The sequence below is a fragment of the Streptomyces sp. NBC_01016 genome, assembly GCF_026341035.1.
In the GTDB taxonomy this organism is placed as follows: Bacteria; Actinomycetota; Actinomycetes; order Streptomycetales; family Streptomycetaceae; genus Streptomyces.
Genome location: NZ_JAPEOQ010000002.1, coordinates 3,829,958 through 3,887,628 on the forward strand (window position 1 = coordinate 3,829,958; position 57,671 = coordinate 3,887,628).

The 57,671-nt window shown below is 71.3% G+C and carries 45 protein-coding genes (2 of these 45 running past the window's edge); 31 read left to right on the forward strand and 14 right to left on the reverse strand.

What is annotated here, in order from left to right; genetic code table 11:
- Positions 1-251, reverse strand: partial view of a type 1 glutamine amidotransferase family protein gene (locus OG746_RS44195; RefSeq protein WP_266725088.1) — the 5' end (the start) only. It extends 313 nt beyond the left edge of the window; 251 of the gene's 564 nt are visible here — the first part of the coding sequence; the start codon lies at positions 249-251; the stop codon falls past the left edge of the window.
- A gap of 209 nt (positions 252-460) precedes the next feature.
- Between OG746_RS44195 and OG746_RS44200 the strand changes: the two genes are divergently transcribed.
- The 3 genes from OG746_RS44200 (at position 461) to OG746_RS44210 (ending at position 4,531) form a co-directional block, all read left to right on the forward strand.
- Positions 461-1,399 (forward strand): GlxA family transcriptional regulator, encoded by a 939-nt coding sequence (locus OG746_RS44200; protein WP_266725090.1) that lies wholly within the window; start codon positions 461-463, stop codon positions 1,397-1,399.
- 121 nt (positions 1,400-1,520) lie between these two features.
- Positions 1,521-4,046 carry an ATP-dependent Clp protease ATP-binding subunit gene (locus OG746_RS44205; protein ID WP_266725092.1) on the forward strand — a complete coding sequence of 842 codons (2,526 nt, stop codon included), beginning with the start codon at positions 1,521-1,523 and terminating at the stop codon, positions 4,044-4,046.
- 86 nt (positions 4,047-4,132) lie between these two features.
- A complete protein-coding gene (locus OG746_RS44210; RefSeq protein ID WP_266725094.1) occupies positions 4,133-4,531 on the forward strand; it encodes a hypothetical protein in 399 nt (132 codons plus the stop codon).
- A gap of 56 nt (positions 4,532-4,587) precedes the next feature.
- On the opposite strand, the gene OG746_RS44215 is transcribed toward OG746_RS44210, so the two are convergent.
- The 3 genes from OG746_RS44215 to OG746_RS44225 all read right to left on the reverse strand — a co-directional run bounded on the left by OG746_RS44215 (position 4,588) and on the right by OG746_RS44225 (position 9,425).
- Entirely contained in the window at positions 4,588-5,208 is a 621-nt protein-coding gene (locus tag OG746_RS44215) for a DUF6629 family protein (RefSeq protein WP_266725096.1), read from the reverse strand.
- 103 nt (positions 5,209-5,311) lie between these two features.
- Complete coding sequence (locus tag OG746_RS44220) at positions 5,312-6,727, reverse strand: FAD-binding oxidoreductase (protein WP_266725098.1); 1,416 nt, start codon at positions 6,725-6,727, stop codon at positions 5,312-5,314.
- 100 nt (positions 6,728-6,827) lie between these two features.
- Positions 6,828-9,425, reverse strand: coding sequence for an ATP-binding protein (locus OG746_RS44225; protein ID WP_266725100.1), 2,598 nt, complete (start codon positions 9,423-9,425; stop codon positions 6,828-6,830).
- Between the two features lie 309 nt (positions 9,426-9,734).
- On the opposite strand from OG746_RS44225, the gene OG746_RS44230 reads away from it, so the two are divergent.
- From OG746_RS44230 to OG746_RS44245, 4 genes are all read left to right on the forward strand, one after another.
- Positions 9,735-10,208 (forward strand): MarR family winged helix-turn-helix transcriptional regulator, encoded by a 474-nt coding sequence (locus OG746_RS44230; RefSeq protein ID WP_266725101.1) that lies wholly within the window; start codon positions 9,735-9,737, stop codon positions 10,206-10,208.
- Positions 10,205-12,928 carry an FUSC family protein gene (locus OG746_RS44235; protein WP_266725103.1) on the forward strand — a complete coding sequence of 908 codons (2,724 nt, stop codon included), beginning with the start codon at positions 10,205-10,207 and terminating at the stop codon, positions 12,926-12,928. Before OG746_RS44230 ends, OG746_RS44235 begins: the two co-directional genes overlap by 4 nt.
- Before the next feature lie 123 nt (positions 12,929-13,051).
- The gene (gene ctaD, locus OG746_RS44240; RefSeq protein ID WP_266725105.1) at positions 13,052-14,746 is read left to right on the forward strand and encodes an aa3-type cytochrome oxidase subunit I; all 1,695 of its coding nucleotides are present in this window, start codon (positions 13,052-13,054) and stop codon (positions 14,744-14,746) included.
- Positions 14,743-15,081: a hypothetical protein gene (locus OG746_RS44245; protein ID WP_266725107.1), complete on the forward strand. Its 339-nt coding sequence runs from the start codon at positions 14,743-14,745 to the stop codon at positions 15,079-15,081. The genes ctaD and OG746_RS44245 overlap by 4 nt, the downstream gene beginning before the upstream one ends.
- A gap of 80 nt (positions 15,082-15,161) precedes the next feature.
- Here the strand turns inward: OG746_RS44245 and OG746_RS44250 are convergent, their stop codons facing one another.
- Positions 15,162-15,932, reverse strand: coding sequence for an AraC family transcriptional regulator (locus OG746_RS44250; protein ID WP_266725109.1), 771 nt, complete (start codon positions 15,930-15,932; stop codon positions 15,162-15,164).
- A 71-nt stretch (positions 15,933-16,003) separates the two neighbouring features.
- Here OG746_RS44250 and OG746_RS44255 point away from each other — a divergent pair, with 71 nt between their 5' ends.
- On the forward strand, positions 16,004-17,224 hold the full coding sequence (locus OG746_RS44255; RefSeq protein ID WP_266725110.1) for an MFS transporter: 1,221 nt from the start codon (positions 16,004-16,006) through the stop codon (positions 17,222-17,224).
- Here the strand turns inward: OG746_RS44255 and OG746_RS44260 are convergent.
- Positions 17,199-17,558 (reverse strand): Ser-Thr-rich GPI-anchored membrane family protein, encoded by a 360-nt coding sequence (locus OG746_RS44260; protein WP_266725112.1) that lies wholly within the window; start codon positions 17,556-17,558, stop codon positions 17,199-17,201. The genes OG746_RS44255 and OG746_RS44260 overlap by 26 nt on opposite strands.
- 312 nt (positions 17,559-17,870) lie before the next feature.
- Between OG746_RS44260 and OG746_RS44265 the strand changes: the two genes are divergently transcribed.
- Positions 17,871-18,365: a DUF5709 domain-containing protein gene (locus OG746_RS44265; protein ID WP_266725113.1), complete on the forward strand. Its 495-nt coding sequence runs from the start codon at positions 17,871-17,873 to the stop codon at positions 18,363-18,365.
- A gap of 25 nt (positions 18,366-18,390) precedes the next feature.
- Here OG746_RS44265 and OG746_RS44270 read toward each other — a convergent pair whose 3' ends face one another.
- Positions 18,391-18,561: a hypothetical protein gene (locus tag OG746_RS44270; RefSeq protein WP_266725115.1), complete on the reverse strand. Its 171-nt coding sequence runs from the start codon at positions 18,559-18,561 to the stop codon at positions 18,391-18,393.
- Positions 18,562-18,704: 143 nt separating this feature from the next.
- Here OG746_RS44270 and OG746_RS44275 point away from each other — a divergent pair, with 143 nt between their 5' ends.
- The 3 genes from OG746_RS44275 to OG746_RS44285 all read left to right on the forward strand — a co-directional run bounded on the left by OG746_RS44275 (position 18,705) and on the right by OG746_RS44285 (position 21,854).
- Positions 18,705-19,037, forward strand: a complete 333-nt coding sequence (locus tag OG746_RS44275) for a YkvA family protein (protein WP_266725117.1) — start codon at positions 18,705-18,707, stop codon at positions 19,035-19,037.
- Between the two features lie 87 nt (positions 19,038-19,124).
- Complete coding sequence (locus tag OG746_RS44280; RefSeq protein WP_266725119.1) at positions 19,125-20,636, forward strand: pectinesterase family protein; 1,512 nt, start codon at positions 19,125-19,127, stop codon at positions 20,634-20,636.
- Positions 20,637-20,645: 9 nt separating this feature from the next.
- Entirely contained in the window at positions 20,646-21,854 is a 1,209-nt protein-coding gene (locus OG746_RS44285) for a hypothetical protein (RefSeq protein ID WP_266725121.1), read from the forward strand.
- Between the two features lie 42 nt (positions 21,855-21,896).
- Here OG746_RS44285 and OG746_RS44290 read toward each other — a convergent pair whose 3' ends face one another.
- Entirely contained in the window at positions 21,897-23,114 is a 1,218-nt protein-coding gene (locus OG746_RS44290) for an FCD domain-containing protein (RefSeq protein ID WP_266725122.1), read from the reverse strand.
- 200 nt (positions 23,115-23,314) lie between these two features.
- Between OG746_RS44290 and OG746_RS44295 the strand changes: the two genes are divergently transcribed.
- From OG746_RS44295 to OG746_RS44335, 9 genes are all read left to right on the forward strand, one after another.
- Entirely contained in the window at positions 23,315-24,619 is a 1,305-nt protein-coding gene (locus OG746_RS44295; RefSeq protein WP_266725124.1) for an ABC transporter substrate-binding protein, read from the forward strand.
- Positions 24,620-24,660: 41 nt separating this feature from the next.
- Complete coding sequence (locus tag OG746_RS44300; protein ID WP_266725126.1) at positions 24,661-25,590, forward strand: carbohydrate ABC transporter permease; 930 nt, start codon at positions 24,661-24,663, stop codon at positions 25,588-25,590.
- Positions 25,587-26,498, forward strand: a complete 912-nt coding sequence (locus OG746_RS44305) for a carbohydrate ABC transporter permease (RefSeq protein ID WP_266725128.1) — start codon at positions 25,587-25,589, stop codon at positions 26,496-26,498. Before OG746_RS44300 ends, OG746_RS44305 begins: the two co-directional genes overlap by 4 nt.
- A gap of 2 nt (positions 26,499-26,500) precedes the next feature.
- Positions 26,501-28,444, forward strand: a complete 1,944-nt coding sequence (locus OG746_RS44310; protein WP_266725130.1) for a DUF8034 domain-containing protein — start codon at positions 26,501-26,503, stop codon at positions 28,442-28,444.
- Positions 28,445-28,482: 38 nt separating this feature from the next.
- Complete coding sequence (locus tag OG746_RS44315; protein ID WP_323179752.1) at positions 28,483-29,250, forward strand: RraA family protein; 768 nt, start codon at positions 28,483-28,485, stop codon at positions 29,248-29,250.
- Positions 29,251-29,322: 72 nt separating this feature from the next.
- Positions 29,323-31,233 carry a right-handed parallel beta-helix repeat-containing protein gene (locus OG746_RS44320; protein WP_266725132.1) on the forward strand — a complete coding sequence of 637 codons (1,911 nt, stop codon included), beginning with the start codon at positions 29,323-29,325 and terminating at the stop codon, positions 31,231-31,233.
- A gap of 85 nt (positions 31,234-31,318) precedes the next feature.
- Positions 31,319-32,485: an extracellular solute-binding protein gene (locus OG746_RS44325; RefSeq protein ID WP_266725134.1), complete on the forward strand. Its 1,167-nt coding sequence runs from the start codon at positions 31,319-31,321 to the stop codon at positions 32,483-32,485.
- Positions 32,482-34,893: a glycoside hydrolase family 95 protein gene (locus OG746_RS44330; protein ID WP_266725135.1), complete on the forward strand. Its 2,412-nt coding sequence runs from the start codon at positions 32,482-32,484 to the stop codon at positions 34,891-34,893. The genes OG746_RS44325 and OG746_RS44330 overlap by 4 nt, the downstream gene beginning before the upstream one ends.
- Positions 34,894-34,961: 68 nt before the next feature.
- Entirely contained in the window at positions 34,962-37,259 is a 2,298-nt protein-coding gene (locus OG746_RS44335) for an Ig-like domain-containing protein (RefSeq protein WP_266725136.1), read from the forward strand.
- An 8-nt stretch (positions 37,260-37,267) separates the two neighbouring features.
- Here the strand turns inward: OG746_RS44335 and OG746_RS44340 are convergent, their stop codons facing one another.
- Positions 37,268-39,160: a glycoside hydrolase family 127 protein gene (locus OG746_RS44340; RefSeq protein WP_266725138.1), complete on the reverse strand. Its 1,893-nt coding sequence runs from the start codon at positions 39,158-39,160 to the stop codon at positions 37,268-37,270.
- A gap of 70 nt (positions 39,161-39,230) precedes the next feature.
- Positions 39,231-39,983 carry a GntR family transcriptional regulator gene (locus OG746_RS44345; protein WP_266725140.1) on the reverse strand — a complete coding sequence of 251 codons (753 nt, stop codon included), beginning with the start codon at positions 39,981-39,983 and terminating at the stop codon, positions 39,231-39,233.
- Between the two features lie 177 nt (positions 39,984-40,160).
- Here OG746_RS44345 and OG746_RS44350 point away from each other — a divergent pair, with 177 nt between their 5' ends.
- From OG746_RS44350 to OG746_RS44390, 9 genes are read left to right on the forward strand one after another with little or no spacing between them, the layout of a single operon-like run.
- Positions 40,161-41,126, forward strand: coding sequence for a dihydrodipicolinate synthase family protein (locus tag OG746_RS44350; protein WP_266725793.1), 966 nt, complete (start codon positions 40,161-40,163; stop codon positions 41,124-41,126).
- Positions 41,116-43,149, forward strand: coding sequence for an ABC transporter substrate-binding protein (locus OG746_RS44355; RefSeq protein ID WP_266725141.1), 2,034 nt, complete (start codon positions 41,116-41,118; stop codon positions 43,147-43,149). Before OG746_RS44350 ends, OG746_RS44355 begins: the two co-directional genes overlap by 11 nt.
- Positions 43,150-43,170: 21 nt before the next feature.
- Entirely contained in the window at positions 43,171-44,172 is a 1,002-nt protein-coding gene (locus tag OG746_RS44360; RefSeq protein ID WP_266725143.1) for an ABC transporter permease, read from the forward strand.
- 7 nt (positions 44,173-44,179) lie between these two features.
- The gene (locus OG746_RS44365) at positions 44,180-45,319 is read left to right on the forward strand and encodes an ABC transporter permease (protein WP_266725145.1); all 1,140 of its coding nucleotides are present in this window, start codon (positions 44,180-44,182) and stop codon (positions 45,317-45,319) included.
- 22 nt (positions 45,320-45,341) lie between these two features.
- Positions 45,342-46,382 carry an ABC transporter ATP-binding protein gene (locus tag OG746_RS44370; protein WP_266725147.1) on the forward strand — a complete coding sequence of 347 codons (1,041 nt, stop codon included), beginning with the start codon at positions 45,342-45,344 and terminating at the stop codon, positions 46,380-46,382.
- Positions 46,379-47,416: an ABC transporter ATP-binding protein gene (locus tag OG746_RS44375; protein WP_266725149.1), complete on the forward strand. Its 1,038-nt coding sequence runs from the start codon at positions 46,379-46,381 to the stop codon at positions 47,414-47,416. Before OG746_RS44370 ends, OG746_RS44375 begins: the two co-directional genes overlap by 4 nt.
- Positions 47,413-48,495: a sialidase family protein gene (locus OG746_RS44380; RefSeq protein ID WP_266725151.1), complete on the forward strand. Its 1,083-nt coding sequence runs from the start codon at positions 47,413-47,415 to the stop codon at positions 48,493-48,495. Before OG746_RS44375 ends, OG746_RS44380 begins: the two co-directional genes overlap by 4 nt.
- Before the next feature lie 2 nt (positions 48,496-48,497).
- Positions 48,498-49,901: a DUF5060 domain-containing protein gene (locus OG746_RS44385; protein WP_266725795.1), complete on the forward strand. Its 1,404-nt coding sequence runs from the start codon at positions 48,498-48,500 to the stop codon at positions 49,899-49,901.
- Between the two features lie 12 nt (positions 49,902-49,913).
- Positions 49,914-50,888 (forward strand): DUF5605 domain-containing protein, encoded by a 975-nt coding sequence (locus OG746_RS44390; protein WP_266725153.1) that lies wholly within the window; start codon positions 49,914-49,916, stop codon positions 50,886-50,888.
- Between the two features lie 6 nt (positions 50,889-50,894).
- Here OG746_RS44390 and OG746_RS44395 read toward each other — a convergent pair whose 3' ends face one another.
- Entirely contained in the window at positions 50,895-52,394 is a 1,500-nt protein-coding gene (locus OG746_RS44395) for an ABC transporter substrate-binding protein (protein WP_266725155.1), read from the reverse strand.
- A 115-nt stretch (positions 52,395-52,509) separates the two neighbouring features.
- On the opposite strand from OG746_RS44395, the gene OG746_RS44400 reads away from it, so the two are divergent.
- Positions 52,510-54,516: a hypothetical protein gene (locus OG746_RS44400; RefSeq protein ID WP_266725157.1), complete on the forward strand. Its 2,007-nt coding sequence runs from the start codon at positions 52,510-52,512 to the stop codon at positions 54,514-54,516.
- A gap of 83 nt (positions 54,517-54,599) precedes the next feature.
- Here the strand turns inward: OG746_RS44400 and OG746_RS44405 are convergent, their stop codons facing one another.
- The 3 genes in view from OG746_RS44405 to OG746_RS44415 are tightly spaced (each overlapping or abutting the next) and all read right to left on the reverse strand, a layout consistent with a single transcriptional unit that may run on beyond the window.
- Positions 54,600-56,234 carry an acyltransferase gene (locus OG746_RS44405; RefSeq protein WP_266725159.1) on the reverse strand — a complete coding sequence of 545 codons (1,635 nt, stop codon included), beginning with the start codon at positions 56,232-56,234 and terminating at the stop codon, positions 54,600-54,602.
- Positions 56,224-57,534, reverse strand: a complete 1,311-nt coding sequence (locus tag OG746_RS44410; protein WP_266725161.1) for a glycoside hydrolase family 28 protein — start codon at positions 57,532-57,534, stop codon at positions 56,224-56,226. Before OG746_RS44410 ends, OG746_RS44405 begins: the two co-directional genes overlap by 11 nt.
- A protein-coding gene (locus OG746_RS44415) for a glycoside hydrolase family 28 protein (protein WP_266725163.1) crosses the window boundary here: on the reverse strand, positions 57,534-57,671 show its 3' end. Its footprint extends 1,272 nt past the window's final position; only the last 138 of its 1,410 coding nucleotides appear in the window; its start codon lies off the right edge, out of view — the gene reads right to left on this strand; its stop codon occupies positions 57,534-57,536. The genes OG746_RS44410 and OG746_RS44415 overlap by 1 nt, the downstream gene beginning before the upstream one ends.

The window sequence follows — 57,671 nt, forward strand, 5'->3', positions numbered from 1 at the left end:
CCGCCGGGGTCCCCGACAGGACCGGACGCGCCGGGCACCACCACGATGTCCGCCCGCGCGGGATCGAGCGCGGCGGTGGCGCGCAGCGCGAGCCCGCCGGTCCCGCCGACCACCTCGCGCGGCCCTTCGGCGGAGACCAGCTCCACGTCGAAGGCCCCGCCGGACGCGACGGCGCCGGCGTGCAGCACCTCGAAGGGGGTGACGACATCGAGCGGGTCGAAGCCGTCGAAGAGGACGATCTGGATGTGCATGGGGGAGGGGTCCTTCGCAGGTCACGCGCCCGGTCCGGCCGGGATCTCCGTCGACGCTATTCCGGTGCGGACCGGTCTCCCAGTGGCAATAGTGACGACTCTCAACGGGATACCGCCACGACCTATGAAGTGGCTACCAATGGCCATCAAGCGTCCAGCTACCTGTTGGATACGGTGGCGAGATCTCGGGGCTCAGCTATATTCCCGCCATGCACACCATCGCCGTCCTCGCCCTCGACCAGGTGATCCCCTTCGACCTGGCGACGCCCATCGAGGTCTTCGGCCGCACCCGGCTGCCCGACGGCCGTCCCGGCTATCAGGTGCGGGTGTGCGCGGAGCGGGAAGAGGTCGACGCCGGTACGTTCACGATCCGCGCGCCCCGCGGCCTCGACGGGCTGAAGGGTGCGGACACGGTCATCGTGCCCGGCACCTCCGACCCCACCGCCCCGCTCGCCCCCGCCGTCCGCGACGCGCTGCGGGCGGCCGCCGCCGACGGCACCCGGATCGCCTCGATCTGCTCGGGCACCTTCCCCCTGGCCGCGACGGGCCTCCTCGACGGCCTGCGCGCCACCACCCACTGGATCGGCGCCGACCTGCTCGCCGCGAGCCACCCGGAGATCGAGGTCGACCCCGACGTCCTCTACGTCGACAACGGCCAGATCCTCACGTCGGCCGGCGCGGCCGCCGGGCTCGACCTGTGCCTGCACATGATCCGCCGCGACTACGGCTCCGCGGTCGCCGCCGACGCGGCACGGCTCTCCGTCATGCCGCTCGAACGCGAGGGCGGCCAGGCCCAGTTCATCGTGCACGACCACGCCCCGACGCCACAGGGCTCGACCTTCGAGCCGCTTCTCACCTGGCTTCAGGAGAACCTGGAGCGCGACCTCGGCCTCGCCGACATCGCCGCGCACGCGGGTGTCAGCACCCGCACCCTCATGCGCCGCTTCCGCGAACAGACCGGCAGCACGCCGTTGCAGTGGCTGCACCGCGCCCGGATCCGCCAGGCCCAGCATCTGCTGGAGACGACACCGCACCCCGTGGAGCGGATCGCCGCGCAGGTCGGCTTCGGCTCGCCCACCGCGTTCCGCGACCGCTTCAAGCGCACCACCGGCGTCAGCCCCCAGACGTACCGCCGCAGCTTCGCCTGACGCCGACGTCCCGTACGGCTCACCACGTTTATCCACGCCGCAGCGGGCAACGCGCACCCCGGACGGACGTCGACGAGGCAGCGCTGTCGCACGCGGACGGCGCGCGCCGGGACGGATGGGCATGAGCAGCGGATTCACCGGGTCCGACGGCTACGGACCGGACCCCTTCGGCGACTTCTTCTCGCGGTTCCTCGGCAGCGGCCGACGGCAGATCGACATCGGCAGGCTGATGAGCGGCCCCGCCCGCCACCTCGTCGCCACGGCCGCGAACTACGCCACCGAGCACGGCCGGGGCGACCTCGACACCGGGCACCTGCTGTGGGCGGCGCTCTCCCTCGAACCCACCCGCGGCCTCGTGACGCGGGCCGGCGTCGACCCCGACCGGCTGGCGGAGGAGATCGACCGGCACGCGGGCGGCGGTGAGCCGAGCCGCACGCCGCAGTCCCTCTCCGTGACCCCCGCGGTCAAGCGGGCCCTGCTCGACGCACATGTGATCGCGCGGGAGTCGGGCGTCGCCTACATCGGCCCCGACCACATCGTGTTCGCGCTCGCGGCCAACCCCGACTCGGCGGCGGGGCACCTCCTCAACCAGGCCCGCTTCACCCCGGACCCGGCGCCGCAGACCCCGCCTCCCGGATCCGCCGAAACCCGGTCCGGCGGCCAGCAGGCGTGGAGCACGGCGCCCACCCCCCACCTGGACCGGTTCGGCGAGGACCTCACCGACCGGGCCCGCCAGGGCCGCCTCGACCCGGTCATCGGCCGCGACGAGGAGATCGAGCAGACCGTCGAGGTGCTCTCCCGCAGGGGCAAGAACAACCCCGTGCTCATCGGTGACGCGGGCGTCGGCAAGACCGCGATCGTCGAGGGCCTCGCCCAGCGCATCGCCGACGGCGACGTACCGGAGACGCTCTGCGGGCGCCGCCTCGTCTCGCTCGACCTGTCCGGCGTCGTCGCGGGCACCCGCTACCGCGGCGACTTCGAGGAACGCCTGAACGGCATCATCGACGAGGTGCGTGCCCACCCGGACGAACTCATCGTGTTCATCGACGAGTTGCACACCGTCGTCGGTGCGGGCGCGAGCGGCGGATCCGAAGGTGGTTCGATGGACGCGGGCAACATGCTCAAACCCGCCCTGGCGCGCGGCGAGTTGCATGTCATCGGCGCCACCACCCTGGAGGAGTACCGGCGGCATATCGAGAAGGACGCCGCGCTCGCCCGCCGCTTCCAGCCGATCCTGGTGCCCGAACCGTCGACGGCGGACGCCGTGGAGATCCTGCGCGGACTGCGCGACCGCTACGAGGCGCACCATCAAGTCCGGTACGCCGACGAGGCGTTGCTCGCCGCCGTCGACCTCTCCGGCCGCTACCTCACCGACCGCTTCCTGCCGGACAAGGCCATCGACCTGATGGACCAGGCGGGCGCCCGCGTGCGGCTGCGCGACCGCACCAAGCCCACCGATGTACGCGCCCTGGAACGCCAGGTCGACGACCTCAGCCGCGACAAGGACGAGGCAGTGGCCGCCGAACAGTACGAGCGGGCCACCGAACTGCGCGACCGCATCGGCGAGTTGACGTCTCGGATCGAGGGAGCCCGCGATCCCGACCCCGGCGACGGGCACATCGTCGAGGTGTCCGCGGAGGACATCGCCGAGATCGTGTCCCGGCAGACCGGCATCCCCGTCAGCAGCCTCACCAAGGAGGAGAAGGAGCGCCTCCTCGGCCTCGAACAGCATCTGCACGAGCGGGTCATCGGCCAGGACGAGGCCGTCACCGCCGTCTCCGAAGCCGTCCTGCGTTCCCGCGCCGGGCTCGCCAGCCCCGACCGGCCCATCGGCAGCTTCCTCTTCCTCGGCCCCACCGGCGTCGGCAAGACCGAACTGGCCCGCGCCCTCGCCGAGGCACTCTTCGGCAGCCAGGAGCGCATGGTCCGCCTCGACATGAGCGAGTTCCAGGAGCGCCACACCGTCTCCCGCCTGGTGGGCGCGCCGCCCGGATACGTCGGCCACGAGGAGGCCGGGCAGCTCACCGAGGCCGTGCGCCGGCACCCGTACTCGCTGATCCTGCTCGACGAAGTGGAGAAGGCACACCCCGACGTCTTCAACACGCTGCTCCAGGTCCTCGACGACGGCCGCCTCACCGACGCGCAGGGCCGCACGGTGAACTTCACCAACACGGTCATCGTGATGACCAGCAACCTCGGCTCGGAGGCCATCGCCGGACGCGGCGCCGCCCTGGGCTTCCGCGTCGACGGCACCGAAGCCGACGAGACCGCACGCCGCGATCAGGTCCTGCGCCCGCTGCGGGAGCACTTCCGCCCGGAGTTCCTGAACCGCGTCGACGAGATCGTGATCTTCCGGCGGCTCAGCACCGAACAGCTGGCCCGCATCACCGACCTCCTCCTCGACGAGACCCGGCGTCGCCTGCACGCCCAGGACATCACCATCGAGTTCGCCCCCGAAGCCGTCGAGTGGCTGGCCCGGCGCGGCCACCAACCCGAGTACGGGGCGCGCCCGCTGCGCCGCACCATCCAGCGCGAGGTCGACAACCGGCTCTCCCGGATGCTGCTCGACGGCGAGATCGCGGCGGGCGGCCGGATCCGGGTCGAGGCGGGCGACGGGGCACTCACCGTCCGGCCGCAGGAGACGTAACCCCTGGTCGCGTACGACGTTGATGTGCGCGAAGCGCGGGCGCAGGGCTCCGCGCACCACGTCGTACGAGACACAGGGAGTCACCCATGCGGGACATCATGCGGGCCGCCTTCAAGAAGGCCTTCGCCTCGGTCGCCGCGGCCGTCGCCGCCCTCGGCTGCGTCATCGCCGCCGGGCAGCCGGCCGCCGCCGACGGCAAGTGGTGCAACAACGCGGTGTGCATCGAGACCTACGACAGTGGGACGTACCTGGGCCGCGTCGAGGTGTCCGTCGTGAACACCAACCAGCCGCACCGCATCTCCGCCCGTGTGTGGACCACGAACGGCTGGAGCGCCAACACGAAGGTCGAGGACGTCGACGCCTTCCGCACCTACCGCGACCAGGCCTACCCGCAGCGGCACTTCCCGGCCGGCACCCGGCTGTGCGCCGAGGGCTTCCGGGGCGACGAGAGTGTCGGCCTGCCCTGTGTGACGATCACCGACTGACGACGGCGCCACACCGCCCGCGGGGGCTGGACCGAATCCCAGCCCCTCCGGCATGGTCAAGGCCGTGCCGCAGGGCGTAGCCACCGGTAGAGCACCACCGAACAGAGCGCGGCGCCGGCGCACCACGTGGACATGAACTCCCAGCGCCACAGCGCCGCGCACACGGCCGCGGCGACCGCCGCCAGCACACCGAGCAGGACCAGACCCCGCTCGCCCGACAGCAGCAGCGAGCCGATCGTCGCCAGCAGATAGCCCGCCAGCAGCCACCCGGAGCCCGGCAGGCCGATCGAATAGCCCATGGTGTGGACGCGGACCTCGGCGGTCACCGTGCTCGTCGCCAGGACGTGCACGAGCACCCCCGCCGTCACGACGCCCGCCGCGAGCGGCACGAGCAGCCGACGGCGGGCACCCGGCGCCACCGCGCACCACACGCCCGCCGGGACCCACAGCGGTAGCAGCGGCAGCGCGATCACCGCCCACGCGAGGACGGCGGGGCCGCTGCCACCGCCGTCGTTCCAGATCACCGCCTCGATGATCTGGTGCGCCCCGAGCAGCAGCGGCAGCGCCGCGAGCGGCAGGGCCCGCGGCCGGGTGCGCGCCGCTCGCGACACGCACCCCACGCCCACCGCGGCGATCGCGCCACCCGCCACCAGATCGGCCGTCGCACTCCAGCACATGCGACCACGCTACGTTTCCGCAGGCCGGGCGGCGCGTCGTGAGGGTCCCAGGGCCTGTCGTTCGGATCAGGCCGGGCTCGCGGGGTCCGGCCTGATCCAGACCTTAGGGTCGGACGTTGTCCTGCGCGGCCGGGTCCGGCTGGATGTTCTGGTTGCCCCGGAACACGTTGTCCGGGTCGAGGGCCGCCTTGACGCGGGCCAGCCGGGCGTAGTTGCCGCGGTAGCTCGCCCGCACCCGCTCCTGCCCCTCGTCCATCATCATGTTCACGTAGGCGCCGCCCGCCGAGTACGGGTGGAGGGCCTCGAAGTAGTCGACCGTCCAGCGTCGCAGCAGATCCGCGTTGGCCGGGTCGGGGTCGACGCCCGCGAACACGCTCGCCCAGCGCGCGTCCCGGTAGCTGAACGCGGTGTCGGACGGTCCGACGTCGTGCGCGGCACCGTCGATCGGATACAGGTGCATCGTCGACTGCATGGACGGTGTGTCGGGCCCGAACTTCGCGTGCAGCTCAACGGCCTCGTCGGGGATCTCGCGGACGAAGTCGGCGCGCCAGTACCACTGGTCGCCCGGCGGGTACAGACCGTCGAACATCGACTGCATCGTGGGGTGCGGCATCGGCGCGACCGCGTGCAGCAGCGGCGCGGGCAGTTCGCCGAGGAGCGGTGCCATGGCGCGGTCGGCCGCCTCCGGGTCCCCGGACGTGTGACACCACACGACCCCGCACACCTTCCGCATGTGCAGCTCCTCGGGGAACGGCGGCGCCGGCGGCACCGACCCGAACAGGAAGAAGCCGTTGACGTCGCGGGGCGCGGAGGGCAGGAACTCACGGTAGGCGGCGAGGACTTCGGCGCTCTGCTCGGCCGGCCAGAACGTCGGCCCTGCCACCACCGTGCCCACCTCGTGCAGCCGGAACGTGAAGGACGTGACGACGCCGAAGTTGCCGCCGCCGCCCCGGATCGCCCAGAACAGGTCCGTGTTGGTGTCGGCGTCCGCGCGCACCGGGGTGCCGTCGGCGAGGACGACCTCCGCCGCCACGATGTTGTCGACGGTCAGTCCGTAGCCCCGGGTGAGGTGGCCGAGGCCGCCGCCGAGCGTGAGGCCGCCGACGCCGGTGGTGGAGATGATGCCGCTGGGCGTGGCCAGGCCGTGCTCGTGCGTGACCGTGTCGACCTGGCCCCAGGTGGCGCCGCCGCCGACCGTCACGGTGCGGGCGGCCGCGTCGACCTCGACGGAGTTGATGGGCGCCAGGTCGGCGACCACGCCGGCCTCGCAGGTACCGAGTCCGGCGCCGTGGTGGCCGCCGCCGCGCACCGCGAGCGGAAGTTCGTGGCGGCGGGCGAAGGCGATCACCTTCGCCACGTCGGCCGCGCTTGCGCAGCGCGCGACCAGGGCGGGACGTCGTTCGATCATCGCGTTGTAGACGGCGCGGGCCTCCTCGTACCCGGAGTCCTTGGGTCCGGTCAACGTCCCCTGGAATCCGGTCAGTTCGCGGCGCGCGGCCTGTGCGGGTGTGCTGGTCATGCGATCCCCCGTGTCGAGTGGGTGTCGTCCGCTCCGTTCTACGGGCGTTGCGCTCGGTCGGGCATGCGTGGGCGACACCCACCTCGGGCCGGGCGGGTACCTACATTTCGCCGGCCGCCGTGAGCCCGATCTCCACAGCCCGCTGGGCGGCCCGGCGCCGGGTGGGCGCGTCGAGCTTCTCCAGGATCGCGCGGACATGGTTGTCGACCGTGCGGACCGAGAGGACGAGGCGCCCGGCGATCTCCGCGTTGGTCAGTCCCGCCATCAGGAGCCGCACCACCTGGAGTTGACGGTCGGTCAGGCCCGCCGGATTGCCGCGCGCCGCCGCGTACGGGCCGCGGGGGACACGGCGTACACCGAGTTCGCGGAGCTCGGCGCGGACCAGACGGGCGAGCGGCGCCGCGCCCAGCGCGTCCAGGGTGGCGAGCGTGCTCACCTTGACGGCCGGGTCGGGGCTCTGGGCGAGCGCGGCCGCCTCCTCGTACGGGCAGCCCGCCGTGTGCCACAGCTCGGCGGCCTTGTCCCACTGGCCCGCGGCCTGGAGCGCGTACGGATGGCTCGCCCCGTCGGCCGGTGCGGGCCTGCCCGCCCGCGCCAGCCAGTAGCCGAGCTCGTAGCGTTGCGGTGCGGCCAGCCGACTGGCCCGCTCGTGCACCCACTCGGCGGCGGCGAGCACGCCCGCCCGGTCGCCGCGCAGCCACGCGGCCTCCGCGCGGGCCGCCGCGACCGGGCCGAGGCGCTGCAGCTCGTCGGTGCCGACCGCGATCCGCCAGGCCTGGTCGAGCAGTTCACCGCCCCCGGGCTCGCCGCGCCGCACGCGGACGCGGGCGAGGACCGTGAGGGCGGGGCAGCGGGCGGGCGGGAAGACGTCCGCGCCGAGCCGCGCGTACCGCTCGGTCTCCGCCCAGTCGCCCGCGGCGAACTTCCGTAGTGCCAGCTCGACATGAAGGTAGGTCAGGAAACCGAGGTGCTCGGCCCGGTCGGCGAGATCGATGGCGGGGGAGAGGAGTCGGTCCGCCTCGGTGAAGCGCAGCTCGTCGAGCAGCGACCAGACGATGTTGGCGTAGGCACGGCACGCGTGCTCCACCTCGCCCGAATCGAGCGCCACCGCGAGGCTCTCCTCCAACTGCCGCTGCCCCAGCGGATCCCCGTCCCGCCAGCGCGCCGAGCCGACGTTGTTCAGCGCGTGCGCGAGAATCGCCGGGTCGCCCGCCCTGCGCGCCAGCGTGATGGCCCGCTCCCCGTACTCCACGGCCTGGGCGTACGCGTCCGACAGCATCCGCAACTGCGCCGTATTGCTGAGGGCCAGCGCCAACAGCCGGTCGTCACCGGCCGGTTCGAGCACCGCAAGGGCCTCCCGTGCGGCCGTCTCCGCCGCCGTCGCGTCGCCCGCCCACCAGTGGATCCGCGACAGCCAGCGCAGATCCGCGCCGAGCGCCCGCGGCTCGCCGAGCTCGCGACGCAGCTCCACTGCCTCCTGCTGCGCGGCGACGGCGGCGACCGAATCGCCGATGGTGTAGCTCTCGACCGCGTACTGCTCCAGCAGCCCGGCCAGCTCGGCGGGCCCGTAGCGCCCGCGCTGCCGCAGGACGAGGCGCAGATGCGCGGCGGCCTCCCGGTGCGCGCCCGCCCGCGCCGCGTCACGGGCGGCCCGGGGCCCGTACCGCGCGACCGCGTCGAGGTCGCCTGCCGCTGCCGCGTGGTGCACGATCCGGGAGCGGTCGGCGTCCGGCGCGGCCACCAGCGCGGCCAGCACCGCGCGGTCGAGCGCGATGTGCCGGGCCGCGGGCAGTGAGTCGGCCACCGCGCGGCGGATGATCTCGTGCCGGAATGCCACCCGGTCGGGCGCCACCACGAGCAGCCCGCCCTGCTCGGCCGCCGCGAGGGCGCCGTCGCCCTCCGGGACCAGCGCGTCGACCATGGCGCGGTCCACGGCCGACGGCACCACGGCCAGCTGCTCGAGCGCGTCCCGTGTGCGGTCGTCCAGTCTGCGGAGCCGGGCCAGGACCGCGTCCACCACCGTCGGCGGCACCACGCCGGTGCCGCCCGCCGCCACGACCTCGGCGACGAAGAACGGATTGCCCGACGTCACCGCGTACACCTGCGCCGCATCGAGCCCCGCTGCCGCGCACAGGCTGCCGACGGCCCGGCGCGAGAGCGGAGCGAGGGGCAGGCGGTGCACGCGGGCCGCGCCCGACACCTGGCCGAGCAACTGACGCAGCGGGTGTCCGCGCCCCAGCTCGTCGTCCCGGTAGGTGAGCACGAGCACGGCGGGCAGCCGTTCGATGCGGCGCACCAGATACCGCAGCGCGTCCAGCGAGGCCTCGTCCGCCCAGTGCACGTCCTCCACGACGAGCACCGCGGGATGCGGGGCGCCGGCCAGCTCGGCGTGCAGCGCCTCGTAGATCCGGTGCCGATCACCGGCGTCGCGCACGGCGCGGGCCAGATCGGCGCCGACGCTGCCGACGAGGTCGCGCAGCGGGCCGAGCGGGCGGCCGGTGGCCAGGTCGTCGCAGTGGCCCACGAGGAGGCGGGCGGTGGGTGGCAGCACGGTGGGCAGGGCCCGGACCAGGGACGATTTTCCGATGCCGGCCTCGCCGAGGACGAGTGTGATCGAACCGGCGCCGCTCGCGGCGTGCCTTGCGGCGTCGGCCAGTCGCCCCAGTTCGAGATCCCGCTCGAGGATCCCCCCGTCCATAGGGGGATCCTCGCACCGGAGGGCGTCCGCCGGGAGCGGGTGGCGGGGCGGATACGCACATCGCCGGATGTAGGACGGGCGGTTGCACGGGGGTGCGGCCGCGGGGCTCTGCCCCGGACCCCGCTGCTCAATCGCCGCAGGGGCTGAATTTGCCGAACCGGCGCCGGGGCTCAATTTGCGAACCCGCTGCCGGGGATCGATTGGCGCGCCCGCCACAGTGGCTCAATGTGGCCCACCCGCCGCCGAAGGCGCGGGAGCACCAGGCCCCGCCCATCGGTCCCGTGTAAGCCCCATGTATATTCTTTCTATATGCATCTATCCCCGGAGTCCCTCGACGCCACCGAGGCCCAGCGCATCGAAGGCGCCGCCCGAGGGCTTCTGCGGGGGATCGCCCAGCTCGGTCAGTCCCTCTTCAGGGAGGGCGAGTTCGGGCTCACGCGGAGCCAGGTCGCTCTGCTCGACGCGCTGGAGGGCGGGCCGTGCCGGGTGACCGGGCTCGCCGCCCGTACCGGCATGGCGCAGCCGCGCGTCACCGTGCTCCTCCAGAAGCTGGGGGAGGCCGGGCTCGTCGAGCGGCGGCGCTGCGAGGACGACCGGCGCGCCGTCGAGACCTCGCTGACGCCGGCGGGACGCGCCCTGCTCGAAACGGGGCGGCAGCGGATGGCCGCCGCCCTGCTGACCGCACTCGAGGGCGGCGCCGTCGACGAACCGGAGCGCGCGGTGTCCACCGCGCGGGATGCCCTGAACACCCTGTTGAACGCCATGGAAGCGGAGGCCAGTTGACCACCCCGGGCACCCTGCCGGACCAGCACACAGCCGCGAGCGACGCCCCACCAGGGGCCGACCTCGCACCCCACCGCGTGGCAGGGCCCCGCAGATGGTGGGACTGGGTCCTCGCGGCCGACCCCGGACTCGGTCAGCTGCAGACCGGCTGGCGCACCCTCGTCGCCATGGTGACCGCGCTCACCGTCGGCTACGCGATGGCCGAGGCGCTCGGCATCCCCGACATGATCGGCATGATGGTCGCCGGGATGATGGGCCTGATGAGCGCCTTCGCGGTCGCCGAGAACACCTGGGACCGCCTCGCCCGCGCCATCCTGTGGATGCCGTTCCCGTACACCGCCGCGCTGTGGCTGTGCGCGACCATGAACGGCGAGCGCGTACCGCAGATGGTGCTGATGATCGCGGCCCTCGCCGTGACCTTCCTGCTCGCCAGGTTCGGTGCGATTCCGCTGGTCACCGGCATGATGCTGTTCAACGGCATGATGGTCGGCATGCTCGCGGGCATCCCCGTCGCGCTCGTCGGCAAGGCGTTCGCGGTCGCCCTGGTGTCCGCCGCCGCCGTCCTCGTGACGCGACTGGTGCTGTGCTACCCGATGCCCCGCGAGGACCTGCTGCGCACCCAGCGCGCCTTCGTGGTCGAGGCGCGGCGCGTCGCCGACGCCGCCGTGGACGCCGTCGACCCCGACGCCGACCAGGAGCGGGCCGTGCGCCGCATGGACCGTTCCCTGCGCCGCCTCAACATCACCACCGTGACGATCGACGGCCGCCTCGCCCAGCCCGAGGTCGCCGCCGACCCGGCCGCCGCCGAACTCCTGCACCGGCACCTCTTCGACGCCGAGCTCGCGCTGCGCGGCATCGGCCAGGCCGTCCAGGAGCTGACCCGGCTGCCCGTCCCCGAGCAGCTGCGCGAGGCTCTCGCCGTGGGCCTCGTGCTCGCCCGCGACACCCCGATACGCGAGGCCGAGGGCCTCCAGCCGGCCGCCGCCCACATCCAGGAGCGCGCCGAGGCGGTCCTGGCCGATCCCGCCGCCTCCGCCGAGGACGTGGAGGCCGCGGTGCTCGCGCGCCGCGTCGGCCACCTGCTCGACTCCCTCGCCCGCGCCCTGCACAACTGGCTCACGCTCGGCGCGAGCGCCGTCGCGGGCAAGGCCGAGGTGCCGTTCAAGCCGACCGTCGCCCTGGAGAACAACCGGCTGCCCGGCTCCGCGGGCCCCACGCGTCGTGTGCTCGCCGGGACCACCGAGTCCGGCTGGCGCCGCGCCATCCCGTACATCCGGGTCCCCGCGCACGCCGCCGTGGCCGCCGCGATCGTCGTCCCGATCTCCGACGCCATCGACCCCGGCCGCTTCTACTGGGGCCTGGTCGGCGTGATGATCACGCTGTTCGGCACCAACACCACCCATGAGCGGCTGCGGAAGTTCGGCCACCGCATGGTCGGCACCGTCATCGGCGCCGTCCTCGGCATCCTCCTCGTCCACCTCGTCGGCCGTGACCACGTCTACTGGACGCTCGCGATCATCGTCGCCGGACTCACCTTCGGCGCCTGGGGCATGGCCCGCGCGTACGCCTGCTGGGTCGTCGGCCTCGTCGTCGCCCTGTGCCAGCTGTACGCGATGACCACGCCCGAGAGCGGCATGGACCACCTGCTGGGCGAGCGGCTCCTGGACAACGGCATCGGCGTCCTCGTCGCCACCGCCTGCGCCGCGCTGATCTTCCCGCTGGCCCGCCGCACCGTCGTCCAGGAGGCCGAGCGCGGCTACGTCGACGTACTCGCCCAGGTCGTCGCGCAGGTCGAGCAGCGCTGGACGCAGCCCGACACCCCGGTGCGGCTGCGCGGCGCCGCCCGCGCCGTGGACGCCGCGCTGCTCCAGGTGCAGTCCGTCGCCAAGCCGCTCGTGCGCATGCCGGTCGGCGTCAGCGGCCCGGCGGCCGAGCACCGCGTCGCCCTGCTGACCTCGGCCACCGGCCACGCCCGCGCCCTGGCCTCGGCCGCCGACATAGACGTGGACCTGCCGCCGCGGCTCGTCGAGCGTGCCCGCCTCGTCACCGCCACGGTCACCGCGTCCCTCAAGGAACTCGACCGGTTCTTCGCGACCGGCGAGCCCGAGGGCACGTACCGCAGGGTCAGCCCGCTCCTTCGGGAGCTGCGCTCCGAGCTGGCCCCGGCCAGGTCCGGACAGCGCGCCCTGCGCCTGCACACCGCGCTGCGCGAACTCGACGCCCTGGACGAGACGTTGGCCGCGTACGCCGAGCAGTCGGGCCTGCCCGTCGCCACCGGTAACGGCACCGCACAGCGGCCCGCGTCGCCGATGCAGCGCCGCACCCGCGCGGTGATGGCGGCCTGGGGCGAACCGCGTCCGGTGCCGCAGCCGCAGCCGCAGCCGCAGCCCCGGCCGGTGCCCACGCCCAAGCCGGTCCCGGAGGCACAGGCTCCGCAGCAGCGTAGTGAAGCGGCCCCGGTGAGCCGGGCCCGCGTCACCGGCCGGGTGGAGTGCGCCGAGCACCCCGCGGGCTGCCCCGCCTGGATCACCGTGATCAGCGCCCGCGGCAAGCGGCTCGCCAAGGCCGCGGTGAACCAGGGGAGTTACACGGTGGAGGGGCTGCCCGCGGGCACCCACACCCTCGTGATCTCCGCGTCGCAGCACACACCGCGTGCCGAACTGGTCAGCGTGGAGGACACGTTGGGCGTCGTACAGCACGACATCCGACTGTCGCACTGACGGTCCGCTGCTGCATTCGAGGGAACCGGGGACGCGCGGTCGCGCGTGTCCCCGCTTCCCGCCCCGACGTCCGTTAGTCGTGGTCGTGTCCTGTCTGACAACGGCCAAGGAAGCGACTACCTGATGACGTCCCTGGAGAGCGCCGCGAGCGCCGAGGCACCGGATTCGGAGGCCGCCCACGCGCGGCAGCCCGGTGCCGTGGTGATCAAGTGGCTCACCACCACTGACCACAAGACGATCGGCTCGCTGTATCTGATCACGTCGTTCGTGTTCTTCTGCGTCGGTGGCATCATGGCGCTCTTCATGCGCGCCGAACTGGCCCGCCCCGGCCTGCAGATCCTGTCGAACGAACAGTTCAACCAGGCCTTCACGATGCACGGCCTGATCATGCTCCTGATGTTCGCGACGCCGCTGTTCTCCGGCTTCGCGAACTGGATCATGCCCCTGCAGATCGGTGCCCCCGACGTCGCGTTCCCGCGGTTGAACATGTTCGCCTACTGGCTGTACCTGTTCGGCTCGCTGATGGCGGCCGCGGCGCTGCTCACCCCGCAGGGCGCCCCCGACTTCGGCTGGTTCATGTACGCGCCGCTGTCGGACGCGATCCACACCACGAGCATCGGTGCCGACATGGGCATCATGGGGCTCGCCTTCTCGGGCTTCGGCACCATTCTCGGCTCGGTCAACTTCATCACCACCATCATCTGCATGCGGATGCCCGGCATGACGATGTTCCGCATGCCGATCTTCACGTGGAACGTGCTGCTGACCGGTGTGCTGGTCCTGCTGGCCTTCCCGGTGCTGGCCGCCGCGCTGTTCGCCCTGGAGGCGGACCGCAAGTTCGGTGCCCACGTGTTCGACGCGGCCAATGGTGGCGCGCTGCTGTGGCAGCACCTCTTCTGGTTCTTCGGCCACCCGGAGGTGTACATCATCGCCCTGCCGTTCTTCGGCATCGTCTCCGAAGTGATCCCGGTCTTCTCGCGTAAGCCGATCTTCGGCTACTCGGGCCTGGTCGGCGCCACGATCGCGATCGCCGGTCTCTCCGTGACGGTGTGGGCGCACCACATGTACGTCACCGGTGGTGTGTTGCTGCCGTTCTTCTCCTTCATGACGTTCCTGATCGCCGTGCCTACAGGTGTGAAGTTCTTCAACTGGATCGGAACGATGTGGAAGGGCTCGCTGTCCTTCGAGACACCGATGCTGTGGTCGGTCGGCTTCCTCGTGACCTTCCTGTTCGGCGGTTTGACCGGTGTCATCCTGGCCGCGCCGCCGCTGGACTTCCACATCTCGGACTCGTACTTCGTGGTGGCGCACTTCCACTACGTGGTCTTCGGCACTGTGGTCTTCGCGATGTTCGCGGGCTTCCATTTCTGGTGGCCGAAGATGACCGGCAAGATGCTCGACGAGCGCCTTGGCAAGATCACCTTCTGGACGCTGTTCGTCGGCTTCCACGGCACGTTCCTGGTGCAGCACTGGCTGGGCGTCGAGGGCATGCCGCGCCGGTACGCGGACTATCTGGCGTCGGACGGCTTCACCGCTCTGAACACGATCTCGTCGATCTCCGCGTTCCTGCTGGGCCTGTCGATGCTGCCGTTCTTCTACAACGTCTGGAAGACCGCCAAGTACGGCAAGAAGATCGAGGTCGACGACCCGTGGGGCTACGGCCGTTCGCTGGAGTGGGCGACGTCCTGCCCGCCGCCGCGGCACAACTTCACCACCCTGCCCCGCGTCCGCTCCGAGTCCCCGGCCTTCGATCTGCACCACCCCGGCGTCGCCGCCCTCGACCACGCCGAGAACCGGCACGAGGACGCGTCCGCATGAGCAGCACCGAGCACGACGTGAACGCGGGAATCCAGCAGATGGAGGGCTATCTGCTGTGGAACTCGAAGGTCACCGAGGCCCATGCGCAGGCCGAGGCGTTCACCGACCGGCTCGAATGGCTCACCGGAGCACAGCGCGAGGAGGTGCGGCGCGTCTTCGTCGAGGAGCGCCTCGTCTTCCACAGGGCCGCGCTCGGCCAGATCGTGGCGCGGGCCGCGGAGCTGCGCACCGAGTACGAGAGGCGGTACGAGCGCCTGAAGGCGCGCTGCGTCGGCCTCTGTGGCGGCGTCCTCGTCGGCCTGATGGGCCTGGCCTCGCTGGTCGCCCTCAAGTGACGTACGCGCGCGTGCTCTGTCGCCTCAAGTGACGTACGCGCGCATGATCTGTCGCTTTCAGGTGAGGTACGCGCACGTGCTCAGGTGAAGTACGCGGTCGGCGGCGTGCCCAGCGCTCGGCGGAACATCGCCGTGAACGCGCTGGGCGTCGCGTAGCCGACCGCGCCGGAGACCGTGGTGACGGGCACGCCCCTGGCGAGCAGCGTCACCGCGTGGATGAGCCTGGCCTGCTGGACCCAGCGGGCCAGGCTCATTCCCGTCGCGGCCGCGAACCGGCGCTGCAGACTGCGCGCGCTGAGATGCGCGTGCGCGGCCGCCTGCCCCGTCGTCCAGCGTTCGTCCGGCCGCTCCCGGATCGCCGCGCACAAAGCGTCGAGGTGCGGGTCGTTCGGCGTCGGCAGGTGCAGCGCGGGCACCGGGTGCGGGGCGAGCTCGTGCAGCAGCAGGTTCATCAGGACGCCGTCGCGGCCCTCGTGGTCGTACTCCACCGGGATCCGGGTCGCCTCGTCGATCAGCTCGCGCAGCAGCGGGGAGACCGAGACGACGGTGGGCGCGTCGGGCAGGCTCACGGCCGCGTCGGTGGCGATGTACAGGGTGCGCATGGCCACGGCCCCCGCGCAGGTCATCGCGTGGGTGAGACCGCCCGGGATCCAGGCGCCGCGGGTGGCGGGGACGACCCAGGTGCCGTGCCCGGTGGTGACCGTGATGGCGCCCGTGGTGCCGTAGATCAGCTGCGCGCGACGGTGGTGGTGCGGCGGGATGTGATGCCCGTCCGCCAGGTCACGGGCCATCGCGGCCAGGGGCCGCGGCACGTCCTGGTAGTCGTCCCGATTCTCGCTCTTGCCGTACATGGCGCACTCTCGACAGATATTGGCCCGACCACGAAAGTGTGCCATCCGTCTGCGCCCTAACGTCGCGGTATGTGAACGCCGCACCTCCCAGAACCCAAGCCCTGACGGTCCTCCTCGCGGTCACCTGCGCCGTGACCGCCGCGAACGTCTACCTCTGCCAGCCGATCCTCGGCTCGGTCGCCGCCTCCCTCGGCACGTCCCCCGACGCGCTGGGCGCGGTGCCGACCGCCACCCAGCTCGGCTACGCGCTCGGCATCCTGCTGGTCGTCCCGGCCGGCGACAGCCACGACAGGCGCCGGATCATCCTCGCCCTCGGCACGGCCTCCTCCGTCGCCCTCGCCGCCTGCGCCCTCGCACCCTCGGTGACCTTCCTTGCCGTGGCCAGCTTCGTCGTCGGGCTGTGCTCGCCGGTGCCGCAGCTGATCACCCCGCTCGCCGTCGCCCTGGCCGACGAAAGCGGGGGCGGGCCGGGCCGCGGGCGCACCGTCGGAGCGGTGCAGGGTGGCCTGCTCGTCGGAGTGCTCGCCTCGCGCGCGTACGCGGGCGCCCTCGCCGAGATCGCCGGATGGCGCACCGTGTACGTCGCGTCCTGCCTGCTCACGCTGGCGCTCATGGGCGTACTCGCCCGCCGGCTGCCCAGGTCGCAGGGGCGCGCCACCGCCTCGTACAAGACGGCACTGGCCTCGCTGCCCGGCCTCGCCCGGCAGCCGCTCGTGGCGCGGGTCGTGGTGTCCGGGGCGCTGGTCGGCATCGCGTTCGGCGCGTTCTGGACCACCCTGACGTTCCTGGTCACGGACACCTATGGGCTCGGGTCGACCGCCGCCGGGATGTTCGGCCTGGTCGCCGCCGTGAGCGCGCTCGCCTCGCCGTACGCGGGCCGGAGCGCGGAACGGCTCGGCAGACGCGGGGCGATCGCCCTGCTGACCGCGCTCGTGCTGGTCGGCTGGCTGGTCATGCTGCCGGCCGGGGGCGGCTCGCTCGTGGCCCTCGTCGTGGGCGTGATCGTGCTCGACGTCGGCGTGTGGGGCGGTCAGGCCGTCTGCCAGACCGTCCTGTTCACCCTCGACCCGGCCGTGCACAGCCGCCTCAACACCGTCTACTTCACGCTGCGCTTCCTGGGGATCGCACTCGGCTCGCTGGTCGGCACCGTGGCGTGGGGCGCGGGCGGCTGGCCGGGCGTCGTGGTCACCGGCATGGTCGCGGCCGCCGCCGGGCTCGTCGTCGGGGTGCTGCCGCTGCCGGCGCGGGCGAAGGCGCCGCAGGAGGTCAGCCCACCGAGAACGAGGGGCTGAGGCCGCGCTCGCCGCCGTCGCGGCTGACGAGCTCGATCGCGTAGCCGTTGCCGTCCGGCACGTTCGGCAGGACGGTGGACGTCTCACTGCGTGGCGCCGCGGTCAGCCGCGACGCGAGCTGCACGACGCGGTGGGCGTCGCCCCGGACGAGCCACATGTCCAGCTTCTGGCCGGTGGGGTTGTTCCAGGTGACGAACATGCTGGCGCCCGAGCTGTGCACGGAGCCCGCGGCGGGCTCCGTGACGGTCAGGGCCTGGGCCTGGGCCGGCTCGGCCATGGGCGCGAAGGCCAGGAGCGGGGCGGCGGCGAAAGAGAGGAATCCGGTGCGGCGCATGCGACGACCTCGTTCCGTCGTATCGAAGGGACAGATTGCGAACAGATGCGGATGGTGAACGTGAGTCGACTGAGAGTTACGGAAGCTGACAGAGGGTTCCTTCCCGCAATCGCGGCCGGACTCAAGCATTCGGCCGCAGGCCCCACCCCACGAGGGACGGTTCTGTCCCCGAACCGGTGGTGTCGGCGCGACGGATCGGGGCCCCCGGGTGCATCCTCGCGCACGCGCGCGAGGGCCCCCGAAGCGGCCGGGCGGCGCGTACTGGTGCACGCTGGATATGTGACACGGAACATGGAGACGAGGTGACGCGGCATGACCGAGCGCAGCGACTCGGCCATGGGCGACGAGGTGTATCAGCCCTCGGGCCCTGACGTGCGGGACGACGAGGGCATCCTCGAGATCGAGGACACCCTGAACGACCGTGGCGTCGATCCGTACGACGAGGGATGGTCGCCGCCCGAGCGCCCGCTGGCCGTCGAGCACAGCGGCAACACGGCGGCAGAGCGGCAGGCGGGCGAGACGCTCGACGAGCGCCTCGCGGAGGAGCGGCCCGACCCCGTCATCGACGCGTACGAGGCGCTGGAGTCCGGCGAGGAGGACGGTGACGACGTGGGCGATCTGCGCGACGGCGACGGCGAACCACTGGACTCAGAGGTGGGCACCGAGCGCGCCGGCCGCCTGATCGCACCGGACGAGGGCGCCCATGAGGACGCCGAGAAGGACATGCTGGCCCAGGACGCCGGCTACGGCGGGGGCGCGGCATCGGCGGAGGAGGCCGCCATGCACGTGGTCGACGACGAGACCTGAGATCCGTACGGGGCAGGGCCCCGGGTCAGTGACCGAGGGCCGTCGCCGTCAGCATCAGCGCGGCGGCGGCGAACGCCGTCACGAGTGCCAGGATGGGCGGGCCGAGGGCGACATCACCCGTCACCATCCGCCGCGCCGTGATGCCTATGCAGACCACGCCGATCCCACCAAGGATCATGGCCACGAAGATCAGCACTGTCGGCCCCTCCTCCTCACGACCCCCGCTTGTGTGTTCGGCTCACATCCTCGCCCGGCGAGCCGTGCGTCGCACGTGGGGGAGTGCCCGCCCCACACCGTCTAGCCTGGGACGTCTCGCCCGCACGCCCCAGGGGGACCGGCATGGACAGCACGACGTGGATCGTTCTCGGCACGCTCGCGGCACTCGCGATGCTGGTGGTTGTCGTGGTGCTCCTGGTCCGGGTGTTCAAAGCGCGCAAACTGCTTGTCGACGCCGGCATCCCGCTGCACAACAAGGCGCTGTTCTGGGCCGCGGTCGCCTACACGATCTCTCCGGTCGACCTGATGCCCGACCCGATCTACCTCGACGACATCGGCGTCCTGCTGCTCGCCCTGAAGATGCTGCACGCCGCCGCGCACCGCTCGGGCCTGCGCGGCGACGGGCCCGACCTGTCCGGACCGGTCTCCAACCAGGGCCGCACAAAGGAGAGTTGACCGCCGCAGCAGGGCTTCTCAGGCGGTGGCCCATGTGCTTCCATCTCTGGCATGCCACAGGCATGCCAGAGATGAGGGGCAGGTTCCATGCGATCGATGTTCCGTCAGCTCGTGTCCACGATCCGCCCGCAACTGCGGGCGGGACCCCTGATAGCCGTCCTCCTGATACCTCTCGGCGTGGCGTCGCCGGCGGCCGCCGCCTCCGTCGAATCCGGGCGCGCCGTGTCCCTCGCGCCCACCGGTACGGACGCCGGGGTGTGCGCCGACACCTCGCTGCGTCTCGCCTTCGACTCGACCGTCCACCTCGGCAAGGAGGGCCGGCTGACCGTGCACCGGGCGGACGGCAGCGCCGCGGACGTCATCGACCTCGCCGGCCCGGCGACCGACCAGCGGACCGTCGGCGACGCCCGGTCCGCGTACGGTGAACCGCACCGCTGGACGTACGAGCCCGTGGTCGTGGACGGGCGCGGGGCCACCGTCGTGCCGCACCACCCGCTCGAGCCGGGCCAGGAGTACTACGTCACCGTCGACGCGGGCTTCTTCGTCGGGTTCGCAGGCATCACCTCACCCGACGCCTGGCGCTTCAGGACCGCGCGCGGGCCCCACCCCGGTACGACGAAGCTCAGCGTCGACGCGCGTGGCGGCGGAGACTTCTGCACCGTGCAGGGCGCCGTCGACTTCGTGCCGCACGGCAACACCCGCAAGGTCACCCTCGATGTCGCGCCCGGCACGTACCGGGAGATCGTGTATGTCGGCGAGGACCGGCGGCACCTGCGCGTGCGCGGCGCGGGAGCGGGCCGCACCGTCATCGGCTACCCCAACAACAACCTGCTCAACGGGGACAGCGCGATGGGCGACGTGCCGCCCGAGCAGAGCTACTGCCCGCGCCGCGTGCTGCCGGAGCCCGACCGGTTCAACTGCTGGCGCGCCGCGTTCGGCGTCGACGCCGACGACTTCCGCCTCAGCGACGCCACCGTGCACAACATGACGCCCGAGGGCGGCTCGCAGGCCGAGGCGTTCCGCGGCAACGGCGACCGGATCGTCCTCGACCACGTCCGTGTCGTCAGCTTCCAGGACAGCCTGCGACTGCAGGGCCGCGCGTTCGTCACCGACAGCTATGTCGAGGGCGACGTGGACTTCGTATGGGGCACCGGCGGCGTCTTCGTCCAGAACTCCGAGCTGAAGGCGCTCGACATCGGGTACATCAGCCAGATCCGCAACGCCGCCGATGGTCCGGGCAACGTCTTCGTCAACACCCGCCTCACGCGGGCGGATTCGGTGGCCGACGGCAGTGTGCTGCTGAGCCGGATCGACAGCCGCTTCCCGGCCAGCCAGGCCGTCTTCATCGACACGGCCATGGACCGGCACATCGCGCCCGTCGGCTGGGGGCTGACCGGCTTCGACTGCGGCAGTGCGCAGGGGCTCAGGTTCTGGGAGTACGGCAGCAAGGACCTCACCGGGGCGCCCGTCGACACCAGTGCGCGCCTCGCCTGCTCACGGCAGCTCACCGCCGCCGAGGCCCGCGAGTGGCGCGACCCGGCCCGACTCCTCGACGGCTGGGACCCGCGCACCGACTCCACACGTACTGACGGGAAGTGAGGCAGCGTCATGACAGAGACCACGCGAAGAGGTCTGCTCGCGGCGGTGGGTGCCACGGGTGCCGGTGTGCTGGTCGGGGCCGCGGCCCCCGCCGTGTCCGCCCAGGAGACGGCCGCGGCGGGGGTGGCGCGGTCACGGCCGGTGGCCCCGGTCGACCGGGAGATCGCGCGGGCCCACAGCATCGACTACAAGGCGCTGCCCGAGCAGGTCGTGGGCGTCGATGTGGAAGAGCTGATGACCGTGCACGGCGAGGACGACGTCGCGCCGCTTCGGCAGCGTCTGGTCGCCGAGGTGTGGAAGTCCGCGGACGGGAAACTGCCCGACGCGCTGCCGAAGGTCCAACAGGGCGTCGCCGCGCCGGAGTTGCCCGCCTTCACGGGGTTGCGTCGTATCGATCGGCTCACCGCGGAGCTGCCCTACGGGCTGCTCACCCACATGTATCTGCTGCTGCCGCGCAGGGCCGCCGCGCACGGCCGGTTCGCCCTCTATCACAACGGACACGGCGAGCCGCTCGACACGATGCAGCGCACCGCCCAGGCGCTCATCGACGCCGGATACGGCGTGCTGCTGTGCGCCATGCCGCTGTACCACTGGAACCCGAAGGAGATGCGCAGCGCCACCGACCCCGACACCGTCGTCACCGTAGGGAACCACAACGAGTTCGAGCCGTGGGAGACGCCCGAGTTCTCCACCCTGCGGCTGTTCCTCGAACCGCTCGCCCTGGGTGTCAACCACCTGCGCCGCACCTACGACCCGCCGTCCCTGCAGATGATCGGGCTCTCCGGCGGCGGCTGGGCGACCACCGTGTACCCGGCGCTCGACCCCCGCGTCACCCGTAGTTACCCGACCGCCGGATCCCTGCCGTTCTTCCTGCGCTCCGCCCCGCCCAAGCCGAGCCCCACCACCGGCGACTGGGAGCAGCGGCTCGACCGGCACCCGGCGTTCTACGGCATCTGCGACTGGCCGGACCTGTACGCGCTCGCCGCGGTCGGCCGGAACCGGCGGCAGCTGCAGATCCTCAACCGGTTCGACGCCTGCTGCTTCAACGGCGTCGGCCACCGCAGCTACGAGCCCGTCGTCCGCCAGCGCGTCCAGGTCATCGGCAACGGGCACTGGGAACTGCTCGAGGACGCCACGCACGAGGAGCACACCATCAGCCCCTACGCGCTCGACGTGATCCGGTGGGACCTCGACACCAACTGCGCCGGACAGCCGTGACAGCCTCGGGGCCGGGACCACGTGTTCCGGTCCCGCCGCCTGTCACGGCACGGGGTGCTCACGCCGATACCGTGACGCCTCACCCGCCGCATGCGCCGCGAACAGGTCCGCCGTCGCCGCCGGCTCGCCGTCCCGCAGCGCCTCCAGCAACTCGACGTGCAGTTCGGCCATCGCCCGCCAGTCGCCGCCGTAGCGCGGGTTGCTGACCACGTGCAGGCCCCACATGTTCGGCTCGATGATGCGCCACAGGCGCAGCAGGATGCCGTTCCCGCACGCGGCGCAGACCGTGCGGTGGAAGGCCATGTCGGCGTCCCGGAAGTCCCCGATGCTGCCGTCGTCGGCGGCGCACCGCATCGCCTCCACGCTCTGCTCCAGCCGGTGCGCGAACTCCTGGGTGAGCCGCCCCGCGGTGCGCCGTGCCGCGTACATCTCCAGGAGCACCCGGATCTCGCGCACGTCGCGGGCCTGCTCGTCGGAGACCTCGGTGACATAAGTCCCGCGGTGTGGCTGGGAGTTGACCAGGCCCTCGTGCGCCAGGCGCTTGACCGCCTCACGGGCGGGGGCCTGGCTGGTGCCCACTCTGCGGGCGATGTCGGACTCCACGATCCGCTGCCCCGGCGCGAGTTCACCGCTCACGATGAGGTCGCGCAGCAACGCGTAGACATGGTCCGAGAGCAGCCGTCGGGGGAGCGTCGTTTGGCGGGGCGCCACGGGGGCGACCGGAGCCGGGACGGCCGCGGATCCGGAACCCTCGGCGCGCGCCGAGGCCGTTCCCGTCGCGGGTGCGCCATCCTTCGCCGGCGCCACAAGGAGTTCGGCGTCGGCCCGCCCCTCCTGGCCCGGAATGCGCGAACGCAACGCTGACTGTTCCTGCCAGATCCGCGCCACCGTCGACTGCGAGAGCCCCAGTTGCTCCGCCAGGACACGGGTCGAGGGAACCGGTTCGCCGCGCGCCTCCCGCTCGATCGCCGCGCCCACCAGACGTTCCGCGTCGGCCCGCACCGAGCTGCGCGGACGGCCCGAACGCGGCGCGTCCGCCAGGCCGTCGAGCCCCCGCTCCGCATACCGCCGCGCCCACTTGGTGACTGTCACCGCGCTCACCCCGAGATCCTGGGCGACCTCCTGCACGGAGAGGCCGTCGGCGCGTGCGAGGACGATGCGACTGCGCAGCCGCAACGTTCTCGACGGGTCCCGGGTCCACGTGCTGAGCACGGTGCGATCCGTCTCGCTCGGGGGCGTGAACTCCTGCTGCTCCCTCATGCGCTGCTCTCCTCGCAGAACGCGGACTTCTGACTCGTTCGGGCGTCGGCGCCCCGTGAGGCATCGTCAACTTTTGGGTGTGCGCACCGTCTTGACGCTGTTTCGCAAGGCACTTATGAAGTAATCGTTGCTCGATTATTGACCCAATAAACCATGCTGGTCCAGTGCGCTCCGGCGCCCCGAGCCGACCTGGAGAACCCATGCGGAACCGGCGAACGGCAACAAGTGCAAGAACCGGCACCCTGGCCCGGACGGGCCTGGCGGCGGCGCTGCTCCTGACGGTGGGCGCCTGCGGCGGCGGTGGCTTCTCGGGCGGCGGTGACGACGGCAAGGGCGGGGAGGGTGACGGCGACCGCACCGTCCGCGTCCTGGTCAACATCACCCCGAACCTGACCAAGAAGTTCTGGAACGACCTCGTCGCACCGTTCGAGAAGGCCCATCCCGGCGTCGACGTCAAGATCGAGGCGCCGACCGGCAAGGGTGTCGCGGACACCCTGCAGCAACAACTCGCCGCGGGAGACGCCCCGGACGTGGTGGAGACGCTGCTTCCGGACAAGACCCTCGCTCCCCAGATGCTCGACCTCACCGACGAGGCGTGGACCAAGAACACCCCGCTGGTGAAGGAGGCGTCCCTCGACGGCCGGGTCCACGCCGTCGGCGTCGGTGAACAGGCCCAGTCGCTCGTCTTCTACAACAAGGACGCCTTCACCAAGGCCGGAATCCGTGAACTCCCCGAGAATCTCGACGAGTTCACGGCCGCCATGGGCAGGCTGAAGAAGGCCGGGTACCTGCCGCTGCAGACCTCCGGCGACTTCGCCACCGGCCTCCAGCTGCTCCAGTTCACCGACCCGGCGCTCGCCGGGCGCCACCCCGACTGGTACGGGAAGGTCAACTCCGGCGATCTGACGGTCGGTTCGTCGATGCGCCCGTACCTGAACCTCTACAAGTCGTGGATCGACCGCGGCTACATCGACAAGAACGCCCTGGGCGTCAAGTACGCGGACGGCGAGACCAACTTCCTCACCGGCAAGTCCGCCATGTACGTGATGGGCAGCTGGTTCACCGCCGCCGAGGCCGCCGCGAAGAAGGACTTCGAGGTCGGTGTGTTCGCCGCGCCCGTCGAGAAGGGCCAGAGCTACCCGGGCCCGCAAGGCGCCACCCTCGCCGCCCCGTACATGATCCTCAAGAACACCGGGAGCAAGGAACTCGCCCGCGACCTCGTCGAGTTCCTCGTCACCGACAAGAAGGCGGTCACCGCCCAGCTGAAGCAGGACGGCAACTTCCGCTCCGGCGCCGAGCGGGCGCTGAGCCCGCTCGAACAGGACGTGCAGAACATCCTCGACGACGCGCCCGACAAGGTCGCGCAGGGCGAGGGATACGGCGACGACACCCTGCCCAAGGGCTTCAACACCGCCTGGAACACCGAGGTGCAGGGCCTGTACGCCGGCCGCTCGCCCGAGGACGTGGCCAAGGCCGTCGACCGCTGGGTCAAGGACCACTCCTGACCCCGGACACCCGGCCCGACCACCGTCACCGAAGGGATGCCATGCACACCGTCACCGAAGCCGGCCGGCCTCCGCGCCGCGGGCGGCGCACCGCCCGCGACCGCCGGGCGGGCCTGGCCACCGCCGTCATGGTGCTGCCCGCGACCGTGCTGTACACGGCGCTGCTCGCGGTCCCGGTGGGCCTGGCCGCCTACCTCAGCCTTACCGACTGGGACGGCTTCAGCGCGAGCCCCGCGTTCGTCGGCGGCGCCAACTACGCGGCGCTCGCGGACGATCCGGACCTGGGCCGGGCCGCCTGGGTCACCCTGCTCCTGGGCGGACTCGGCACCGTCGGCCTGAACGTCCTCGGCCTCGGCTTCGCACTCCTGCTGAACGGGAAGTCGCGCGTCAACACCTTCTTCCGCATGGTGCTGTTCTACCCGCACGTGCTGTCCGCCCTGGTCGTCGGCTTCCTCTGGAGCGCGATCCTCGGCACGACCGGCGCCGTCAACGGCCTGATCACCTCGCGCGGCGGCGACGTACTGCCGTTCCTCGCCGACCCGCAGTGGGCGCTCGCCGTCCTCGTGTGCGTCGTCGTATGGGCGGCGTTCGGCGTGAACGTGGTGCTGTACCTGGCCGGGCTGCAGGCCGTGCCGCGGTCGCTGACCGAGGCCGCCCGCATCGACGGGGCGAGCAGGTGGCAGATCCTGCGCCATGTCACGCTCCCGGCGCTCGGCCCGTCGATCACGATCAACATCGTGCTGTCCCTGGTGACCCTCCTGAAGACGTACGACCTGGTGGTCTCGCTCACCGGCGGCGGCCCGGCAGGGCAGACGCAGACACTCGCCTACCTCATCCTCTGGAACTCCTTCCACGACGGCCGCCTCGGCCTCGGCTCCGCCCAGTCCGTGGTGCTCATGGTGGTGACGGCCGCACTCGCCCTGGCCGTGGCCCAGCTGCGCCGCCGCGGGGAAAGCGCGGTGTACTCATGAGCCTCGACAGCCTCCCCAAGCGGCCCGCGACTGCCCCGCCGAAGCCGCCCGCCCCCGCGAAGGCGGACACGCCCCGTCGGCGAGGCCCCGGCCGCACCGCACGCCTGACGTTCCTGACGGTCGTCGCGCTGTTCATGCTCGTGCCGCTCTACGTCCTCGTCGTCAACGCCTTCAAGGCGCAGCCGCAGATCCTCTCCGACCCCTTCGGCCTCCCGACCGACGGCACCCTGAAGCCCCTCCAAAAGGCCCTGCGCGGCGAGGAGTTCGACCTCGTCAAGGGCTACGCCGTCACCATCCTCTTCGTCGTCTGCGTCAACGTCCTGTCCATCGCGCTCGCCGGGCCGGTCGCCTACGTCATCGCCCGCAGCGCGCGCCGCCGCTACCGCGCCCTGATGCTGTTCTTCCTCGCCGGCACCTTCATCCCGAGCCAGGTCCTCGTCATCCCGGTCGTCTACGTCCTCAAGACGCTCGGCCTGATGGGCACGGTGCGCGGCTTCGTCCTCTTCGAGACCGTGCTCACCCTGCCGTTCTCCGTCTTCCTCTACGCCGGGTACATCACGACGATCCCGCGCGAGGTCGACGAGGCGGCGGCCCTCGACGGCTGCGGCCCGATCCGCACGTTCTGGCGGGTCGTCTTCCCGCTGATGCGGCCCGTCGTCGCCACCATGGTCATTCTCAACACCTTCTCGGTGTGGAACGACTTCGTGAACCCGCAGATCATCCTCGGCCCCGGCAGCGGCCTCTACACGGTGACGACCGGCGTGTACGCGGCCGTCAGCCAGTACCAGACCGACTACACGGTCGTCTTCCCCACGCTGCTGCTCGCCGTGGCCCCACTGATCGTCTTCTTCGTCTTCATGCAACGCCACATCATCAGCGGCCTGACGGCCGGCGCGACGAGAGGCTGACCGTGACCGATCCCGACAGACCGCCCACCGTGCTGACCGCCACCGTCCCCGTCGGCACCCCGCCCGCCTGGGCGATCCTGCAGCGTCGCCTGTTCGACGTCCTCGACGACGCCTGGCGCGCCTTCGCCGCCCGCTACTGCGCACCCGACGGCAGCCTGCGCTACGCCGGTCCCGTCGCCGACCGCGACGGCGGCGACGACTTCTACGAGGCGTTCTTCAACTGGCCCGTCCTCTACCGACTCGGCGGCTCCGACGAGCTGCTCGACGCCGCGAAGCACCACTGGCGGGGCGTCACCGCCCAGCTCACCGAACTCGGCCTGGTCGTCGACGAGTTCGAGCGCGGCTACGACTGGTTCCACCTCGGCGAGTCCATGCTGCTGTTCTACGGGATCTGCGCCGCCGACCCGGCCGACCCGGAATTCCGCGCCCGCGCCCACAAGTTCGCCGACCTGTACCTGCCCGGCTCCCCGGCCGGGAACTACGACCCCGCCGCCCGCATCATCCGCGCCCCGCACAACGGCGGTGCGGGCCCCCGCCCCGGACTGCAGAAGGAATGGGCCACGTACGGGGCGGACCTCGCGGTCATGCGGCCCTTCGGCCTCCCGCTGCGCGACCTCGACGCCATCACCGCCTGGGACGACCTCACCGACCCCGACAACGCCCGCCGCATGGGCGAGGCCATGAACGCCCGGATCGGTCACGGCGACACCGCCGTCGACCTCGCCGCCACCAGCCTCGCCGTCAACGCCTGGCTGTACGACCACGACGACCGCTACCGCGACTGGGCCCTCGACTACCTCGGCGCCTGGCACGAGCGGGCCGCGGCGCGCGGCGGCGTCCTCCCCGACAACGTCGGCCCGAGCGGGACCGTCGGTGAACTGCACGGCGGGCGCTGGTACGGCGGCCTGTACGGCTGGAGCTGGCCGCACGGCCTGTACAGCGTCGGCAACGCCGCCGCGGTCGCCTCCCTCAACGCCGCGCTGCTCGGCGGCGCCGACGAACTGCTCGACCTCGGCCGCGCCCCACTCGACGAGGTCCTCGCCCACGCCGTCGAGGCACCCGTCACCGGCACCGACATGAGCATCAGCGACCGCTGGCACGCCGAACTCGGCGAGGACGCCGACCGGCCCACCCTCCTCGTGCCCAACCGGTACGCGGACGACGGCTGGTTCGACCACCAGCCACCCCAACTCGCCCTGCCGCTGTGGCTCTGGCACGCCTCCGGCGCCGACGCCGACCGCGAACGCCTCGCCCGTATCCGCAAGGCCTCCGGCTATGACTGGCGCACCGTACGCGCCTTCCGCAACAAGGAGGAGGGCGGCCACGAGGCACCCTGGCTCGCCTACCTCGCCGGCGACAACCCCGACTACCCGGCCGAGATCCAGCGCGTCGCCCTCGGGCAGGCCGCCCGCCGCATGGAACTCATCGCCACCGACCCCACGGACCCGGCCGACCTCCACATCCACCACTGGCAGCGGGTCAACCCCGTCCTGACCGAGGCGCTCCTCCAGCTCACCACCGGCACGCCCCAAGTCCTCTACAACGGCGGCCTGTTGCCCACCCGGATCGCCTACTGGGACGAGCGGCGGGGCCGCCCCGGACTGCCGCCCGACGTCGCCGCCCTGGTCGACACCGTCACCCCCGACCGAGTGCGCCTGGAGCTCGTCCACACCGGACACACCCACCCGCGCACCGTCGTCGTACAGGCCGGAGCCTTCGGCGAGGACCGCATCGACACGGTACGCACCGAGACCGCCGAACCCGGACACCCGGGCGACCCGCGCTCCTACACCGCGCCCGACGTCACCACCCGCACCGCCGAACTCCCGGTCGACGCGGGCCACGTGACCGTCGAGCTGCCACCCGGCCGCCGCATCCGCCTCGACCTCCGCCTCACACCGCGCCACCGGCGGCCCGCACACCAGGCCGCCGTCCCCACCCGCTGACCCCCGCTTCCGCCCCACCCCCCTCCAAAGGAGACTTCGTGGCCGACGACCCCATCTGGGACCTGCCCGAACGCGGCCCCATGCCCGCCCCCGCCGACAGCGACATGGTCAAGGCCCTGGCCACCGTGTCCTCCGCCACCGCCTGCGCCAAACTCCACGCGCAGGGCATCCGCCGCACCTTCGTCAGCGGGCCGCGCCCGCTGCGCCCCGGACAGAAGATCGCGGGCAGGGTGCGCACCCTGCAGTTCATGCCGCAGCGCGAGGACATCGCCTCGGGCCTGGGCCAGGAGTACGTCGAGCGGTACACCGCCCTGTGGGCCGTACTGGAGACCATCGAGCCCGGCGACGTCCTCGTCGTGCAGGCCTACGGCTCGCAGAGCACCGGCTGCTTCGGCGACATGCTGGTGCGCTACTTCCAGCAGAAAGGAGGCGCGGGCCTCGTCATCGACGGCTGCTTCCGTGACGCGCCACGCGTCCGGGAGACCGGCGTGCCGATCTGGTCCACGGGCGTCACCCCGCACTACGCCTCCCAGGCCGAACTCTTCCCCTGGGCCTACGACGTGCCCGTGGCCTGCGGCGGCGTCCTCGCCCTGCCCGGCGACCTGCTCGTCGCCGACGACGACGGCCCCGTCGTCGTGCCCCGGCGCACCGCCCCCGACGTCATCGCCGCCGCCCGCGACCACGAGCAGTGGGAGCGCTTCAGCCGCGCCCGCATCGAGGAGGGCGGCGCCCTGACCGACTACTACCCGCTCACCCCCGACACCCGCGCCGAGTACGAGCGCTGGCGCGCCGCCGGGAGGGGGTGAGCGACGCACCCGAGCACCGACCACGCGCGCAGACACGGACCCGTACGACCGTCCACGTGGCAAGGAGACCCCGTGACCCGCACATCCGTCACCGCCGCAGCACGTCTCAGAATCACCCGGCTCCCCAGACTCGGCCTGCTCGGCGCCGCCGGGCTGTTGCTCGCCGCGGGAGTCACACTGCCCGGCACCCTGTCGGCCGACGCCGCCGGCGACTGCAGCCCCACCAAGCTGTTCGTCGCGACGGACGGCAACGACAAGGCGAAGGGCACCGAGCAGAGCCCGTTCAAGACCGTGACCCGGGCCCGCGACGAGATCCGCGACAAGGGCCTCAACCGCCCCGGCCGCATGAAGTGCGACATCGAGGTCAACCTGCGGGCCGGGGACTACCCGGTGGGCAAGGCGATCGGCCTCGACGAGCGCGACTCAGGCGCCGGCGGCCACAAGGTCGTCTACCGGAGCGTGGACGGACCGGGCAAGGCCCGGCTGACCGGCTCCGTCCCGGTGACCGGCTGGGAGGCGTACAAGGACGGCGTCTACCGCGCCAAGGTCCCGGTCGACCAGCCCTTCTACACGCTGTACGACGACGGTCAGCGGGCCACCAACGCCCGCTACCCCAACCGGAAGTCGGCCGACGAGTGGGCGCCGTACCTGAAGTCCTACCTGCCCGAGCCGACCTACGAGGCGGTGCACACCTGGCTGTGGGCCAACCCCGGTGACTGGAACCCGGACTGGGACATGAGCCAGGGACGGGTGACCGTCTGGTCGGGCGGCAGCTGGTCGTGGTTCACCGACACGGTCGACATCCGCGACTACAACATGAAGAAGAGCCAGCTCACCTTCAAGTACCCGACCCGCTTCGCGCTCCACAACAGCGGCGGCGGCTCCAGGTACTTCCTGGAGAACTCGATCGACTTCCTCGACCAGGCCGGCGAGTGGTATGCCGACCGTAAGGGCGGCTACCTCTACTACAAGCCGCAGGGCGGCGACATCGCGAAGGCGGAGGTGCGCAGGCCCGTCGTGAAGACCGTGCTTGACCTGGCGGGTTCGTCACAGAGCAAGCGGCTGCACGACGTGTCCTTCGACGGGCTCGGTGTCACGCAGACCGACTTCCCCGACTGGTACCGGTACGGCTGGAACGAGTCCGGCGACTCCGGCGTGGTGCACGAGTACCCCACGTACGACCGGCAGATCGAGATGCCCCGCAATCGCTTCGGTGCGATCCGGCTCACCAACACCACCGGCATCGACCTGAGCCGCATGCACATCACCGACACCGGGTTCACCGCGATCTACCTGCTCACCGCGAACGATCACGTACGCGTCGCGGACAGCCTGCTGGAACGGCTCGGCGCCGACGGCATCCGCGTCGAGGGCCCCTATCCGGGTGAGGGCGACGTCGCGCACGAGAACACCTTCACCAACCTCTTCATCGACCACGTCGGCGAGTTGGTGCCCGGCGACGCCTCCGGCATCGAACTGCAGGACACCGGACGCAACACGGTCAGTCATGTCGTCGTCAACCACAGCGCCCGCTACGGCATCAGCCTGCGCAGCCGCCCCGAGGTCGCCACCAACGGCCAGACCTACACCGACGGCAACAAGATCAGTTACGTCCGCCTGGAGAACACCGGCCTGGACAGTGGCGACATGGGCGCCTTCTACACGTACGGCCTGCAGAACGATCCAGAGGACCACCCGATCGTCAACTCCCTGAACCAGGTCGTGATCGGTGATGTCATCCCGGACGCCTCCATGCCGGACTCCGGCACCCGCGGCGTGCACATGGACGCGGGCGGCTGCGGCTGGGCCATCTCGAACGTGCAGGTCGGCAAGGTGACCGACCAGAAGTACCAGGCCTACCAGTGCAACAAGGTCACCAACGGTGACTGGGAGGACGGCTTCGACGCCTCCCGCATGGAGTACGACAAGATCGGCGTCAAGGACTCGTTCCCGTACCCGAAGCCCGGTACGGCACAGGACTGACGCGCGCGACCGGCGGGCGGGCCCGACGGCTCTCGGGGCCCGCCCGTCACCCCAGTCAACGCACCGCTCTTGTGCAGGAGTCCGTATGAATCCCACGTCGAGCAGCCCCATCGAGGCGCCGCCCACCACGACCGACGCGCTGCGCGGTGTCAGCCGGGACAAGGCGGGGACCCCGTCGCCGCTCACCGAACTCTCCCGGATCGACGCGGGACTGCCGCCGGGCTGTGAGACCGTCGGCCTGCCCGTGGTGTGGGACGCCTGGACGGCGGGCGGGCCCCCGGTCGAGCAACTCGCCGCGAACTACGACCTGTTGACGGTCGACCACGCCGACCTCGGGGATGCCGTCGCCGCCGGGTGTCTGGTGCCGGTGGACGAGCTGGTCGGCGCCGCGGCGCTGGAGCGGTGGCGGGCGGGCGCGATCGGGCCCGCGTTCGCCGCCTACCAGCGCGCCGGCCGGGCGTGGGCCGTGCCCTACCATGTGAGCGCGCAGATGTCCGCCGTGCGCGCGGACCTGACGACCGCCGCGCCGCTCCCCACCACCTGGGACGACGTGGTCACGTCCGCCGTGCCGCTCACCGTGTGCCTCGGCGGAGAACACGCTCTTCTCACCTTGAGCGCCCTGTGCCTGAGTGAGGGTGAACGCCTGGGCGAGGGAGCGGAGTTCGTCTCCCGCGAGGGCGGGGTGCGCGCCCTGGAACGGCTCGCCGAGCTGGTCGCCCGCAGCGACCCGCGCCTGTGGCACCGCGGTCCGCGTACCGTTCTGGAGGCGCTGGCACAGGGCGACGGGCCCGTGTACTGCCCGCTGATCCCGGGGTGCGCCACCGCCACCCGCAGCGGCCGCCACCCGCTCGCCTTCGGTGCGCCGCCCGCGGCCCGCGGTGTCCTCGCCGGCACCGGGCTCGCGGTGTCGCGGCGCCGCGCACACGACCCACTGATCCGGGAGGCACTGCGCGACCATCTCGTGCGGCTGCTCGCCGACCCCGTCCAGTGCGGCCTCTTCCCGGTCACCGGCGCCCAGCCGGCGGCCCGTGCCGCCTGGGCCGACGCCCGCGCGGGCCGCCGCTGGGGCGGCTTCTACCGCGCCACCCTCGACACCGTGGAGACGGCGTGGATCCTCCCGAACCACCCAGGCTTCCCGGCCTTCCAGCACGCCGCGTCCGAGCTGCTGCGCGCCGCACTCGTCGAGCACCGCGCGCCGGCAGCCGTCGTGAACGACCTCAACAGACTGTACCGACAGGGGAGTTGCACATGAGAGACGTCAGCAGACGCGGCGTGCTCGCGGTGGCGGGCGGCACGGCAGCCGCCACCGCCCTGCCCCGCACAGCCGCCGCGGCCACCACCACCGCGTCCGCTCCGCCGGACCCCGACAACCCGTTACGGCTGTGGTATCGCGCCCCCGCCGAGGAGTGGCTCGAGGCCCTGCCCGTCGGCAACGGCCGGATCGGCGCCATGGTGTACGGCGGCACCGACACCGAACACCTCCAGCTCAACGAGGACAGCCTGTGGGCGGGCAGCCCCCACGACTACAACCGCCCCGACGCCGTCGACCACCTCGCCGAGATCCGCCGCCTGATCCTCGCCGAGAAGTGGCACCAGGCCCAACAGCTCGTCGACGCGCACTTCATGGGCAGCCCGAGCGAACAGGCCGCCTACCAGGTCCTCGGCACCCTCGACCTCGCCCTCGCCGGAAGCGGCGACGTCACCGACTACGAGCGCGAACTCGACCTGACCTCCGCGCTGGCCCGCGTCCGCTACACCCGTGGCGGCGTGCGCCACACCCGCGAGGTCCTCGCCAGCGCCCCCGACCAGGTCATCCTCGTACGCCTCACTGCCGACACACCAGGAGTCGTCGGCTTCACGGCGTCGTTCAACACCCCGCAAGCGGCCGGGAGTTCGGCCGTCGACGCCCGGACCATCGCCCTGGACGGCGTCAGCGGACCGTGGCAAGGGCGCGACGGCACCGTCCGGTTCCGTGCCACCGTACGCGCGGTGGCCGACGGTGGCGGCGTCCGCACCGACCCGTCCGGAACCCTCACGGTGACCGGCGCCGACGCGGTCACCCTCGTCGTCTCCCTGGCCACCAGCTACCGCAACTACCTGGACGTCGACGCCGATCCGGCCGAGCGCGCCCGCCGCCACCTCGACCCGGCGGCCGCCACCCCGTACGGGAAGCTCCGCGAACGCCATGTGGCCGACTACCGGCGGATGTTCGGCCGTGTCGCCCTCGACCTCGGCACATCCGAGCGGACCCTGCTGCCCACGGACGAGCGGATCGGGCAGTTCGGTGACGGCAAGGACCCGCAGTTCGCCGCTCTCTACTTCCAGTACGGCCGCTATCTGCTGATCTCCTGCTCGCGCGCGCCGGGCCAGGCCGCCAACCTGCAAGGCCTGTGGAACGACAGCATGGCCCCGGCCTGGGAGTCCAAGTACACCGTCAACATCAACTTCGAGATGAACTACTGGCCGGCCGGCCCCGCCAACCTCGCCGAGTGCTGGGAACCGGCCGCCACGATGATCCACGAACTGGCCGAGAACGGCGCCCGCACCGCGAAACTGCACTACGGCGCGGGCGGCTGGGTCACCCACCACAACACCGACGCCTGGCGCGGCACCGCCCCCGTGGACTTCGCCCAGTACGGCATGTGGCCCACCGGCGGCGCCTGGCTGTCCCTGATGCTGTGGGAGCGCTACCGGTTCACCGGCGACGAGGCGGCGCTGCGCGCCGACTACCCGGTCCTCAAGGGCGCGGTGGAGTTCTTCCTCGACACCCTCACCCAGGAGTCCGAGCACGGCTGGCTGATCACCAACCCCTCGCAGTCGCCCGAGGTCACCCACCACCAGGACGAGGGCGAGTCCGTCAGCATCTGCGCCGGACCCACCATGGACATGCAGCTGCTGCGCGACCTCTTCGACGCCTACCGGCAGGCGGCCCGCGTCCTCGACACGGACTCCGGCCTGCGGGAACGGGTGGCCGAGGCGCGCGAACGGCTCGCGCCCACCCGCATCGGGTACCTCGGCCAGATCCAGGAGTGGCTCGTCGACTGGGAGGAGGCCGCGACGGTCCGCAGCCGCCATGTCTCCCACTTGTACGGCCTGTTCCCCAGCGCGCAGATCACCCCGCGCACCACGCCCGACCTCGCCGCGGCGGCGGTCAAGAGCCTGGAGCTGCGCGGCACCGCCGGACAGGGCTGGTCCCTCGCCTGGAAGATCAACATGTGGGCGCGGCTGCTCGACCGCGAGCGTGCCTACAAGCACCTCGCCGACCTGCTCACCCCGGCGCGCACCGCGCCCAACCTGTTCGACCTGCACCCGCCGTTCCAGATCGACGGAAACTTCGGCGGTGTCTCCGGCATCACCGAGATGCTGCTGCAGAGCCACGCCGACGAGGTGGAGCTGCTGCCCACGCTGCCGAGCGCGTGGCCGACGGGCTCCTTCCGCGGGCTGCGGGCGCGCGGCGGCTTCGAGCTCGACGCGCACTGGGCGGACGGCGCCCTCACCGCCGCGAGCGTCCGCTCGCTCCAGGGCCGTGAACTGCGGCTGCGCACCGACCGGCCGGTCGACGTGGCAGGCGCCGACCGGGTCGAACGCCCCGAGGCGAACGTCGTCGTCTGTGCGACGCGCAAGAACGGTGCGTACCGGATCGTGCCGCGCAAGGCGTAGCCCCGCCGCGTACGGCGTAGCCACTCCCGTAACACCCTTCCCCCTTATCCGACTTGAGGAGTTCTGGCATGCCTGAAATGAACGGGCGCGAGGCCACCGACAGCGTGCAACGCCTCGCCACCCCCATGGGCCGCCGCGCCTTCGTCGTCGGCGCGGGTGCTCTGCTCGGCGCCGCCGCGCTCAACCTGCCCTCCTCCGCCCGCGCGGCCGAGAAGCTCGCCGTGGCGGCCGAGGCCGCGGACGACGTGCTCGCCTTTCCCGGCGCCGAGGGCGGCGGCCGCTGGGCCACCGGCGGCCGAGGCAAGCCCGTCTACGAGGTCACCACGCTCGCCGACTCGGGGCCCGGCTCCCTGCGCGAGGCCGTCTCCGCCTCCGACCGCACCGTCGTCTTCCGTGTGGCAGGCAATATCGAGCTCAAGGGTGGCCTCGACATCCTCGGCTCGAACCTGACGATCGCCGGACAGACCGCGCCGGGCGACGGCATCTGCGTCGTCGGCAACGAGACGAAGATCAATGACCAGTCGAACATCATCCTGCGCCACCTGCGGTTCCGCGGCACCGACAGCCTCGGCACCCCCATCGACACCTTCGGTGTGGAGGGCTGCAAGAACGTCATCATCGACCACTGTTCCTTCAGCTGGGCGGTCGACGAGTGCTGCTCCGTGTACGGGAACGAGAACGTCACCCTGCAGTGGTGCATCGTCTCCGAGGGCCTCGCCCAGTCCGTGCATCCGAAGGGGCTGCACGGCTACGGCGGCCTGTGGGGCGGCGACAACGTCACGTACCACCACAACCTCCTGGTCCACCAGGGCGGCCGCAACCCGCGCTTCAGCTTCGTCGAGGACATCCCGAGCAATGTGGACCACCGCAACAACGTGATCTACAACTACGGCTACACGTCCTGCTACGGCGGCGAGTGGGTCGCCGGGGTCAACATGATCGGCAACTACTACAAGCCCGGTCCCGACACCCTCGCCGACATCGCCCCCGTCATCGTCTCGCCCGACCGCGGCGGCGTCTGGCACGTCAGCGGCAACACCATCGAGGGCCACGACGACATCACCGACGACAACGTGAAGGGTGTGAAGTTCCCGGTCGGCGGCGTCACCCTGCGCGACGAGCCCCTGGAGTTCCCCGACGCGATCGACGCGCAGTCCGCCAAGGACGCCTACGGCGCCGTGCTGAAGGGCGTGGGCGCGACACTGCCGCGCCGTGACGCCGTCGACGCGCGCGTCGTCCACGACGCCCGCCACGGCACCGGACGCATGATCAACTCGCAGAAGGAGGTCGGCGGCCTCGTCCCGCTCGCCGCCGCCGAGGCACCCAAGGACAGCGACCACGATGGCATCCCCGACGCATGGGAGAAGGCCCACGGCCTCAACCCGAAGGACGCCGCGGACGGCGCCGCGATCGACTCGGCCACGGGGTACAGCAACCTGGAGCTGTACCTCCACTCCATCAGCAGAACCGGCGCGCCCAACCCCGAGGTCGCCCTCGCAGGACCCGACATCGACACCGTGTACGCGAACGCCACGGGAACCGCCGACGTCGCCCTGCGTGCCTCGGCCACCGCGCAGGGAAGCGCCTCCATCAAGGCCGTCGCCTTCTACGCCGACGACGAGAAGATCGGCGAAGCCACCACCGCCCCGTACGAGCTCACCTGGAAGGGCGCCACTGCCGGCACCCACCACCTCACGGCCCGCGCCACGGACTCCACCGGCACCGCCACCACGTCGTCCCCCGTCCCGGTGCACGTCAACAAGAAGACGGACCTGGGGAGTTGGACGTCCGTCGACCTCGGCGACGTGCCCATCAAGGGCGCCGCCGCCCTGGACTCCGGGAAGTTCACGCTACGCGGCTCCGGCAGGATCAAGGGCCGCAAGGACAGCTGCCACTTCGTCTACCAGAAGATCGACAGCCCCGGCGACGAGGTCGTCGAGCTGATCGCCCGCGTGGACACGCTCAGCCGCGTCTACTCGGAGGTCATCGCCGGCATCATGATCCGCGACAACCTCACGCCGGACTCGCCCTTCAACCTCATCGGTGTCTGCGTCGTCGACGGCGGCCTGAAGTGCGCCGTCAAGCGCATCCACTCGCACGGCCCCGAGATGAGCGACGGCCGGTACCCGTACGAGGAGGACGAGCTGCTCGACATCAAGCCGCAGTGGCTGCGCATCACGCTGCGCGGCGACGAGTTCACCTCCGAGATCTCCCCGGACTCCCTGCAGTGGACGCGCGCGGGCTACGAGCGGATCCCGATGGGCGATCAGGTGTACGCGGGCCTGTTCGTCGACGGCGACGAGCAGGACAACGACATCGCGCACTATGTGACGGCGACGTTCAGCCAGGTGAAAATCAACAAGTAGGGCCCTGGTTAAGGGTGTTGGTCCAGCGGTACCCACACCCGCATCGCGCCGTCGCCGCGGTTGTCCCACTGGAAATAGGGCACCGCGGCGGCGGACGCCGGGCGGCGGGTGCGGGGGGCGCCCGGACTGAGATAGGGCAGGCCGTCCTGGTGCGGGGCGGCGACCGTGACCGCGTCCGTCTCGATGCGGACCGTGCGGCCGACGCCCGGCAGGTCGGCGACGTCGCGCACGCGCAGGTCCGCGTCCGCCGCGAGTGCCAGCTCGTCGACGTAGGGCTGGTCGGCCTGCTCGAAGCAGTACACGAGCGGGCCGCGTTCGAGCGCCACGCTGCCGCGCAGGGCATCGATGCGCGGGTGGGCGGCCGTGAGGCGCGGCGTCATGTCGAGATCCAGGACGATGGACTCGCCCGCGCGCCAGCGCCGGCGCAGCAGCACCCGGCCTTGCGCGTCGGGTGTGACGGGGGCGCCGTCGAGGAGCGTGCGGCCGCTCCACGGCGGCACGCGCAGCGCCAGCGTCCACTCCGCGTCCGGCGCCTCCTCCATGGTGACCCGCACCGCGCCCCTCCACGGATACTCCGTCTCCACGCGCACCGCGATCCGCCCGGGCCCCAGGTCGCAGGCCAGCCTCATCGGTGTGTACAGGTGCAGGAACAGGGCGTCGTCCGTGGTCGTCGCCGCGTAGTGGGGGAGCGAGGCCATCAGGCGGGTCACGGAGGGCGGGCAGCACGCCGACCAGAACCACTCGTCGCGGCAGCGCGGATCGCCCACCGCGTCGGCGTGGTCGGGGCGGCGCTGCAGCGGGTTGCCCTTGTAGTACGTGCGCCCGTCCGCGGAGCGGGCCGCCGCGAACGCGTTGTACAGCGTGCGCTCCAGCAGGTCCGCGTACCGTCCCTCACCAGTGGCGAGCAGCAGCCGCCACGCCCACTGCATGCTCGCGGCCGACGCGCATGTCTCGTTGTACGCGAGGTCCGGCGGGAGTTCGTAGCGCTCGCCGAAGACCTCCCCGACCTGCCGGGACCCCAGGCCGCCGGTGATCGCGGTCCGCGCGGCCACCATGTCGGTCCAGCGCGCGGCGCTCGCGGCGAGGAGTTCCTTGTCGCCGGTCTCCACGGCCACGTCCACCGCGCCGGCCTCCAGGTACAGGGCACGTACGACGTGACCGGTGACGGCGGGGGCCTCGCGGACGGGAAGGTGGTCGAGGCGGTGGCGGGCGCCGTGCTTGTGCGGGCCCACGAGCCCGTGGCCCCGGCGTTCGACCATGCGGGCGGCGAGGGTGAGGTGGCGCTCGACGCCCGTGGCCCGGTACAGCTCCACCAGAGCCGTCTCGACCTGGGGATGTCCGTCAAGGCCGGGCCCCTCGTCGTCGAGGAAGACCGTGCACAGATGGTCGGCCAGGCGGCCCGCCGCCGCCAGCAACTCCTCGTCCCCTGTGGCGCGTTGGGCGGCCACCGCCGCCTGGAAGAGGTGTCCCGCGCAGTAGTGCTCGTGGCTGTCGACGAGTCGGGTGTAGCGGTCCGCCGGGTTCGTGAGCTGATAGTGGGTGTCGAGATAGCCGTCGGGTTGCTGGGCGCGGGCCAGCAGGCGGGCCGTCTCGGTGAGGAACGCGGTGAGTGCCGGGTCGGGGGAGTGCTGGAGCTGCCACGCCGCGCTCTCCAGCATCTTGTACACGTCGGAGTCGGCGTAGGCAGGTCCCCGGAAGGCGCCGGATGCGAGGCCGGCGGCCGTCCGGAGGTTGGCGAGGGCGCCGGAGTCCTCCAGGTGGTGCAGGGCGAGGGGGATGCTCGCGGTGCGGTTGACGTCCAGCCACTGGCCGAGCAGGCCTCCGGTGACCGTCAGCCGGAGGTTACGGGGCGGGCGGTGCGGGGAGAGCGCGGCGGGGGTGGGGCGTACGGGGCCTTCCATCGGTCCTCCAGTGCCTTCCAACGGTCCTCCGGTCTCGGCTGGGGTGGCGGCAGTGGTTCCGCGGTTCCGCCTAGAGATTCGGCCGCGCCAGGAACGCGATCGTCTGATCGCGGACGCGGAGGATGTGCGCCTCCAATGCGTCCCGTGCCCGCAGCCGTTCGCCGGACTCCAACGCCTCGACGATCGCCCGGTGTTCGTCCACCGCGATGTTCAGACGGGACGGGGTGATCGGCGCCTTGAGCCCTGCGCGGGTCACGTGGATGCTGAGGTTCAGGTCGTCGTGCAGATCGAGCAGCATCGGCAGCCCGCCCAGCTTGACGAGCTCCCGGTGGAACCGGGCGTCGTTGTCCCGGAAGTCGGGGTAACGAGCCGCGTCCCGCACCGCCTCGCCCGCCAACTCCTCGCCCTGGACGACCAGTTCACGCAGCAGTGCGGGCGGCTCCCGGTCCGCACGGTCCGCGAAGAGGCGCAGCGCATGCGACTCCAGCATCAGCCGCAGCTCGAAGAGCTCGTACACGCTGGACAGGGACGGTATCGCCACTGTGAAGCCCACCGAGGACTCGTAGGCGAGCAGCCCCCGCTCGTAGAGGCGGCCCACCGCGCTGCGCACCGGAGTGCGGCTCATGTCGAGCCGACGGGCGAACTCCCGGACCGGCACGGCCTGCCCGGGTGTCGGGTGCTCCGTCGTCAGCCACTCCACGATCGCCCGCGAGGCGCGTGCCTCCAGGCTCTCCTCGGGGGCCGCGACCTTCTTGCCCTCCGCGTCGTCCACGCCCGTGCCCTCCTCCGCGCGGGCCCGCTGTGCCGCTCGCGCTCGGATCATTGCGCCTCCCAGTGCCGCCGGTTCAACTGCGCCTCATGGTATGCCGCAGGTGAGCCGCATGTCTCGGGGGTGGGCAAGCCGAACTATTGGGTCTGTCACGGGGGTTGACGCTCCCGGCCCCGCTCAACAAACTCATGGCATACCACCGACATCCCTCTGAGCCTCGCCGAGGTGACCATGGCGCGACACGCGCTGCAAGGGATCATCGCTCCGACCGTGCTGCCCATGACGTCCAGCGGGCTGCTCGACCGGCCGTCCCTGGAATGCCACCTGAACGCACTGGTCGACGCGGGTGTCCATGGCCTGTGGATCAACGGAACCACGGGAGAGTTCCACGCCCTGGACGAGGACACGCGGGGCTCCGCCGTGGACGTCGCGGCCAAGACCGCGGCCGGCCGGGTGCCCGTCATCGCGCACGTGGGCGACGCCGCGACCCCGCTGAGCATCCGCCAGGCACGCGCCGCCGTGGACGCGGGGGCCGACGAACTCGCCGTCATCGCCCCGTACTTCACGCCGTACGGGCGCGAGGAACTGCGCGACCACTACCGCGCCGTCGCCGACGCCGTGGGCTTCCCCGTCCTCGCCTACCACTTCCCGCAGCTGACCCCGTCGGCCCTCACCGTCGACTGCGTCCTGCAACTCGCCGAAGAGGGCGTGCTGCGCGGCCTCAAGGACAGCAGCGGCAACCTGACCTGGCTGCGCCGGGTGCTGCGCTCGGCCGCCCGCCGCGACCTCGACCTCGCCTGTTTCGCCGGAGCGAGCGGCCTGAGCGACATCGCCCTGTACGCGGGCGCCGCCGGGGCCACCAGCTCCCTCGCCAACGTCACCCCCCGCACCCTGGTCGCCCTCTACGAGGCGGCCCGCGCGGGCGACTTCACGTACGCCCGCGCGTTGCAGGAGCGCCTGGAGGACCTGCTCGAAGCGATGGCGGCAGCCCGCCACGAGCACAACCTGTCCACCACGGTCAGCACCGGCAAGTACGTCCTCGCGGCCCTCGGCCGTATCGAATCCGCTCATGCCGCACCCCCGCTGGCCCGCCTGGACGCCGAGGAGGAACGCCGCCTCGACGCCACCGTGGTGCCCCTCGTCCGCGAGCTGGAGGCGGCGGCCCTCGACGCAAAGGAGCGTGGAGATGACTCCTGACCGCACCCCTGTGCCACCCGGCCCCCGGAGCGTGGAGCGCCGCATGCTGCTGCGGGCCGGCGGCGGGGTCCTCGCCGCCGCCTCGCTCTCCGGCACGCTGACCGGCTGCGGCTTCTTCTCGACCGACGCGGAGAACGGCGATTCGGCCGGCGGCGGATCCAAGGGCAAGGAGGCGCCGTCCCTGAAGAAGCAGGCCGACGCCGGCAAGATCCCGAAGGTCGCCGAGCGCCTACCGGCCAAGCCCCTGGTGGTCGAGCCCCTCCAGGAGACCGGGGCGTACGGCGGCACCTGGCACTCCGCGATGATCACGCAGGAGGACCTCGGCTGGCTGCGCTTCAGCGTGGGCTACGAGCCGCTGGTGCGCTGGGCCGCCACCTGGCAGGGCGTCACCAAGACCAAGATCCTCCCCAATGTCTGCGAGAAGTACGAGATCAACGGCGGGGGCGAGGAGTTCGTCTTCCATCTGCGCAAGGGCATGCGCTGGTCCGACGGGAAGCCGCTGACCGCCGAGGACTTCGAGTTCGCGTTCAACGACTACAACGCCGACCCCAAGGTGCACCCGGCGGGCCTCTACGCACTGTGGCTGAACAAGAACGGCAAGCCGGCCCGGTGCGAAGCCGTCGACGACCACACCGTCAAGTACGTCTTCGACGAACCGAAGGCGGGCTTCCTGGAGGAGGTCGCGGGCACCACGGGCGTCTTCATGTTCCTGCCGAAGCACTTCATGAAGAAGTACCTCCCGAAGTACAACAAGGACGCCAACAAGGACGCGAAGGCCGCGGGGGCCTCGGACTGGCTGACCCGCCTGGAGACGGTGCAGGAGGTGTGGCAGAACCCGGAACTGCCCACCGTCAACGCCTGGCTGCCCAGGAACCCGGTCACCAAGGGCAGCAGCGTCGTCTGCGAGCGCAACCCGTACTACTGGAAGGTCGACCCCGACGGCAGCCAACTGCCGTACATCGACAAGGTCGTTGTCGACGTCCTGCAAGAGGTCGAGGTCGAGGTCCTCAAGATCTCCAACGGCGATCTGGACATGCAGATGTACCAGTTCGGCACGGTCCGCAACAAGCCGGTGATCTCCCGCAACCGCTCCAAGGGCGGCTACCGCATCGCCGAGGTCGAGCCGGACTCCGCCAACACGATGATCATCGGCTTCAACCAGACACACCCCGACAAGAAGAAGCGCGCCCTCTTCGCCGACAAGGACTTCCGCGTCGGACTGTCCTACGCGATCAACCGGAAGAAGATCATCGAGACGGTCTTCGCGGGCCAGGGCCGCCCCTGGCAGGCGGCTCCCGGTCCCGACAACGAGCTCCACAACGAGGAACTCGGCACGCAGTACACCGCGTACTCCGTCGCCAAGGCCAACGAGTACCTCGACAAGGCGGGCTTCACCAAGCGCAACGGCGACGGCATCCGCCTCACCAAGGACGGTGACCCGGTCGCCTTCACCGTGCTCGTCGTCTCCGACATGGCCGACCAGGTCGACGCGATGGACATGATCCGCACCGACTGGCGCAAGGTCGGCGTCGACGCCACCGTCTCCCGCATGGCCGAGACCCTGTACTGGGAGCGCGTCGAGGCGGGCAAGTCGGAGGCCGCCACCTGGGACTGCAACAACTTCGACGTACGCACCGGTGAGGGCGGCAACCACTACTACGCGCCCACCAACCCGCGCGGCTCCTCCCGCTTCGGCGGCGAATGGGCCAAGTGGTACCTGCGCAAGGACAAGGGCACCGGCGGAGACGGCGAGGAACCGCCCGCCCGCATCAAACACCAGCTGGAACTCTTCGACGAGATGCGGGACACCTTCGACATCGCGCGCGCCACCCGCCTCGCCAAGCAGATCCTGGAGATCACGAAGGAGGAGTTCTACTACATCGGCATCTCCACGCCGCCCAAGGACTACGCCGTCATCAAGAACACCCTGCGCAACGTCCCGAAGGCATTCAGCGCGGCCGGCCTGTTCCAGGCGCCGGGCCCCACCAACCCCAGCACGTACTACTTCAAGGCCAAGGCCTGAGGGCGGACCGGGAGTTCAGGCATGCTGTCGTTCCTCGTCCGCCGCACGGGCTGGATGTTCGTCACCCTGTGGGCCATCTCGCTGGCGACCTTCTTCATCATCAGCCTCCCGCCCGGCGACTACGTCGACACGCTCCAGGCCAACGCCGAGGAGCGCGGCGAGTTCATGGGCCCGGCAGAGGTGGCCGAACTGCGCTCCCGCTACGGGCTCGGCCAGTCGTTCCTCGCCCAGTACTGGAAGTGGATCAGCAACATCGTCTTCCACGGCGACTTCGGCCAGGCCTTCGCCTGGAACATGCGCCCGGTCAGCGATCTGATCTGGGACCGTGTCGCGCTGTCCTTCTTCCTCTCCGTGGCCACCCTGCTCATCATCTGGGCGATCTCCTGGCCCATCGGTATCTACTCGGCCGTGCGCCAGTACTCGTCCGGGGACTACATCGCCACGCTCTTCGGGTTCGTGGGCATGGCGGTGCCCGAGTTCATGCTCGCCCTCGTCCTGATGTGGGTCGGCATGCGCTACTTCGGCCAGAGTCCGGGCGGACTGTTCTCGCCCGAGTACCAGGACGCCGCGTGGAACCTCGGCAAGGTCCTGGACGCGGCAAGCCATCTGTGGCTGCCGATCCTGATCATCGCCGTCGCCGGCACCGCGGGCGGCATCCGCATCATCCGGGCCAACCTCCTGGACGAGCTGTACAAGCCGTACGTGGTGGCCGCCCGCGCCAAGGGACTGCCCGAATGGAAACTGCTGCTCAAATACCCCGTCCGCACCTCCATGAGTCCGTTCATCTCCACCGTCGGCTGGCTGCTGCCCGGCCTGATCAGCGGCGAGACGATCATCTCGATCGTGATGAACCTGCCGACCACAGGTCCGCTGATGCTCGGCGGCGTCCTCAACCAGGACATGTACCTGGTCGGCAGCTTCATCCTGATCCTCTCCACCCTGACCGTGGTCGGCACCCTGCTCAGCGACCTCGCGCTCGCCTGGTGGGACCCGCGCATCCGGCACAGCTACGAGGGAGGGTGAGCGGACCGTGCTGACCCGAACACCGCAGCCCGAAGGGGCGTCGGACGTCGTCGACGACACACCCGTCACCGGCGGGCAGGCATCGCCGTGGCGGCTGATCTGGCGGCGCTTTCGCAAACACCGGCTCGCCCTCGTCGGCGCCGTCATCGTGCTGCTCGCCTACTTCGTCGTCGTCTTCGCCGAGATCCTGGCGCCGGCCTCACCCAGCAGCGTCGACGAGAAGCACACCTATGCCCCGCCGCAGATCGTCAAGGTCGACCTCAGCTGGGACGACGGCCTGCGCTTCTACGCCAACGGCTACACCACCAAGCGTGACCCGGAGACCTTCGAGCAGATCCACACGGTCGACCCCGACAAGCGGATCCCGCTCAAGTTCCTTGCCAAGGGCGACAGTTACCACCTGTGGGGACTCATCCCCGGCGACCGTCATCTGTTCGGGGCGGTGCACGCGGACCAGAAGGTCTACTTCTTCGGCTCGGACCGCTCGGGCCGCGACATGCTGTCCCGCATCATCCACGGCGCACGCGTGTCCCTGTCCATCGGTCTGGTCGGGGTCGCCGTCAGCTTCCTGCTCGGACTGTTCTTCGGCGGCATCTCCGGCTACTTCGGCGGCAAACCGGACCTCACCATCCAACGCATCATCGAGTTCCTGATGTCGATCCCGACACTGCCGCTGTGGCTGTCGCTGTCGGCGGCCGTGCCCGACGAATGGGGGCCGCTGGCACGGTACTTCGCCATCACCACCATCCTGTCCGTGATCGGCTGGACGGGCCTCGCGCGGGTGGTGCGCGGGCGGTTCTTCTCGCTGCGCGAGGAGGACTTCGTCACCGCCGCCCGGCTCGACGGCTGCAGCCGCCCCCGGATCATCTTCCGGCACATGGTCCCGTCGATGTCGAGCCATGTCATCGCCTCCCTGACGATGGCGGTGCCCGGCATGATCCTCGGCGAGACCGCGATGAGCTTCCTGGGCCTGGGACTCCAGTCACCCGCCGTCAGCTGGGGCGTGCTGCTGCAGGAGGCGCAGAACATCCGCACCGTGGAGAGCGCTCCATGGCTGTTGCTCCCCGGCGTCGCGGTGTTCGTCACCGTGCTCGCCATGAACTTCGTCGGCGACGGACTGCGCGACTCCGCCGACCCGTACAAGTAGCCCGTACACGTAGGGAGAGGCGATGAAGCAGCCGGACACGCTGCTCGAGATCGAGGATCTGCACACCGGATTCGAACTCGACGACGGAATCGTACGGGCGGTGGACGGCGTCGACCTCACCATCGGCCGCGGCGAAGTCCTCGCCGTGGTGGGCGAGTCGGGGTGCGGCAAGAGCGTCATGGCCCGCTCCGTGCTGCGCCTGATCGACAAGCCGGGCCGGATCACGGGAGGACACATCCGGGTGCACGGCGACGACGGTGTCGTCGACATGGTGGACGCGCCGGGACCCGAGTTGCGCGCGGTGCGCGGCCGGAAGGTGGCCATGGTGTTCCAGGAACCCATCGCCTCCATGAGCCCCATGCACACCCTCGGCAACCAGATCGGCGAGGCGCTGATCCTGCACGGCGAGGCCACCAAGGCCGAGGCCCGCACCCGCGTCGTCGAGCTGCTGCGCCGGGTCGGGATCGCCGCACCCGAGCGCCGCGTCGACGAGTACCCGTTCCAGATGAGCGGCGGCATGCTGCAGCGCGCCATGATCGCCATGGCGCTGTCCTGCGGCCCTGACCTGCTCATCGCCGACGAACCCACCACCGCCCTCGATGTCACCACCCAGGCGCAGATCCTCGACCTGCTGCGCGAACTGCAACGGGACACCGGCATGGCGATCATGCTGATCACCCATGACCTCGGCGTCGCCGCCCAGGTCGCCGACCGCATCGCCGTCATGTACCTCGGCTCGGTCGTGGAGTCCGGCACCACGGACACCGTGCTGCGCAGCCCCCGACACCCCTACACCCGCGCCCTGCTGCGCTCGGTCCCGAAGCTGGGATCGGGCTCCCGCGAACGACTGCGCCCTGTGCGGGGCATGGTGCCGGGGCCGTACGCACGACCGACGGGCTGTCCGTTCCACCCGCGCTGCGACGAGTTCATGGCAGGGCGCTGCGACGTGACCGTGCCCCACGCGGTCGCGGCCCCACTGCCCGACCCGGCCATCGGCAGCGACGGCACGGTCAGCTGCCTGCTGTACGACGACACCGCCGAGGAAGGGGAGCCGGCCGCATGACCGTCACCGACACCCGCACCAGGGCCGCGCTCCTGGAGACGCGGGGCCTGACCAAGCACTTCCCCATCCGCCGCGGCCTGTTCGGCCGCACCGTCGGAGCGGTACGTGCCGTGGACGGCGTCGACCTGAAGGTGCCCGCCGGACGCACCCTCGCCCTCGTCGGCGAGTCCGGCTGCGGCAAGAGCACCCTCGGCCGCTGTCTGCTGCGCGTCCACGAACCGACCTCCGGAGAGATGGTCTACCGGCGCACCGACGGCACCACCGTCGACCTCGCCGCCCTCGACGAGAAGGCCCTCAAGCCGTACCGCAGCGAGATCCGCCTCGTCTTCCAGGACCCGTTCGCCTCCCTCAACCCGCGCATGACGCTGCTCCAGATCGTCGGCGAACCGCTCCGCGTCAACCTCGGCCTGAACGCCAAGGACACCGAGGAACGCGTCGCGGAGCTGCTGCGCCGGGTGGGACTGCGCCCCGAATATCTGCGCCGCTACCCGAACGCGTTCAGCGGGGGACAGCGCCAACGCGTCGGCATCGCACGGGCGTTGGCGCTGGCGCCCCGCCTCGTCGTGGCCGACGAGGCGGTCAGCGCCCTCGACGTGTCGGTGCGCGCCCAGATCCTCAACCTGCTCAAGGACCTCCAGGACGAGTCGGACCTCACGTACGTGTTCATCTCGCACGACCTGGGCGTCGTCGAGTACATGGCCGACGAGGTCGCCGTCATGTACGTGGGCCGTGTCGTCGAGACCGGTGCCACCGACGCCCTGTACGGACAGCCCCTGCACCCCTATACCGAGGCACTCCTGTCGGCCGTCCCCGACCCCGACCCGGCCGCCCGGCGCCGCGAGCGCATCGTGCTGCGCGGCGAGGTCGCCGACGCCTCCGCCGTACCGCCCGGCTGCCCGTTCCATCCACGCTGCGCCTACGCACAGGACGTGTGCCGCACCGAGGTGCCCGAGCTGCGCCCCGTCGCGCCCGGCCGCGCGTCGGCCTGCCACTTTGCCGGGCAGCTCGACCTGAGGGGAGTCGACGTCTCATGAGTGGCGACCCGCGCTTCGACGGGGTGCTGCGCCCGCGCCCGGACGACCCGGACGTGCGCGAGGCCCTGCTGCCCACGCTGCACCCCGGCGACAGTCACGCCGCGTGCCTGCTCGAACTCGACGGGGGCGACGTGCTGTGCGCCTGGTTCAACGGCCCCGACGAGGGCGACCGCGACACGAACGTGGTCCTCGCCCGTCTCCCGGCCGCCGACGAACGCTGGACCACACCCGTCGCCCTGTCCGCCGACCCCGACCGCGCGGAGCAGAACCCGGTGCTCGCGACCGGCCCGGACGGCGCCGTGCACCTGTTCCACCCCTCCAACGAACCGCACGACCAGAAGACCGCCCACCTCGTCACCCGCGTCTCGCACGACGGCGGCCGCATCTGGGACGCCCCGCACATCGCCCACGACGGACCCGGCCTTTTCGTGCGCACCCCGGCCCTCGACCCCGGTGACGGCTCGTGGCTCCTTCCCGCCTACCGCTGCCGCCCCGAAGGCGAACACTCCACGGTCCTGATCAGCGAGGCCGCGGGCGGCACCTGGAAGGAGTACGACGTCCCCGGCAGCGACCACCTCGTCCAGCTGAGCGTCGTGCCCCGCTCCGACGGCTCACTGCTCGGCCTGCTGCGCAGCCGCGCCGCCGACCGCATCCACGCCACCGTCTCCGTCGACGCCGGCCGTACCTGGACGACCCCTGTCCGCACGGAACTGCCCAACAACAACTCGGCAGTTCAGGCGATCAGACTGCGCAGCGGCACCTTCGCCCTGGTCTACAACCACGCGAGCCTGGAACGCGGCGAGTACCGCTGGGTCGGCAAGGGTGCGGGCCGCAGGAAGAAGGCCCTGCGCACCCCGCTCACCCTCGCCCTCTCCGACGACGAGGGCCGCACCTGGCCCTGGCGCCGTGACCTGCAAGTGGCCGACGACGAGTACCGGGACACCGAACTCGGCTACTCCTACCCCTGCCTGCTGCAGACCCGCGACGACCGCATCCACGTCGCGTACTCCTACCTGCGCAAGACCATCAAGCACGCCGTGGTGACGGAGGACTGGATCAGGGAGGGCGGTCGTTCGTGAAGATGACCGAACGCTGGGACGTCTTCGAACTGACCCTGACCGGACCCGCCACCGAAAACCCCTACCGGGACGTCGAGTTCGCCGCCGACTTCCGGCACGGCCACCGCGTCGTCCCCGTGACCGGCTTCTACGACGGGGACGGCACGTACACCGTCCGGTTCATGCCGGACCGGCAAGGACCGTGGACGTACACCACTCGCTCGACCGCCAGTGAACTGGACGGCGTGCGCGGGGAGTTCGTGTGCGTGCCGCCCGACCGCGGCAACCACGGGCCGGTACGGGTCGCGGGGCCGCGCACCTTCGCGTACGCCGACGGCACCCCGTCCCACCCCTTCGGAACCACCTGCTACCACTGGACCCACTACGAGGACGAGGAGCTGGAGGAGCGCACGCTGGGCACCTTGGCACAGTCCCCGTTCAACAAGGTCCGGATGTGTCTGCTGCCCACACGTGCGATGAACCCGCCCCGACTTCCGTACCCGGGCATCGGAGAACGCTCGCCCGCACCAAGGGAGTTGGACACCACCCGCTTCGACCCGGAGTTCTTCCGCCGCTTCGAGCGCCGCGTCCGCGACCTGCGCGACCTCGGCATAGAGGCGGACATCGTCCTCTTCCACCCCTACGACGAGGGGCACTGGGGCGTCGACGACATGAGCCGCGAGGACGACCTCGCCCTCGTCCGGTACGCGGTCGCCCGGCTCGCGTCGCTGCGCAATGTCTGGTGGTCGATCGCCAACGAGTACGACTTCAACAAGGCCAAGACCGTCGACGACTGGAACCACATCGGCCGCCAGGTCCAACGCGCCGACCCTTACCAGCACTTGAGGTCCATCCACAACGGCACCCGCATGTACGAGTACGAGCGCATCTACGACTTCCGGACGCCGTGGACCACCCACCAGTCCATCCAGCACTGGGACGCCGCACTCGCCCCCGAGTGGCTCGACCGCGTACCGAAACCGGTCGTCATCGACGAGATCGGCTACGAGGGGATCCTCGGCCGCCGCTGGGGCAACCTCACCGGGCAGGCACTGCTGCGCCAGTTCTGGCACGGCATGGCCGCCGGCGCGTACGTCGGGCACGGTGAGTGCTATCCGGAGCAGGATCCCGAGGGCACGGCATGGGTCTCCCGCGGTGGCCGGCTGCACGGCGAGGTGACACCGCGGCTCGCGTTCCTGCGCACGCTGTGGGAGCAGAGCCCCGACGCGGTGTTCAGCTACTTCGGCGACCGCCGCCACCGGCACCGGGAGGTGACGCTCCCGGAGGCGGGCGGCCCCTGGCGCCTCGACCTGATCGACACATGGAACATGACCGTCACTCCCTTGCCGGGCCCACCGCGCACGGGCCGGGTCCGGATTCCGCTGGACCACCGGCCGGACATGGCGCTGCGGATACGGAAGGCCTGACAGGGGATTCCCATGCACACGAGACCGCGCAACCACACCCCGGTGCACGCCGACGGCACCCGCTTCCGGCACGCCGACGGCACGCCCTACCACCCGCTCACCACCACCGTCCCCCAGGCCGACGACGCCACCGTCCGCGCGCTGGCGCTCTCCCCGTTCAACCGGGTCCGCCTCACGGGATCCCGCACGCTTCCCCTCGGCGCACTCGACCGTCAGGTCGCCGCCCTCGCCTCCGTCGGCATCCAGGCGGAGGTCGACCTCACCGGCCGCGACATCCCGGAGACCGTGGACCGCCTGGCCCCCCACCCCAACGTGTGGTGGTGCGCCCCGCCGGACCACGAGGCCCAGACCGACATCCTGGAACACGACCACGGCCACCACCCGCTCACCGTGCACGGCCCGCCCGACACCGACTTCGGTGCCCCCTGGATCACCCACGCCTCCGTGCGCGACCCGCAGACCCGCACCGTCTCCCGCCTCGTCCACGAACTCGGCAAACCGGTCCTGTTCGACGCGTGCGGCGCCGAGGGCGACGCGCCCGAAGACGCCGAACAGGCGTTGCCCGGCCAGGAGTTGATGTGCCGCGTCTGGGAGGCGGTGTGCCGCGGCGGCTACGCGGCCCACGCCGAGACATGGGGGCCCACCCCGTGGAGCCGGTGCGGCGGGAGCCCGGCCGGGACGGCGGTGGCGCGGTTCGCGTTCCTGCGCGACGTCCTCGACGCCGCGCCCTCGGGCCTGGCCCACGCCCCGGAGACGTACGACGCGTCGACGCTGGAGGCGCCGGGGGGGTATCTGCTCCAGTACCTGGGCCCGCACCGCTACCCGCGCCGCCCCTTCACCCTCGCCGAGGGCGCCTGGTCCGTCGAGGTCGTCGACACCTGGAACATGACGGTGCAGCCGCGGCCCGAGGTGTCCGGCGGCGCCCCGGTCGAGGTGTCGCTGCCCGCGCAGCCGTACCTCGCGATACGGCTGCGCAGGCGGGGTTGACGCGACTCACCAGTCCTTGCCGGAGGCGGCCTGCGCCTTGATGTACGCCGGGATGTCCACGGTCTCCGCGACCTTCAGCGCCGAGGACACCCGCAGGCCGTCCTTGAGGACGTGCTGGCGGAACACCATGTACATCGGGATGTCCCAGTACTCGGTGTTCTTGTAGTCCTTGACGACGGCGTTGTCGCCCCAGAACACCCCAGAGGTGTCGATCCCGGCCAGCTCGGGGATCGCCTTGCCGAACGCCGCCTCCACCGCGCCCGACCGCAGCGTCGGCTTCATGGCGTACCGGGACAGCTCCACCTGTGCCTCCTGCGACACCAGCCACTTCAGCACCTGCAGTGCCTCGGCCTTCTTCGTCGACTGCGGCGGCAGGAAGGCGGCCATGGTGTTGGGCTGGTAGACGGCCTTGTCGCCGCTGCCCAGCACCGGCACCGAGGTGACACCCAGCTCGATGTTCTTGGCGAGCTCACGCCACTCGGCCGCGTCGTCGGGCTCCAGGTAGAGGTCGTTGAGGGCGTACCCGCCGAGCTTGCGCAGATTGTCGACGGCCATGGCGACATGCCCGGTCAGCAGGTAGTCGTCGACCGTGGTGAAGATGTTGTGCGGCAGGAGCAGGAACCGCTCCAGGTTGGCGCCGAGCCGCTGCCAGCCCGCCGACGTGATGTCGATCTTCACGTCCTCGGGCTTCGGGTTCTCGCTCGCGCCCGGCGCGAACGGGTACAGGCCCAGCTGATTGCCCTCCAGGTACTGGTCCGGGTGCTGCAGATAGCCCTTGTACGCGACGAGGTCCTGCTCGAACGTGAGCTTCTTGGCGAGCCGGAACGCCTCGTCGTACGTCGTGCCGTTCGTCGGCGGCCGCACCCCCTTCATGTCGAAGATCTTCTTGTTGTAGTAGAGGACGTACTCGTCGATGAACAGCGGCACACCGTACACGCCGCCGTCCGACCGGGATCTGACGATCTCGACCGCGGCCGGGTTGAGGGCGCCCAGGTCGATGCCGGTCGAGCGCAGGTCGTCGGTGAGGTCGCGGACCCAGCCGCGCGGCTCCAGGTCGCGGTCGATGCGGCGGCGCGGGTCCTCCAGGACGATGTCCGGCACGACGCCGGCCTTGTCGAGGTCCTCGTAGCGGATCGGGTAGTCCCAGGCCGCCCACTTGAACTTCATGCCGGGGAACGCGGCGCGCAGCTTGTCGCCGATGACCTTCTCGAAGAAGCCCGCGTACTCGAAGGGCTTGTAGTTGGCCATGAAGATGAAGATCTCGTCGTCGCAGACCTCGAACGGCTCGTCGTACTTGTTCGGGATCGTCGTGCAGGTGGCGCCGGTGGACGACGTGCGTACGGACGTCCGGGCGGTGCTCTTGACCGCGGTGGCCTGCGCCGGAGTCGACGCGGCGAGCGTGACGCCGGTGAGCGCCGCCGCGCCCATCGTCGCTCCGGTGGTCACGACCTTGCGCCGGCTCGGGCCGGAGGGCTGCTGTTCTGGGGCGTTCGGTGTTGCGCTCATAGAGATTCTCCTGTCGATGACGCTCGGGAACTCCACTGGTATGCCACCTGGATGCCACAATGGTTCCGTCATCCGTGGCGAGGGTCAACACCCGTGCGGGAACGGAGAGTTGAGAATGGTGCTCATAGGTGAGAACGGCCGATTTCTGCGCCTCGACGAGGGGGGTGAGGGGCGACTGCGCCTCACCCTCGGCACGGTGGGCGCGCCGGACGCGGTCTGCGCCTCCGTGGCGCTCGACGACCTGTTCGTGGTGTCCCTGGGCAGGCCGTGGACCCCGTCCAGGCCCGGGCTCGTGGCGCCGGACGTCAAGGGGGACGGCAGGTCCATTCGGGTGCGCGGCACCGTCGCGAACCACCTCGCGCTCGCCGTCGACCTGCGGCTCTGGTTCGAGAACGGCTTCCTGTACGTGGATGTGGAGTTCCGCAACGAAGGTGAAGTCCCGCTCCAGGAGGCGGTGTTGGGGGTCGCCGTGCCGCTACCCGCGCGCCGCCCCGAGGCAGTGACCCTGCCCCAGGTGTACTACCGCGGCAACCCCTCGTCCGACCCGACCCGCACCGTGCCCCGCATGACCGGCGCCGACGGCTCGGGCCTGGTCGTCGAGGACCACCGGCTGCCCGTGCCCTGCGCCCACGCGGAATGGGGAGCCGGCGCGACAGCCTGGTATGCCACCCTGTATGCGGTGCGGCCGGGCGACGGCTCACTCGGGGCGCTGCCCGCCGGCCGGCGAGTGGTACTCGTCGGCGCCAGCGGCGCCACCCTGTTCGCGGGCCGCCCCGACACGGCGTACGTCCACAAGAACCGCACCGCCCCCTACAGAGGTGGCTACCTCGACCTGCCGCCCGGCGCCGCCCACCGCACCCGCCACGCCCTCGACTGGGGCCGCCCGGCACGCCGTGGGCACGGCTTCCGCGCCGCCGTCCATCGCGGCCTGGACCTCTACCGGCCGAGCGGCGCCCGCCCGTTGGACCTCGACGCGATCGTGCGGCACAAGGAGCGGGCCCTGGACCGGCGCTGGTATGACGCCGAAGGGGCGGCCGGTTACCTGAAGTTCATCGGCCCCGGCCACACGCCGGGCTTCATGTACGGCTGGACCGGCCAGGCCCTCAAGCTCGCCTGGTGCGACGCACGCCTCGGCGTCGACCACGCGGAGCGGTGGCGCATCCAACGGGCCCGCAGCGCCGTGGACTTCTACCTCGACGGCAGCGCCGCACCCGACGCCCCCGGCCTGCGCCTGAGCTTCTACGCCACCGAGGAACACGCCTGGTCGGGCTTCACGCGCGACGACATCGGGCCGTTCGTCTCGGCCCGCGCCTACGGCGACACCCTGTGCGACCTCGCCGACGTGATCGAGCTGTTCCGCGCGCACGGACACGCCGTACCGCACCGCTGGGTGGCCGCCCTGCTCGACGGAGTGAACGCGACGTGCGGCGAGGGCGAGACGCCACCCCCGTACGGCTGGCGGCCCGACGGAAGCCCGCTGCCCGGCGACGGCTCGGCGGCCGGACTGCCTTGTGTCCTCGCCCTGTTGAAAGCGCACCGCGTCACCGGGGACCGCGACCTGCTGCGCCGCGCGGAGCGCCTCACGGACCTCTACCGGCGCCGCAACGCCACCGACTTCGCCACCCCGTTCGCCCACGCCACCCTCGACGCCGCCTGCGAGGACAAGGAGGGCGGCATCGGCTACTTCCTGTGCGCCTTCGAACTCCTGCGGCTCACCGGCAAGAAGCGCTGGGCCACGGCCGCCCGGACAGCGGCCGACTGGCTGCTCACCTGGGTCTACCAGTGGGACCCGCCCTTCGAGAACGGATTCCGCACCACCGGCTGGCCCGGCGTCAGCGTCCAGAACCACCACGTCGACGTGTTCTTCCCCGCGTACGAACTCGCCCTCCTGGGCGACACGTTGAACGAGCCGCTCTACCGCCGCCTCGGCGAGACGACGCTGCACGCCTTCGGCCAGGGCATCTGCACCAGGCCGGGGGAGTGGGGTTTCCAGGGAGTGGGCGAACAGGCCGAGGGCTTCTTCCCCACCAACTGGCAGGACCGCGGCACGAGCAACACCTGGAACCCTTCGTGGGTGACGGCCCAGGTGCTGTCGCAGGCGTTGCGGATGCGGAACCGGTGAAGGTCGACCGCGGGTGAGGTGGTGCGGCGATGGGCCGGACCCGGCGCCTGTGCGGGACTGAGGGACCGGGCCTGACCGGCGCCTCAGCCCCGCACAGGCGGCAGCGGACGGTGTACGCCTCGCGGCCGGTACCCCAGTGCCTCCGACGCACCAAGGTGCTCCGCCAGCAGCCACGTCACCGCCAGCCACATCTCCGTGCCCTGCAACCCGGGGCGGTGCGCGGGGCGTTCGCCCGGTTCCAGGGCGAACGAGAAGCCCGCATCGTCGTGCCAGCGGTCGTTTAGGATGCGGTCCAGTTGGCCGCGCGCCCAGTCGCGGCCCTCGCCGAGCCGGTGGGTGGTCTGGCGTGCGCACAGCCACAGTGGATGGATCACGTCCAGGACGTCGCAGGCCGTGCCGCGGTCCGGGCCGAACCAGGCCGGGTCCTTGCTGTGGGTCAGGACTGTGTCGACGGTGCGCTCGGGGTACGGCAGGGGCAGGCCGAACTGTGCGTATGTGCCACGCGTCGCCCGGTAGAAGCCGTTCACCGGCTGCCGCAGGCCGTCCTCCGAGCGCCGGGCGCCCCACATGCCCTGCACCGGGTCGGCCCGGGTCAGCAGCCAGCCGAACAGCGTGTCCGTCAGCGGCGAAGGGCCCGCGGCGAAGTGCAGCGCCGTGCCCACCCCGTCCACCCAGTGCCCACTGCGCCATGCCTCGGTGCGCCAGGGCAGCGCGTCCAGGCGGCGCACCAGTTCCTCGGGCGACAGCTCCGTGACGGCGCGTACCGGGTGCGGGAAACGGGAGCCGAGCAGATCGAGCGCGTAGCCGACGGAGAGGATGTGGTACATCGCGTCGGAGTCGGACCAGGACGGCGCCGCGCGGCCGATCTCCGGGACCAGGCCCGTGGTCGGGTCCTGCAACTCCGCCAGCCGTGCGGTGAGTTGAGGGCCGCTCTCGCCCGGTGGCGGTCCGTCCAGGAGCAGCGCCGCGATCTCCACCGCGTCGCACACCGCCCGCACCGTCGGCGCGGCGCCGGGGCGGTCCGTCCACGTCCCCGCGCTGTCGCGGCAGCGTTCGAGGAGCGCCGGTGCCTGCTCCCGCGCCCGCTCGGCGAATTGTTCGAGGCGGGCGTCAAGACTGCTTGACCTGCGCGGCGTCGTACCCGCGTCCCGGCGGTCGCGCAGCCGCCGCGCCGGGTTCCCCGCCGCGACCGACCAGGCGGGCAGGTCCTTGGTGACGACGGCGCCCGCTCCGATCACGCAGTGGTCGCCGATGGTGACGCCGTCCACGACGACCACGTGCGAGCCGATCCACACGTCGTCGCCGACCGTGATGCCCTGCGAGGTCAACGGCTGCCGGTGCACGGGTGTGTCCGGCGCGAATCCGTGGTTGAAGCCGAGCAGCGACGTGTGCGCGCCCACCCGCACCCCGTCCCCGAACGTCACCCGGCCGCGGACCGTCGCGTACGGGTTGACGGTGCAGTCGCGGCCCGTGCGCACCTCGTCCGTGACGACGGCGTGCCCGCCGATGTACGAGCGGTCGCCCAGGTGCAGCGTGTCGGCATGGACCGCCGCCCACGGAGACACGAACACTCGCTCCCCGAACGAGGCATCCGCGATGCGCCCCAAAAGCTCCTTCTGGTGGGCGAGTTGGCGTGCCTGCTGCGTCGTGTCGCTGCGGCTCCAGAACTCCCAGGGGCAGTGGTCGAAGCGTTCCGGCCGGGTCGTTTCAGTGTCCACCGGTCACCTCTTCCCGTACGAGGCCCTCCACATGCTCGACCCGATCGGCTTCGGTGAGGAAACCGAACTCGACGCCGGAAAGCCGTAGTTCACGGATCGGCGCATGGGCGTAGCCGCGGGCCAGGACGGCCCGCCGGGCACGGTCGACCGTGGTGTTGCTGACGCTGATCTCCCGCACCCGCGGCGGATAGCCACCCGTATCGCCCTCGCCGCGGTGGAAGTCGCACGTCACGAACTCCTTGGTGAGGTTCGTGACCGTGAGACCGGTCAGGTGGATGTTCTCCGCGAAGCCTCCGCGCACCGAGTTCGTCTTGATGTAGAGACCGAAGTACAGGCCGGGTCCGCCGATGCGGCAGCGCCGCACGTACACGTTGCGGATGCCGCCGGTCATGTCGCTGCCCAGCGTGACGGCGCCGTAGCGGTGCCGCAGCACACAGTCCTCGATCACGATGTTCTCGCTGGGCCGGTCCACCCGCCGCCCGTCCGCCTCCCGGCCCGACTTGATGGCGATGCAGTCGTCGCCGGCGGTGATGTCGCAGCGGCGGATCACCACATCGCGGCAGGACTCGGGGTCGATGCCGTCGTTGTTGGGGCCGATGCTGTCGATGGTGACGTCCTGGATCAGGACGTTCTCGCTCAGCACCGGGTGGATCTCCCACATGGGGGAGCGGACGATCGTGACGCCCTCGACGAGCACTCCGTGGCAGCTCTGGAACTCGAGGAAGTTGGGCCGGAAGCGGTAACCGTCGGCGTAGACCCGGGACTCGACCGGGTCGCCGTCCTCCGCCTGCTGCCACAGCGCCGGCCAGTCCTCCTCCTGATGGCGTGTCCCGGGCAGCCAGCCGAACTCGGCCTGGCCCGACCACGGCCACCAGTGCGCGTCATCGGCCTGCCCGTCGAGGACACCCCGCCCGGTGACGGCGACGTTGCGCTCGTCGCGCGCGTACACCAGCGGCGAGTAGCCGTAGCACTCCACGCCCTGGAAGCGGGTGAGCACGGGAGGCAGATACGCGGCCGGGTCCCGGTGGAAGCGCAGGGTGGCGCCCTCCGCCAGATGCAGCTCCACATGGCTGCGCAGCCGGACGGGACCGGTGAGATAGTTGCCCGGCGGCACGGTCACCCTGCCGCCGCCCGCGGTGTGGCAAGCGGCGATCGCCCGGCGCAGCGCCGTGGAGCAGTCGGTGGCGCCGTCGCCCACCGCCCCGTACCGCGTGACGGGGAAATCCTGGTCGGGGAAGCGGGGACGGGCCACCCGCGCCACGACCGCGTCGGCCTCCCGCCACGGCGCGTCGGTGTCCATCAGACCGTCGCCTCCTCGCCGTTGATGGTGACTCGTTCGAGGACAAGGCCCTCGACATTGCGCAGTTCATTGGGGCCGGTCATGCCGTCGAAGGCGCAGTCGACGAGGCGTACGTCGCGGATCGGGTTGGCGGCGTT

What these genes read in the sequence shown, in the direction of transcription:
- OG746_RS44200 (WP_266725090.1), top strand. Translation starts at nt 461, where the DNA reads ATGCACACCATCGCCGTCCTCGCCCTCGACCAGGTGATCCCCTTCGAC.
- OG746_RS44205 (WP_266725092.1), top strand. Translation starts at nt 1,521, where the DNA reads ATGAGCAGCGGATTCACCGGGTCCGACGGCTACGGACCGGACCCCTTC.
- OG746_RS44210 (WP_266725094.1), top strand. Translation starts at nt 4,133, where the DNA reads ATGCGGGACATCATGCGGGCCGCCTTCAAGAAGGCCTTCGCCTCGGTC.
- OG746_RS44215 (WP_266725096.1), bottom strand. Translation starts at nt 5,208, where the DNA reads ATGTGCTGGAGTGCGACGGCCGATCTGGTGGCGGGTGGCGCGATCGCC.
- OG746_RS44220 (WP_266725098.1), bottom strand. Translation starts at nt 6,727, where the DNA reads ATGACCAGCACACCCGCACAGGCCGCGCGCCGCGAACTGACCGGATTC.
- OG746_RS44225 (WP_266725100.1), bottom strand. Translation starts at nt 9,425, where the DNA reads ATGGACGGGGGGATCCTCGAGCGGGATCTCGAACTGGGGCGACTGGCC.
- OG746_RS44230 (WP_266725101.1), top strand. Translation starts at nt 9,735, where the DNA reads ATGCATCTATCCCCGGAGTCCCTCGACGCCACCGAGGCCCAGCGCATC.
- ctaD (WP_266725105.1), top strand. Translation starts at nt 13,052, where the DNA reads ATGACGTCCCTGGAGAGCGCCGCGAGCGCCGAGGCACCGGATTCGGAG.
- OG746_RS44245 (WP_266725107.1), top strand. Translation starts at nt 14,743, where the DNA reads ATGAGCAGCACCGAGCACGACGTGAACGCGGGAATCCAGCAGATGGAG.
- OG746_RS44250 (WP_266725109.1), bottom strand. Translation starts at nt 15,932, where the DNA reads ATGTACGGCAAGAGCGAGAATCGGGACGACTACCAGGACGTGCCGCGG.
- OG746_RS44260 (WP_266725112.1), bottom strand. Translation starts at nt 17,558, where the DNA reads ATGCGCCGCACCGGATTCCTCTCTTTCGCCGCCGCCCCGCTCCTGGCC.
- OG746_RS44265 (WP_266725113.1), top strand. Translation starts at nt 17,871, where the DNA reads ATGACCGAGCGCAGCGACTCGGCCATGGGCGACGAGGTGTATCAGCCC.
- OG746_RS44275 (WP_266725117.1), top strand. Translation starts at nt 18,705, where the DNA reads ATGGACAGCACGACGTGGATCGTTCTCGGCACGCTCGCGGCACTCGCG.
- OG746_RS44280 (WP_266725119.1), top strand. Translation starts at nt 19,125, where the DNA reads ATGCGATCGATGTTCCGTCAGCTCGTGTCCACGATCCGCCCGCAACTG.
- OG746_RS44285 (WP_266725121.1), top strand. Translation starts at nt 20,646, where the DNA reads ATGACAGAGACCACGCGAAGAGGTCTGCTCGCGGCGGTGGGTGCCACG.
- OG746_RS44290 (WP_266725122.1), bottom strand. Translation starts at nt 23,114, where the DNA reads ATGAGGGAGCAGCAGGAGTTCACGCCCCCGAGCGAGACGGATCGCACC.
- OG746_RS44295 (WP_266725124.1), top strand. Translation starts at nt 23,315, where the DNA reads ATGCGGAACCGGCGAACGGCAACAAGTGCAAGAACCGGCACCCTGGCC.
- OG746_RS44300 (WP_266725126.1), top strand. Translation starts at nt 24,661, where the DNA reads ATGCACACCGTCACCGAAGCCGGCCGGCCTCCGCGCCGCGGGCGGCGC.
- OG746_RS44305 (WP_266725128.1), top strand. Translation starts at nt 25,587, where the DNA reads ATGAGCCTCGACAGCCTCCCCAAGCGGCCCGCGACTGCCCCGCCGAAG.
- OG746_RS44325 (WP_266725134.1), top strand. Translation starts at nt 31,319, where the DNA reads ATGAATCCCACGTCGAGCAGCCCCATCGAGGCGCCGCCCACCACGACC.
- OG746_RS44330 (WP_266725135.1), top strand. Translation starts at nt 32,482, where the DNA reads ATGAGAGACGTCAGCAGACGCGGCGTGCTCGCGGTGGCGGGCGGCACG.
- OG746_RS44335 (WP_266725136.1), top strand. Translation starts at nt 34,962, where the DNA reads ATGCCTGAAATGAACGGGCGCGAGGCCACCGACAGCGTGCAACGCCTC.
- OG746_RS44340 (WP_266725138.1), bottom strand. Translation starts at nt 39,160, where the DNA reads ATGGAAGGCCCCGTACGCCCCACCCCCGCCGCGCTCTCCCCGCACCGC.
- OG746_RS44345 (WP_266725140.1), bottom strand. Translation starts at nt 39,983, where the DNA reads ATGATCCGAGCGCGAGCGGCACAGCGGGCCCGCGCGGAGGAGGGCACG.
- OG746_RS44350 (WP_266725793.1), top strand. Translation starts at nt 40,161, where the DNA reads ATGGCGCGACACGCGCTGCAAGGGATCATCGCTCCGACCGTGCTGCCC.
- OG746_RS44355 (WP_266725141.1), top strand. Translation starts at nt 41,116, where the DNA reads ATGACTCCTGACCGCACCCCTGTGCCACCCGGCCCCCGGAGCGTGGAG.
- OG746_RS44360 (WP_266725143.1), top strand. Translation starts at nt 43,171, where the DNA reads ATGCTGTCGTTCCTCGTCCGCCGCACGGGCTGGATGTTCGTCACCCTG.
- OG746_RS44370 (WP_266725147.1), top strand. Translation starts at nt 45,342, where the DNA reads ATGAAGCAGCCGGACACGCTGCTCGAGATCGAGGATCTGCACACCGGA.
- OG746_RS44375 (WP_266725149.1), top strand. Translation starts at nt 46,379, where the DNA reads ATGACCGTCACCGACACCCGCACCAGGGCCGCGCTCCTGGAGACGCGG.
- OG746_RS44380 (WP_266725151.1), top strand. Translation starts at nt 47,413, where the DNA reads ATGAGTGGCGACCCGCGCTTCGACGGGGTGCTGCGCCCGCGCCCGGAC.
- OG746_RS44385 (WP_266725795.1), top strand. Translation starts at nt 48,498, where the DNA reads ATGACCGAACGCTGGGACGTCTTCGAACTGACCCTGACCGGACCCGCC.
- OG746_RS44390 (WP_266725153.1), top strand. Translation starts at nt 49,914, where the DNA reads ATGCACACGAGACCGCGCAACCACACCCCGGTGCACGCCGACGGCACC.
- OG746_RS44395 (WP_266725155.1), bottom strand. Translation starts at nt 52,394, where the DNA reads ATGAGCGCAACACCGAACGCCCCAGAACAGCAGCCCTCCGGCCCGAGC.
- OG746_RS44400 (WP_266725157.1), top strand. Translation starts at nt 52,510, where the DNA reads ATGGTGCTCATAGGTGAGAACGGCCGATTTCTGCGCCTCGACGAGGGG.
- OG746_RS44410 (WP_266725161.1), bottom strand. Translation starts at nt 57,534, where the DNA reads ATGGACACCGACGCGCCGTGGCGGGAGGCCGACGCGGTCGTGGCGCGG.